Source organism: Tateyamaria pelophila, from assembly GCF_019966495.1.
GTDB lineage: Bacteria > Pseudomonadota > Alphaproteobacteria > Rhodobacterales > Rhodobacteraceae > Tateyamaria > Tateyamaria pelophila.
In genome coordinates, this window is record NZ_JAIMIA010000006.1 from 56,994 (window position 1) to 98,791 (window position 41,798).

42 protein-coding genes (1 of these 42 only partly in view) are annotated in these 41,798 nt (G+C 56.3%); 22 read left to right on the forward strand and 20 right to left on the reverse strand.

Annotated features, from left to right (window positions below):
• The 5 genes from LC354_RS03740 to LC354_RS03760 all read right to left on the reverse strand — a co-directional run.
• Positions 1 to 92, reverse strand: the 5' end (the start) of a protein-coding gene (locus LC354_RS03740) for an L-fuconate dehydratase (RefSeq protein WP_223421503.1). It extends 1,189 nt beyond the left edge of the window; 92 of the gene's 1,281 nt are visible here — the first part of the coding sequence; the start codon lies at positions 90 to 92; its stop codon lies beyond the left edge, outside the window.
• Positions 89 to 931: a fumarylacetoacetate hydrolase family protein gene (locus tag LC354_RS03745; RefSeq protein WP_223421504.1), complete on the reverse strand. Its 843-nt coding sequence runs from the start codon at positions 929 to 931 to the stop codon at positions 89 to 91. Before LC354_RS03745 ends, LC354_RS03740 begins: the two co-directional genes overlap by 4 nt.
• A gap of 64 nt (positions 932 to 995) precedes the next feature.
• The gene (locus tag LC354_RS03750; RefSeq protein WP_223421505.1) at positions 996 to 1,418 is read right to left on the reverse strand and encodes a substrate-binding domain-containing protein; all 423 of its coding nucleotides are present in this window, start codon (positions 1,416 to 1,418) and stop codon (positions 996 to 998) included.
• 12 nt (positions 1,419 to 1,430) lie between these two features.
• The gene (locus tag LC354_RS03755; RefSeq protein ID WP_223421506.1) at positions 1,431 to 1,910 is read right to left on the reverse strand and encodes a hypothetical protein; all 480 of its coding nucleotides are present in this window, start codon (positions 1,908 to 1,910) and stop codon (positions 1,431 to 1,433) included.
• Positions 1,907 to 2,500: a recombinase family protein gene (locus tag LC354_RS03760; protein WP_223421507.1), complete on the reverse strand. Its 594-nt coding sequence runs from the start codon at positions 2,498 to 2,500 to the stop codon at positions 1,907 to 1,909. Before LC354_RS03760 ends, LC354_RS03755 begins: the two co-directional genes overlap by 4 nt.
• Positions 2,501 to 2,674: 174 nt before the next feature.
• Between LC354_RS03760 and LC354_RS03765 the strand changes: the two genes are divergently transcribed.
• Positions 2,675 to 2,959: a hypothetical protein gene (locus LC354_RS03765; protein ID WP_223421508.1), complete on the forward strand. Its 285-nt coding sequence runs from the start codon at positions 2,675 to 2,677 to the stop codon at positions 2,957 to 2,959.
• Between the two features lie 179 nt (positions 2,960 to 3,138).
• Positions 3,139 to 3,333, forward strand: coding sequence for a hypothetical protein (locus tag LC354_RS03770; protein WP_223421509.1), 195 nt, complete (start codon positions 3,139 to 3,141; stop codon positions 3,331 to 3,333).
• Positions 3,334 to 4,186: 853 nt separating this feature from the next.
• On the opposite strand, the gene LC354_RS03775 is transcribed toward LC354_RS03770, so the two are convergent.
• From LC354_RS03775 to LC354_RS03820, 10 genes are all read right to left on the reverse strand, one after another.
• Positions 4,187 to 5,266 (reverse strand): ABC transporter ATP-binding protein, encoded by a 1,080-nt coding sequence (locus LC354_RS03775; protein WP_223421510.1) that lies wholly within the window; start codon positions 5,264 to 5,266, stop codon positions 4,187 to 4,189.
• Positions 5,263 to 6,054, reverse strand: coding sequence for an ABC transporter permease (locus LC354_RS03780; RefSeq protein WP_223421542.1), 792 nt, complete (start codon positions 6,052 to 6,054; stop codon positions 5,263 to 5,265). The genes LC354_RS03775 and LC354_RS03780 overlap by 4 nt, the downstream gene beginning before the upstream one ends.
• A 14-nt stretch (positions 6,055 to 6,068) precedes the next feature.
• Positions 6,069 to 7,055 carry an ABC transporter permease gene (locus LC354_RS03785; RefSeq protein ID WP_223421511.1) on the reverse strand — a complete coding sequence of 329 codons (987 nt, stop codon included), beginning with the start codon at positions 7,053 to 7,055 and terminating at the stop codon, positions 6,069 to 6,071.
• A 75-nt stretch (positions 7,056 to 7,130) separates the two neighbouring features.
• Positions 7,131 to 8,240 (reverse strand): ABC transporter substrate-binding protein, encoded by a 1,110-nt coding sequence (locus LC354_RS03790; protein ID WP_223421512.1) that lies wholly within the window; start codon positions 8,238 to 8,240, stop codon positions 7,131 to 7,133.
• A gap of 72 nt (positions 8,241 to 8,312) precedes the next feature.
• Positions 8,313 to 9,392 carry an NAD/NADP octopine/nopaline dehydrogenase family protein gene (locus LC354_RS03795; protein ID WP_223421513.1) on the reverse strand — a complete coding sequence of 360 codons (1,080 nt, stop codon included), beginning with the start codon at positions 9,390 to 9,392 and terminating at the stop codon, positions 8,313 to 8,315.
• Positions 9,389 to 9,976: a peroxidase-related enzyme gene (locus LC354_RS03800; protein ID WP_223421514.1), complete on the reverse strand. Its 588-nt coding sequence runs from the start codon at positions 9,974 to 9,976 to the stop codon at positions 9,389 to 9,391. Before LC354_RS03800 ends, LC354_RS03795 begins: the two co-directional genes overlap by 4 nt.
• Entirely contained in the window at positions 9,973 to 10,452 is a 480-nt protein-coding gene (locus tag LC354_RS03805; RefSeq protein ID WP_223421515.1) for a hypothetical protein, read from the reverse strand. Before LC354_RS03805 ends, LC354_RS03800 begins: the two co-directional genes overlap by 4 nt.
• Entirely contained in the window at positions 10,449 to 11,915 is a 1,467-nt protein-coding gene (locus LC354_RS03810; RefSeq protein ID WP_223421516.1) for an NAD(P)-binding domain-containing protein, read from the reverse strand. Before LC354_RS03810 ends, LC354_RS03805 begins: the two co-directional genes overlap by 4 nt.
• A gap of 36 nt (positions 11,916 to 11,951) precedes the next feature.
• Positions 11,952 to 13,289 (reverse strand): MFS transporter, encoded by a 1,338-nt coding sequence (locus LC354_RS03815; protein WP_223421517.1) that lies wholly within the window; start codon positions 13,287 to 13,289, stop codon positions 11,952 to 11,954.
• Positions 13,286 to 14,746: an aminotransferase class V-fold PLP-dependent enzyme gene (locus LC354_RS03820; protein WP_223421518.1), complete on the reverse strand. Its 1,461-nt coding sequence runs from the start codon at positions 14,744 to 14,746 to the stop codon at positions 13,286 to 13,288. Before LC354_RS03820 ends, LC354_RS03815 begins: the two co-directional genes overlap by 4 nt.
• Before the next feature lie 107 nt (positions 14,747 to 14,853).
• On the opposite strand from LC354_RS03820, the gene LC354_RS03825 reads away from it, so the two are divergent.
• Complete coding sequence (locus tag LC354_RS03825; RefSeq protein WP_223421519.1) at positions 14,854 to 15,318, forward strand: Lrp/AsnC family transcriptional regulator; 465 nt, start codon at positions 14,854 to 14,856, stop codon at positions 15,316 to 15,318.
• Positions 15,319 to 15,854: 536 nt separating this feature from the next.
• Here LC354_RS03825 and LC354_RS03830 read toward each other — a convergent pair.
• On the reverse strand, positions 15,855 to 16,733 hold the full coding sequence (locus LC354_RS03830) for a class II glutamine amidotransferase (RefSeq protein WP_223421520.1): 879 nt from the start codon (positions 16,731 to 16,733) through the stop codon (positions 15,855 to 15,857).
• Between the two features lie 45 nt (positions 16,734 to 16,778).
• Here LC354_RS03830 and LC354_RS03835 point away from each other — a divergent pair, with 45 nt between their 5' ends.
• The gene (locus tag LC354_RS03835; protein WP_223421521.1) at positions 16,779 to 18,194 is read left to right on the forward strand and encodes a preATP grasp domain-containing protein; all 1,416 of its coding nucleotides are present in this window, start codon (positions 16,779 to 16,781) and stop codon (positions 18,192 to 18,194) included.
• Positions 18,195 to 18,709: 515 nt separating this feature from the next.
• Here the strand turns inward: LC354_RS03835 and LC354_RS03840 are convergent.
• Positions 18,710 to 19,525, reverse strand: a complete 816-nt coding sequence (locus LC354_RS03840) for a hypothetical protein (protein WP_223421522.1) — start codon at positions 19,523 to 19,525, stop codon at positions 18,710 to 18,712.
• A gap of 376 nt (positions 19,526 to 19,901) precedes the next feature.
• On the opposite strand from LC354_RS03840, the gene LC354_RS03845 reads away from it, so the two are divergent.
• Positions 19,902 to 20,534: a tyrosine-type recombinase/integrase gene (locus LC354_RS03845; protein ID WP_223421523.1), complete on the forward strand. Its 633-nt coding sequence runs from the start codon at positions 19,902 to 19,904 to the stop codon at positions 20,532 to 20,534.
• Between the two features lie 214 nt (positions 20,535 to 20,748).
• Here the strand turns inward: LC354_RS03845 and LC354_RS03850 are convergent, their stop codons facing one another.
• Complete coding sequence (locus tag LC354_RS03850; RefSeq protein ID WP_223421524.1) at positions 20,749 to 21,369, reverse strand: sulfotransferase family protein; 621 nt, start codon at positions 21,367 to 21,369, stop codon at positions 20,749 to 20,751.
• 720 nt (positions 21,370 to 22,089) lie between these two features.
• On the opposite strand from LC354_RS03850, the gene LC354_RS03855 reads away from it, so the two are divergent.
• The 7 genes from LC354_RS03855 to LC354_RS03885 all read left to right on the forward strand — a co-directional run bounded on the left by LC354_RS03855 (position 22,090) and on the right by LC354_RS03885 (position 28,637).
• Entirely contained in the window at positions 22,090 to 22,968 is an 879-nt protein-coding gene (locus tag LC354_RS03855; RefSeq protein WP_223421525.1) for a LysR family transcriptional regulator, read from the forward strand.
• Between the two features lie 91 nt (positions 22,969 to 23,059).
• Positions 23,060 to 23,884 (forward strand): putative hydro-lyase, encoded by an 825-nt coding sequence (locus tag LC354_RS03860; RefSeq protein WP_223421526.1) that lies wholly within the window; start codon positions 23,060 to 23,062, stop codon positions 23,882 to 23,884.
• Positions 23,885 to 23,910: 26 nt separating this feature from the next.
• Positions 23,911 to 24,936, forward strand: a complete 1,026-nt coding sequence (locus LC354_RS03865) for a TRAP transporter substrate-binding protein (RefSeq protein WP_223421527.1) — start codon at positions 23,911 to 23,913, stop codon at positions 24,934 to 24,936.
• Positions 24,937 to 24,963: 27 nt separating this feature from the next.
• Positions 24,964 to 25,512 carry a TRAP transporter small permease subunit gene (locus LC354_RS03870; protein WP_223421528.1) on the forward strand — a complete coding sequence of 183 codons (549 nt, stop codon included), beginning with the start codon at positions 24,964 to 24,966 and terminating at the stop codon, positions 25,510 to 25,512.
• Positions 25,509 to 26,792, forward strand: coding sequence for a TRAP transporter large permease (locus LC354_RS03875; protein WP_223421529.1), 1,284 nt, complete (start codon positions 25,509 to 25,511; stop codon positions 26,790 to 26,792). Before LC354_RS03870 ends, LC354_RS03875 begins: the two co-directional genes overlap by 4 nt.
• A gap of 161 nt (positions 26,793 to 26,953) precedes the next feature.
• Positions 26,954 to 27,643: a 5-oxoprolinase subunit B family protein gene (locus LC354_RS03880; RefSeq protein ID WP_223421530.1), complete on the forward strand. Its 690-nt coding sequence runs from the start codon at positions 26,954 to 26,956 to the stop codon at positions 27,641 to 27,643.
• Positions 27,636 to 28,637 carry a 5-oxoprolinase subunit C family protein gene (locus LC354_RS03885; protein ID WP_223421531.1) on the forward strand — a complete coding sequence of 334 codons (1,002 nt, stop codon included), beginning with the start codon at positions 27,636 to 27,638 and terminating at the stop codon, positions 28,635 to 28,637. Before LC354_RS03880 ends, LC354_RS03885 begins: the two co-directional genes overlap by 8 nt.
• Positions 28,638 to 28,697: 60 nt before the next feature.
• Here the strand turns inward: LC354_RS03885 and LC354_RS03890 are convergent, their stop codons facing one another.
• The gene (locus tag LC354_RS03890; RefSeq protein ID WP_223421532.1) at positions 28,698 to 29,357 is read right to left on the reverse strand and encodes a DUF2848 domain-containing protein; all 660 of its coding nucleotides are present in this window, start codon (positions 29,355 to 29,357) and stop codon (positions 28,698 to 28,700) included.
• Between the two features lie 240 nt (positions 29,358 to 29,597).
• Between LC354_RS03890 and LC354_RS03895 the strand changes: the two genes are divergently transcribed.
• Complete coding sequence (locus LC354_RS03895) at positions 29,598 to 29,999, forward strand: tyrosine-type recombinase/integrase (protein WP_223421543.1); 402 nt, start codon at positions 29,598 to 29,600, stop codon at positions 29,997 to 29,999.
• A gap of 543 nt (positions 30,000 to 30,542) precedes the next feature.
• On the forward strand, positions 30,543 to 31,112 hold the full coding sequence (locus LC354_RS03900) for a carboxymuconolactone decarboxylase family protein (RefSeq protein ID WP_223421533.1): 570 nt from the start codon (positions 30,543 to 30,545) through the stop codon (positions 31,110 to 31,112).
• A gap of 245 nt (positions 31,113 to 31,357) precedes the next feature.
• Here LC354_RS03900 and LC354_RS03905 read toward each other — a convergent pair whose 3' ends face one another.
• Positions 31,358 to 32,128, reverse strand: coding sequence for a DeoR/GlpR family DNA-binding transcription regulator (locus LC354_RS03905; protein WP_223421544.1), 771 nt, complete (start codon positions 32,126 to 32,128; stop codon positions 31,358 to 31,360).
• A 265-nt stretch (positions 32,129 to 32,393) separates the two neighbouring features.
• Here LC354_RS03905 and glpD point away from each other — a divergent pair, with 265 nt between their 5' ends.
• The 8 genes from glpD (at position 32,394) to LC354_RS03945 (ending at position 41,543) form a co-directional block, all read left to right on the forward strand.
• Positions 32,394 to 33,980, forward strand: a complete 1,587-nt coding sequence (gene glpD / locus LC354_RS03910; protein ID WP_223421534.1) for a glycerol-3-phosphate dehydrogenase — start codon at positions 32,394 to 32,396, stop codon at positions 33,978 to 33,980.
• Positions 33,981 to 33,990: 10 nt separating this feature from the next.
• Positions 33,991 to 35,079, forward strand: a complete 1,089-nt coding sequence (locus LC354_RS03915; RefSeq protein WP_223421535.1) for an ABC transporter ATP-binding protein — start codon at positions 33,991 to 33,993, stop codon at positions 35,077 to 35,079.
• A gap of 12 nt (positions 35,080 to 35,091) precedes the next feature.
• Positions 35,092 to 36,168, forward strand: coding sequence for an ABC transporter ATP-binding protein (locus LC354_RS03920; RefSeq protein WP_223421536.1), 1,077 nt, complete (start codon positions 35,092 to 35,094; stop codon positions 36,166 to 36,168).
• Positions 36,168 to 37,037, forward strand: coding sequence for a carbohydrate ABC transporter permease (locus LC354_RS03925; RefSeq protein ID WP_223421537.1), 870 nt, complete (start codon positions 36,168 to 36,170; stop codon positions 37,035 to 37,037). The genes LC354_RS03920 and LC354_RS03925 overlap by 1 nt, the downstream gene beginning before the upstream one ends.
• Positions 37,038 to 37,040: 3 nt before the next feature.
• Positions 37,041 to 37,901, forward strand: coding sequence for a carbohydrate ABC transporter permease (locus LC354_RS03930; protein ID WP_223421538.1), 861 nt, complete (start codon positions 37,041 to 37,043; stop codon positions 37,899 to 37,901).
• A 29-nt stretch (positions 37,902 to 37,930) separates the two neighbouring features.
• A complete protein-coding gene (locus LC354_RS03935; protein WP_223421539.1) occupies positions 37,931 to 38,203 on the forward strand; it encodes a DUF2160 domain-containing protein in 273 nt (90 codons plus the stop codon).
• A gap of 80 nt (positions 38,204 to 38,283) precedes the next feature.
• Positions 38,284 to 40,005, forward strand: coding sequence for an ABC transporter substrate-binding protein (locus LC354_RS03940; protein ID WP_223421540.1), 1,722 nt, complete (start codon positions 38,284 to 38,286; stop codon positions 40,003 to 40,005).
• 389 nt (positions 40,006 to 40,394) lie between these two features.
• On the forward strand, positions 40,395 to 41,543 hold the full coding sequence (locus LC354_RS03945) for an iron-containing alcohol dehydrogenase (RefSeq protein ID WP_223421541.1): 1,149 nt from the start codon (positions 40,395 to 40,397) through the stop codon (positions 41,541 to 41,543).
• Positions 41,544 to 41,798 lie beyond the last annotated feature (255 nt).

Genomic DNA, 41,798 nt, shown 5'->3' on the forward strand with positions numbered 1-41,798 from the left:
TAATCCGGGTCCGGGTTCATTGCGTCCGAACCGTCGCGCGAGTCGGACGTGGGAAAGCGGACATCGACCGTTCTCAGACCGGTGATCTTCATGCCTGCACAACCTTTTGCGTCTGCTCGCCCAGCCCCTCAATGCCCAGGCGCATGGTTTCGCCGCCCTTGAGGTAGACCTGCGGGTCCTGCCCCATTCCGACACCCGGCGGCGTCCCGGTCGAAATCACGTCGCCGGATTGCAGCGACAGGAATTGGCTGACGTAGTGAATGATATGGGCAATGCCGAAGATCATCGTCGCGGTGGATCCGTCCTGATACCGTTTGCCGTCAACCTCGAGCCACATCCTCAGGTTGCCGACGTCGCCAGCCTCGTCCGGCGTGACCAGCCAGGGTCCGGTCGGTCCGAAGGTGTCGCAGCCCTTGCCCTTGTCCCAGGATCCGCCACGCTCAATCTGCCATTCGCGTTCGGAGACGTCATTGATCACGCAATAGCCTGCAACATGGTCCAGCGCGTCGGCCTCGTCGATGTAGCGGCCGGGCTTGCCGATGACGATGCCGAGTTCAACTTCCCAGTCGGTCTTCTTCGAGCCGCGTGGGATTTCGACATCATCATTGGGGCCGCAGATTGCCGAGGTCCATTTGTTGAACACCACCGGTTCGTCGGGAACCGGCAGGCCGCTTTCGGCGGCGTGGTCTGCGTAATTGAGACCGATGCAGATGAATTTTCCAACGCGCCCGACGCAAGGGCCGATACGCGATGCGCCGTCGACGGCAGGCAGATCGTCGGCAATGATCTTGCCCAGTCGCGCCAGTCCGTCGGGGGTCAGCACATCGCCAGCGATATCGTCTACATGGGCGGACAGGTCGCGGATCGTGCCTGTGTTATCCATTAATCCGGGTTTCTCGTGACCTTTGGGTCCATATCGCAAGAGCTTCATCGCTGCCTCGTGTCTTCAGGTAAGTGGAACCGGACGCCACATGGGCGCCCGGTCGTGGGATAGGTTACTTGTAGAGAACCGCGGCGATCTCGGGATCGTCGATGTTCGTGGCGTCGTACCAATAGAAACCGGTGTCGATATCGGCTGCAACCGCTTCACCCTTGGCGGCAGCGACGGCGGCCTTTACCGTTTCGTAGCCGATGCCGACCGGGTTCTGAGTGATCGCACCGGCCATCAGGCCCTCGCGGATCGCGTCCATCTGCGCCTGACCGCTGTCATAACCGACGATCGTGATGCCTTCCGCGCCGCTCTCGCGGACACCATTGACGACGCCGATGGCCGAGCCTTCATTGGTGCCAAAAATACCCTTCAGGTCGGGATGCGCGGCCAGCAAGGCACGGGTGATCTCGGTCGATTCCAGCTGGTCGCCGCCGCCATATTGGCCCAACAGGCCCGAGCGTGCATATTTGATCGTTTGACGGAACAAAAGGCGTACGAGCTATGCGCCTGAATGCTGCAGGTACATGACGACGTTTTCGGCGGGGAACTTGAAGCCCCGCCCATCCGACACGCGTTCAGCACTGACCGGATATTTCGGCCTGTTGGGATTGATGGCGACGATGCGGAACAGCTCATCCTTCGAGCGGAATGTGCGGCCGTAGTCTGACGGCTCCAGCCCAAAATGAGGTGCAAGAACCTCGAACATGGCCTTGTCCGGGGAATAGATCGCGCCGTCCTCCTGCGGGATGCCGACGCGGAAGCTGATCTCAAAACTGTGGCGCAGGTCGATATCCGCGAGATCGCCCCCTTCGACTGTCAGCCCGTGGGTTTCTGCCACGGCGAGGCATGCCTTCATCATGTCCCGGCGTAGCTGATCGCAAAGCGCTGGGGTCAGGTTACGTGGTGGTGGCACCTTGACCTGTGTTTGCGCAGGCGCCTTGGACGCGGACGGCTTTCGCTTGCGCGGGGGCTTCTTCATGCAGTTGGCACCTCTGTGGTCTCGTTGACAGCCAGCATTTCAGCCTTTGCTTTATAGACAGTCCCGCGCGAGATCCCCATCTCGCGGGCAATTTCCGTTGGGGAGAGGCCAGCACCGAGTTTGGTCTGAATGGCCGCCATATCGATTTTGGGCGGGCGACCCCGATAGACGCCTTTGCGTTTGGCGGCCTTGATCCCTTCGGTCTGCCGCTCGCGGCGGAGGTTGGTCTCAAACTCCGCAAAGACGCCAAGCATGTCGAAGAATGCTTTGCCCGTCGCCGTGGAGGTATCCACGGGCTGCTCGGTGGCCGCCAGATGGGCACCCTTTTCCTTCAGCCTGGCGACAATGGCCTGAAGATCCTGCATAGAGCGGGCCAGGCGGTCGATCCGTGTGACCATCAGGGTTTCACCTGGATGGATGAAGTCGAGGATCGTCTTCAGCTCGGGACGACCCTCAAGCGTGGCCCCACTGCGCTGTTCCTGGCGCACCATCCCACATCCTGCGGCTGTCAGCGCCTCGATTTGGGCATCGAGGTTCTGATCGACGGTAGATGTTCGGGCATAGCCGATTTTGGGGCTCGATCTGTTCATTTTGGGTGTGCCTATGACGATATGTGTTCAATATATCAAAATAGGCCCAAAATGAACAGGTATTCCACGGCGGTTGGTGTTCATGCGCCGCGCCGCTTTGGGTATACCCAAAATGAACTCGTTGTGACTGCATACAGGGCTATGGTTTGATGACATGGAAAGGGAGAGAATACCATGTCGTCCAATCTGCACCCCGTCGATGAGATTCAGAAAATTCGGGAGCAAGTTAAGGTGCTCAAGACCAGAGAGGCGGAATTGAAGGCGATGATCGTATCCGGAGAAGCGAGTAAGGAAGGCCAGTTTGTTCGGGCGCAGCTTATCACCCGGAAGTCTAAGCGGTTTAACCGTCAAGCCGCTGAGGCGGAGTTGGGTAGCATTGATCGGTTTTTAGTGGAGACAGAAGCAACCATTCTGAAGTTGGAAATCATTGGGGATGATGACTTTGGTTTGCTGGAATAGGGCGGGTTTTGTTCTCGGCGTGTTCTCTCAGAAGCCCAAATATGCAGCTTCGGGCCCCTTGGGCCAACTCGTACCAATTCCGTACTCCATCAGCCCTTGCGTGGCGTTACCTCTGCATGTGCTTGTAGCGTTGCTGCGCTCCGTTACAAGGAATACAAAACCCAGAAGGTAAGAAACCAATGGCACCAAAACACACATCGGCCCGAGAGCAGCTGGCCAGAGAACTGATCCGACACGCCCAGGAACTGGCCCTGACCACGCCGGGGAGCGGGATATCAACGGAGATCGCTTTGGCCGCCTTGATTGGCGCTGAGAACAACATCACACTGCGGCGGGTGGCAGACGCGATGGAAAAGCTTAGCGGAACAGAATAGCGCCTATGGTCACACAACTCAAACGCGGCGGAACGCGGCTCACAACAATACCCCAGCATGTGATCTGGATGGAATGCGGCTGCGGGCGGAATGCGCCTGTCAGGGTGTCTCACCTGCTGGCCTGTGATAACCCGCCTGAGACTGTTACCGATGTTGTTGAGCGGGTGCGGTGCAGCGGGTGCGGTGTTCGTGGGGCCAAGGACTTCAGGATAGTTTACAACCCCGAGGGCGGCGCTGCGTTTAATGCGATGCGAGGTTCTGAGCAAAGGCAGGACTAGAGGCCCATTATTCGTCCGTCAGTGGTTGGGGTGATTGACCGGCTACAGCTGCGTTTACTGCTCGTACGGAACGATAGCTTGCCCACCAATCCAAGCAGGCAAAAGCTGCGGCGGATAGCGGCGGCGGCGGGATCGAAGGCAACTTACGGCAACGAGGAAAACTTAAGCCAATTGGTCCCATCGCCGCCGTCATTTTCGGCCCTTACCTGCCGCTGGTCGGACAAGTTTTTTGCTGCGATGCGGCCCGTCGAACCTGCCGTTCGCTGCATGAGCAAAGCCTAGCATCGCTCGAAGTCACAGACTCCGGACAAAGCGTGCTTTCGCTGCGGCTGCGTCAATGGCGGCTATAGATGGCGTTTCAGACCTTCACGTTTGACTGCAAAGGTCTGTGCGCCTTCACTGGTTAAAACTCTGAGCGAGAAGCACCGGCCGTCATTGGGCACTCTGCTGCCTGAAAACCAGCGCGTTTGGAGGTAAAGTTTTCTACTATTTATCCTCGGCTTTCATTGCAATCGATGTATCGCAAAGCCCACTAACACCCTGGCTTTAGGTCCAGTTGCAGATGCCCTGAGCTTTTAGTCTCGCAAGACCGCCATGCTGTCGCTGTCCCACGCCGCCCAGATCGGGTCATCGCCGATGGAGTGTCCGGTGTCGGCATCCACAAAAGCCCGCAGTTTTGCCCCATCGGTCTGATCCACGACCATATCCACGGCCATGCGACTGCCAAGGAACGTCTTGCTGACCACATGGCCCTGCACCGCATTGGGCAAATCAGGGCGCGCCTTGTGAAAGCCAAGCTTTTCCAGCCTGACAGAGGCCGTGATTGATGCGCCTTCTGTGGGAACACCAGATGGGGCATGGCCGCGAAGCGTCTGTCCGAACCAGTCCATGACAACCGCCTCACCGTCGACGCCGCGCATCTTGCCGGAAAGCAGGTTTGTCTCACCAATAAATTCAGCCACAAACCGGCTTTGCGGGTGGAAATACAGGTCTTCAGGTGTGCCATCCTGTTCGACGCGGCCTTTGTTCATCACGACGATCCTGTCCGACATCGTCAGGGCCTCTTCCTGATCGTGGGTGACAAAAAAGAACGTCTTATGGGTCTGACGCTGAATGGATTTCAGTTCGCGCTGCACCTGTCCGCGCAGCTTGGCGTCCAGCGCGCCGAGTGGTTCGTCCAGTAGCAAAAGCGCCGGGTCCGGGGCCAATGCCCGCGCCAGTGCCACACGCTGTCGTTGCCCGCCCGACAGCTGACCGGGGTAGCGATCCCCGAAACCGTCAAGTTCAAGGAACGACGTGATCTCGTCCAGCCGCCGCTTGATCGCGGATTTGTCCATGCCCTTAAGTTCCAACGCAAACGAGATGTTCTGCTGCACGGTCATGTGCGGAAAAAGTGCATAATCCTGAAACACCATATTCACATGGCGTCTTTCGGGCGGTTGGTTTGTGACGTCCTCTCCGTCGAGGATCACGCGCCCGGTGTCGGGGCGCTCAAACCCGCCAAGGATGCGCAGAGTCGTGGATTTGCCGCAGCCCGACGGGCCAAGGAACGTCACGAATTCGCCTTCTGCGATATCTAGCGACAGGTTCTCCAGTGCGACCGCATCCCCGAAGCGTTTGGATATTCCGTCGATGTGGACAAGCGGTGACGTCATGTCTGACTCTCCTTGTTAGCGCGGCGGGTAAACCGTTCGGCCCAAATGCCGATGGCGGCGGTCAGCACAAGCGCCACCGTGGCAATCGCATTGATTTCAGGCGACATGCCGGACCGCAACATTGCGAAGATAAGCACTGGCAGTGTCGGCTCGTATCCTCCAAGGAAGAAGGACCGCACAAAATCGTCAAAGCTCAGCAGCAGGCAAAACACGCTGGCACCCAAGATCGCAGGGACGAGATACGGCAATGTAATCCGCATGAACGCCATCAGCGGGTCAGCGCCCAGATCACGCGCCGCTTCGATCTGGCTTTTGGGCAAGGTCGACAGTCGCGCCATCACGACCAGTGTTACAAACGGCACGTTATGTACGGCGTGGGCCCAGATAATCGCGCCCATACCCGGCTCGATCCCCAGCATGCGGGCGTAGATGCGGAACGCGATGGCGGAAATGATCCCCGGCACCAATGCGGGCAGGACCATCAGTCCAAACGTCACCGCGCGGCCCCAGAATTTACGGCCTTCCAACAGCACCGCGATCCATGTTCCGACGATAACGGAAATGAGTGTCGACAGGATAGCGATGACAACGGAATAGCCGAAGGTGTACAGCACCTCTGCATCGGAAAATACGCCTGTGTACCAATCCAGTGTCCAGGACCGGATCGGAAAGCCGATGAACTTGCTGTCCTTGAACCCCATTACAATCATCAAAATGAGGGGCACAAAGACGTACAAGACAAACGCCCAGTACACGCAGGCCAGAAAGATGCGATTGCCACGGTTCAGTTCAACCCGGCGGTTCATTTCGTGTCTCCTTTGCGGAGCATGTTCATCACTTTCTGAAAGACGCCGGTGATAACCAAAGCAGCGGCGAACATGATGACGGCAAAGGCCGCGCCCGTTGGCCATTCGTCGCCCGCGACATGGAAGAAGCCTGCAATGGTCTCTGCAAAGACCGTTGTTGATGGTCCACCCAGCAGCACCGGCGTTGCGTAGAACCCTGTTGAGATCAGAAACACCAAAATGCACCCCGATGAGATGCCTTCGATGGTCAAGGGCAGCGATATGCGCCGGAACCGGGTCCAGGCGCCTGCTCCAAGATCTGCGGCGGCTTCGTTCATGCTCTGCGGCAGTTTTTCAAGCGCTGAATAAAGCGGCAGCAGCATGTAAAGCGCGGTCAGGTAGACGATACCAATCCCCATCGAAAAGCTGGTATACATGAAGGGAATAGGCCGGTCGATCAGCCCCAGCCATTTAAGAGCAAGGTTCACAGCGCCCGTGTTGCCCAGCAGGATCATGATCGCATAGGTGCGCACAATTTCCCCAACCCAGAACGGGATCAGCAGCAGCAACAGCATCAGCATCTGGTTCTTGCGGCTGACGTGGCGGGCAAGGAAATAAGCGACCGGATAGGTTAGGATCAGCGTGCAGAAGGTGAACACCGCAGCAAAGGTCAGGGTGCGAAAGAACGGCTGCCAGAAAATGCGATCTCCGAAAAACCGCATGTAATTGTCGAAGGTGAACGCTTGCGGTGTGCCCGGTGCCACAGGATAGGCGTCAATCAAAGACACGCGCAGCATCTGAAGCATCGGTCCAAGATGCTGCGTCAGAAGCCAGAGGATCGGGAACGCAGCAAGGATGATAAACTGCCTGCGCGGCGACGCCGTCAAAATAGCCGAGAATGCGCGATACGGACCCCAATTGGCGACCCGCCCCCAAAACGGACGATCACCCGACGGCGCAGTATGGCCATCACGGTCTTTTCGCACGGATGCGTCATAAGTCATCTGACATATACCTTTCTCGGCGGGGTATCAGTGTCGGCCCGCCACGACGCGCGGCGGGCCTTTGAGTGGCGCGGATCAGGCGGCTTTGACTGCCTCGACCGCTGGATCAACAAGACCGTACTTCATCTCGTTCGCCTCTGCGCGGAAGAACTGGAGGTTTGCCAGTTGCTCTTCCGGGAACGACGTCGATTTCTTTTCGAGATCGGTCAGATAGTTCGACGCGTCTTTGTAGGTCGAGATAAAGCCGGACGCCTTTGTCATTGCCGCACCGATTTCGGGCGAGGCAAGGATCGCGTCAAGGAAGGTGTAGGCGTTGTCCACATTCGGCGCGTTGTTGGCGACGTTGTACGTGTAAACAAAGCCGTAAGAGCCTTCGTTCGGGATCGTCATGGCAAGCGGGAAACCGTCATTGATCAGCGCCGCTGCTGGCCCGTTCCAGCTATGGCCAAGGGCGATGTCCTGGTTGACCATCATCTGCTGGAATTCTGCACCGCTGTCATAGTACTTGCGAACCAAAGGCTTGTGATCAATCAGGAATTGCTTGGCCTCTTCCACGATCGCAGCAGCCTTTTCCGGGTCGTCCATGTATTCGACCATGTTGCCATCGTAGCCCAACTTCAGCATCACGATCGACATCATATCCTGAATGATATACGCGGTCTGACCGGAATACTTTTCTGAGAAAAGCGTGTTCCAAGTCATCGCTTCTTCCTGCGAGACGAGTTCAGTGTTGTAAGACAGAACCTCCATCCCTGACAGGATCGGCGCGCCCCATTTTTCGCCATTGATCGTGGACCAATCGCTTTCCGAGAAAGTAGGGTTGATGTTGCCCCAGTTGGTCAGGCGGCTGGTGTCGAGCGGTGCCAGCAATTCGCTGTCGATGAATTGCAAGAAGCGGTGTCCTGCGACTGTCATGATGTCGACGGTCGGGTTCGGCTGTTCAGCGGCAAGCAGGTTGAACTGTTTGCCCTGATCGTCCACCAGACGCACGTTCACCTTGATGCCGGTTTCGGATTCGAACTGTTCCTTGAAGCTTTCGGGTACAAAATCGTTGTAGGTCCAGATGTTCACCTCACCACTGCCCTGCGCAGACGCGCGGCGCAGATAGGCCGGGCTTGCCACCGCGGCGCCTGCAAGTGCGGTTGTGCCGATGAAACGGCGGCGGTTCATCAAAAGCTTGGTCATGTCGTCATCTCCTTGTCGTTGTTTATTGTTTTGTTTCCGTACGCTTAGTGTTCACGACGCTAGGTCAACTGTCTAGCCCAACAGCCCGGTACGGGCAGCCTGCTGCAAGTCGTTAAGGCTGTAACGCTCTAGATCAAGCGCAGTCAGCAATTCGTTTTCCCGTGCGAAATCGCGGTCGTACATGGCCGAGAACATCTCGATCCCGGCTTCATGCAAAACCGCAGGCCGGTCGACCAGACGGCCAAGAACAGCGGTCAGTTGCAGGCCATATGGCACGTCTTCGGTCACGTAACGGCTGTCAGCGGTCGCAGGACCAGTGCCGCCATTTCCCTGTGCATGCATCTGCTGGTTCATCTCTGAAATCGACGCCACGGGGACGTGAAAGCTTAGGTGGAAATGCTCAAAGATGGTTTTCACGGACAGGCCCAAAACCTCTGCGATGGCCAAACGCTCAAGGTCCAGTTTTTCCAGCAGCCGTCCCACCTTGGGTGTCACGTTTTGCCCTTGGCTCCAGACCTCTCCGCGTTCCATGCGGGTGATGTTGCCAAGCGCAATGCCCAGATGGTTCTGCGGGTTTAGGTTTGATAACGAAATCGCCAGCAGACCGTCACGCGGTTGGAACCGATCCCCGAACAGGTTTTGGCACAGGGCCAGTGCTGCGTCGGATGCGGTACCCGGCACGGTGCATAAATCCACCCGGCTGCGCACGGTGTTGACCCGCACCACCGGCCCGTCTTGCCGCCGTCCAGTGACGACTGTTGTCCCCCACGCGGTAATCGGGGCTGACACGTTGCGCGCTTTCAGCAGATGCATCAGATACACCGCCCCCATCGACGCGTGTGACGACACAATCACGTGCTGGCCGTCGCGGATATGCGGGGCCAGTGCATCCATGACAGTCTTGTGGCCGTACCCCGGCAAGGCGATGATCAGAACATCGTTTTCCGACACGAGATCTTCCGCCGAGGCTGCGATGCGGGGTGAGAATTTCAGGTCAAGCGCACCTTCCGCCGTGACCCCACCTTCAAGACCTGCAGTTCCCGCACCCGAGGGCGACCATAGCATCGGATCATGGCCCTGATCCGCCAAAAGCGCCGCCGTCCCCAACGCGATGGACCCTGCCCCCGCAATACCAACCTTCATACCGATCATACAGTGTCCTCCGTTCGGACTGGATCCCCTAGGACGTGCATCAACCGATTGGCCCAGCCAAAAAGTGAAGATGACAGGATCAGGTCCAAGATCTCTTCGTCTGTCAGCCCAGCCTCACGCAGCGCAGCCATGTCGTCAGCGCTGGCGCTAGGGACGCCTTCGGACAGTTTCCGCGCAAAGGTAAAAATCGCAGCGTCGCGCGGCGACAGGTCAGCGTCCGTGCCTTGCGTAAAAAGCTTGTCCGTGACGTCTGTGCTTTTTTCCAACTTGGCGTGCCTGTCGGCATGTACCGCTGCGCAGTAGATGCAGCGGTTGACCATGGAGGCCGCAATCGCCCCCAGCTCGCGCTCGGCACGCGACATGCCGCCTTCGTCATACATGATGGCGTTGAACAGTGGCGAACGGACAGAAAGGCTTTCCACGTCATGCGCGAGCGTCAGAACATAGGCCGACACTTTGGTGTTGGACGGCGTGACTTTCAGCGCATCAAGCTGTTCTGGCGTGGCCTCATCAAGGTTTACCGGCGTCACACGCGGTCGCCATTCCGGCACCCGGCGTGTGAATTTGTGGACGATGCGGCTCATGTTTTGGTCCCTTGCATTAGCCGCAAACCCGCAACAACGCGGACCTGATAGGCCACAAACGCCACCAATTCGCACAGGCGCACGATGTCAGCGTCGCTAACGCCCGCATTTTGCAGTTGGGCAATGTCGTCCGCCGCAATGTCTTTCGTTGCGCCTGCCACCTTGTCGACAAAGGCGACCAGCACCGCATCATCCGTACCACCGTTCTGCGCCGGATAGCTGATATCAGTACGCGCACCGGCAGCCTGCGCATATCGTTGAGCCAGCTCCATATCCTTCGCCCGCGCCGCGATACGGGCTGCGAGCGCCGCGCGCAGATCATGCGGAAAAGCGCCACAGTCTTTGGGCCGCAGAACCGCGTCCTCTGCCGCTTGCGTCATCTCAAAGATGTTGGCGCGGGTCTGGGCCGCATCTGCGATCTGTCCGCCCCCTTTTGCCCCTGCCGCCAAGAGCGTTGTCGTCTCGAAAAGGCTCATGCAACCTTGCCCTTCTGGTCGTCCTGAGGAAGCTCGGTCGGTTCCCATTCGTGGCCCAGCAGTTCGGGTTTGTCGTAGTCTTGCATGGCCTGCCAATGGGTTTCGACATCTTCTGCATACAGTTTCGCTGCGACTTCGCGGGCAAGCCATGCCGCCCCGTCGCTGATGCCCGGAATGTCACCGCTGACTTTGCCAAGGCTCGCCGAGGCACCGTAATTGAAGCAATACACATTGTTCAGCCACGGCGCGGTGCCTGGCTCTTTCTCACGGAACGTGAAATCCGGGTTGAGGTAGGGAAAGCGTCCCAGATCCGCGTTCTTTTCGTCTGTCGGCGGCGTGTAGACGTCCTCCCACAGCAGGATGTTGCCCGCAGTATCGCCAAATTCGGTGCGCGCCATCGGGTCAATCACAAACCCGGTGCCAAGGATGACGAAGTCGGCGTAATAGGATGTGCCATCGGCAAAAAATATCTCGGCACCCGCACCACGCTGTTCGATGCGAATCGTTTCCTTGCCAAAGTGGAAATACGCATTTTCATGGCGGCTGACGCGCAGGGTTGATCCGTGCGGCGGTGGCGTTTGCGTGGCAAAGGAATACTGCATGAACCGCCAGCGCCATTCATCCGGCAGGGACGCATAACCTGCGGTAAAACCGAAACTGCCGATCCCCATCATCTTGTTGATCGTCGGCATGTCCGCACGCCGCACCAGATGCCGGACCTCACGCGCGCCGTGTTCCAACGCCTCGGCGGCATTGTCGACCGCGGATGCGCCTACACCAATCACCGCCACGCGCTTGTCCTTGAGCGCGGTAAAGTCAATGTCATCCGCGCTGTGCGCCCAAAGAGCGCGCGGCAAGCCTTTTACGAAGCCGGGAATGTTCGGGCCGCCCGTCCCGTCGCGCCCTGTGGCAAAGATCAGCTTGCGGCACTGGATGGTGTCCGTGTCTGCCCCCGTCACAGTAAGCCGCAACAAATCGCCTTCGGGTTCCACGTGATCCACTGACACGTTATTTTCCACCGGCACGCCCAGAGTATCGCGATACCATTGCAGGTATTCCATCCACATCGGCCGCGGAATTTTATCAAGCGCGTCCCACTTTGCGGCACCATATTGGGCGCGATACCATGCCTGAAAGGTCAGTGCGCCATGACCAAAGGCCGGCCCGGTCAGCGTCTTAGGAGAGCGCAACGTCTCCATCCGTGCATAGGTCAGCCACGGCCCCTCGCGGCCTTCGGGGGCACGGTCCAGGACACGCACATTGTGCATGCCTCCGGTCTTCAGGGAAAACCACGCAAGCGTGCCGCACATACCGCCGCCGATGATGACGATGTCAGCCACCCCGTCTTGTTCCGGCACCCAGTCTTTGCCCGGATAGAGCAGACAATCGAGGTTCGCCTTTACTTGCGCTTCAAGGCCCGGAAGACCCAGGTCGTCAAATTGCGGAATTTCATGCAAAGTCATCAGGTCAATCCCGTTTTTTGGAGTTTCGATTCGGCATCACGCGGCCCCATTGGACCAGTGCGGATGCAAATCATCAATGCGGTAAGGATGAACATGCTGATGGTTCGGTCCCGAAGTTTTGGTTTCGCGGAGATGCGGATGATCGGCAGGCAACTCGGGATGTGAATGCGCGCGTTCAAGCGGATCATTCGCGGGCCAGACCCGAAGCGTGACCATCGTCATTGTCGCACATGCCAGCGACAGTATAAGCATAGCCATCTCGAGCGACACCCATGTCGCCATCCAACCGGCAAGCGGATAGGCCACAAGCCAACCTGCGTGGCTAAGCGAGAACTGCGCGGCAAACACCGCCGCACGGTCAGCTTTCTGCGCAGAGCGCGTGATGACCACACCGCCGGGCGTCAGGACAAGTGATGAGGCCAGACCAAAGCCAACCCAGACGACTGCCAACGCTGAAAGTGGCGGGTTGGGCAGCAAGGCAAACACAACGCCGACCACGGCAAACAGGAACGCGCCACCGCTCATCACGCGGCGTTCTTGCAGCCGTTTGACCAACCTTGGCACGAACACCGCACCAATAGCCGCACCCAAACCGTAAAAGCCCATGAGCACGGGAAAGTACGTCTCGGATGACCCAAGCCGTGCACCGGCATAAACAACGCTGTTCACAAGCACCCAACCCATCGCCAAAGACAGCGCAAAGTTAAACAGAAACAGCCCTCTAAGCCGGGGTGTCCTGACATAGATCGACACGCCCTTCGATACACGCTGCCAGAAAGGCGTCTTGGTCGTCTCAAGGCCATGCGGCGGTATCCGGGCAAAGAGGATCGCCCCTATCGATCCCGCAAACGCGACCGACGCGACAAGAAACAGCGACTCTCCGGCAAGGGCTGTCAGCAGCAGGCCCGCGATCACCGGACTGAGCACCGCTTCCAACGTGTAGGCAATCCGCGACCATGACAAAGCACGGACGTAAACGTCTTCCTCTGCCACCACGTCGGGAATAGTCGACTGATACAATGGGGTAAACCCAGCGGACAGGGCAAAGAACACGAAGGACAGACCGGCGATAACCCAGATGTTCGTGGTCAACGCCATTGGCAGCAAAAGCAGCATGCGTCCGATATCCAATGACACCAACGCCACTTTGCGCGACACCCCGGCCAACAGGCTTTCAGCCAGCGGCGCAAGGCCAACATACGCGATCATCTTCAGGGCAAACAGAAGACCCAGCACCTGACCAGCGGCCTCGGCCCCGCCAATCCGGAAGGCAGCCAGCGACAAGGCGACGGTCAACAGGCCGACCCCTACAAGCGAACAGATTTGCGCGCCGAACAACCACCGGAAGTTTGGGTTGGCCAACGGGCTGGTCATGAAGCGAGCGTCTCCTGGGTTGCGTCCACCGGAAAGAACCGCGCTGTGGCGGGATCGGCACGGTAACAAGAATGATAGTCGGATGCAGAGAACGCAAGCGCATCAACCGCCTGAATCACATGATCCGCCTTCTCGTCGGTCATCAACGCCGATAAATTAAGCCGCACCCAACCGGGTTTTTCAAGTTCGCACCCTTCGGAAATGGCGCGTTCAAGGCGTTGCGACTGCGCTTGGTCCAGATGCAGCAACCGATGCGCGTAGGACCCCGCGCAAGCACATCCGCCGCGTGCTTGAATGCCTGCCACGTCGCTAAGGAGACGGGTAAACAATTGCTGATGGATATGACCTCCATGCCCGTCACGCACGCGGAACGAAAAGATCGGCAGCGCGCCGGATTGCACCGTTCCCAGCATGTCCAGCCTTGGATTGCATGACCAAATGTCTTCGGCGCGCCGTCGCAATTGCTTTTGCCGCGCATCCAGCCATTCCTGACCCAAAGCTTCCTTGACCAGCATCGCCAGTGCCACGCGAATATCCCCGATGACGTTCGGTGTGCCAGCCTCTTCGCGCGCCGCAATCCGGTCTGAATAGGTGTGTCCCCAAGGTGAGACAAAACTGACCGTGCCACCACCGGGCAGCGACGGTGTGCACCGCGAGACAACCGCGTTTCGAACAATCATCACGCCACTTGCCCCCGGGCCACCGGGAAACTTGTGCGGAGAAAACACGATAGCATCCTTGGCCGCATCCGTCCCTGACTTCATATCCATAGACATATACGGCGCGCCGCATCCGTAGTCCCATACGGCCAATGCACCGCGCGACTTTAGCAAGCGCGTTACGGCGTCAACATCCGTCACGATACCAGTCACGTTCGACGCCGCGGAGAAAGCGCCGACAGTCAAATCTGCGCCCGCAGCTTCATCCAAAGCGCACCCCAACGCGTCAAGGCAAGGCCCACCGCTGTCGCCCTCTGGGATTTCCGTCACAGTCGCGCCGCTCTCGCGCCACGGCAATAGATTCGAGTGGTGCTCGTACGGTCCGACCAAAACGCTGACGCGACGGTCTTGCGCGACAAGACGGACGATATCCAGCAAAGCGACGATCCGGTTGATGGCCGCCGTCGATCCCGACCCGGTGAACACCACGCTATCACCAGCCCCCGCGCCAGTCATACGTGCGACTTCACTCCGCGCAGCCTCGCGCAGTCGCGTCACATACGATCCGCAATATGACGCTTGCGTGTGGCTGTTGGCATAGTACGGCAGGACATTATGTCGGATGAAATCTTCGACCTGGTCCAGCGCACGACCGGACGCAACGTAGTCTGCATACACAAGAGGTTTCGGCCCAAAAGGTCCGTCAATCTCGATCCCGTCGCCAATCAATCCGGAGCTGACCCAATCCACCACATCATCACGTCGCAGGGATCGACTGAAGCCGTCAAGGGGTTGCATGCTACCTCCGAAACTCGATTAATCTTCTTACTGTGACACGCTGTCGACCAAAATTTTCACCAAATTGATGCGCTTTACTTTCAATTATCCTATCATATGATAGAATAATGGCTACAAAACTGGATCAAATCGATTTCAAAATCCTTGCAGAGCTCCAACGCGACTCGGCGCAGTCCCAGCGCGCCCTCAGCGAAAAAGTTGGACTGTCGCAAAATGCGTGTTGGCGGCGTCTGAAGGCGCTCGAAGCCAGCGGTGTGATCCGCAATCGAACGGTTGTGCTAGACCGCGCGCAGCTTGGCGTTGGCTTGATTGTTTTTGTGATGGTCAAAACGCGACACCACTCTGCAGATTGGCTCAAGCACTTCCGCAGCCACATCTCTGCTATCCCTGAAGTCATTGATTTTTTCCGCATCGGGGGCGAATACGATTATCTGCTGAAGATCGCGACCAAGGACATGGCCAGCTATGACCGCGTTTATAAGCGCCTTATCGAAGGGGTCGAGCTTGAAACGGTCACATCCTATTTTTCGATGGAAGCCATAGAGGAACAGCGCCCTATCCGGCTTTTTTGACTTCAGCTACTATGCCGCCCTCGCGAGCAGCCCAAAGCGAAGCTTGAAATCGGGCGGACAAAATATCAACACAGCTTGAACAATAATTGCGCCAAATCGATGAAGACACATTGCGATCGCAACTATTCATCATGCGCAGACGCAAAACCCTTCCTCGAATGACCGCATTGCAACTGATTTCATACCTTGGAGCATATTGCAGCGTTGCGTGCTTTGGGCTCTCTACCGCCGTTAGATCGGTCGCAGCAAATCCGGTAGAGGGATCACAGGCCGCTGTCGTGGACGGCCCATTGCAGCCATTCACCGCACCATGCCACCGCTGCGATGCGGCCCGTCATTTCGGACTTTCGCTGCGGACGCGAAATCGAGCTGACGGCGAACTCACAGATCGCGGACAAAACCGCCGATCGCTATTGCAGCGGCAAGTGACCATGAGGCGCACTCAATTTGCTGGAACGAGTGCGGAACTGCGGCATGATTTCCATAAAGCGGCCGTTCGCAATGGTCGGAAGAGTCGGGTCCAATTCCCTCTCAAGCTATTTCGGAATTCGTAAAGGTTCGATATCAAGGCGATAATCTTCACCAACCCGAAACATGGTCCCGTTGGGAACCTGATACCAATGTTCCCCATGCGTGATAGGTTCGGATGCGATTTCAGCGGCAAGATAAGAACATTTTGGATCATGGTGCACATGTGCCTGACCGCAGATCGGACAGTTGTAAGTATGATCGCGCACGAGATAGAAAAGCGATCGGTTCAAGCAGGAACCGATCATATGCTCCCCGTCTGTTAGGATGATGTTCAGCCCAACACGTGCGTCGGGGTCAACTTCAGCACACCACGTAAGAATCTGCTCAAGCCCTAGCTTCGCAGTCTTAAATAGACCGCGTTCAGGGTGCTGCAAAAACAGGCCCAGAAGATAGCGAAAAATGTGCTCGCTATCCGTTGTACCTTTGATTTCGGATCTGTGCAGAGGGTCAATATGATCCAGCATCTTTGCCCGGACCTGATCAAAATTCGGGACCGTCCCATTATGGGCGAATATCCACCGGCCATGATGGAAAGGATGTGTGTTTTCTATACTGGTCCCTCCCACCGTAGCCCGCCGCACATGTGCCACGACTGTCCGTGCATAAACACGTGCTGCCTTTCGACTGAAATGCTCACCATGGAAGGCGGCCCAGACTTGTTTTTCAACCATCGGACTACCATTCGGGTAGTCGGCGACCCCCCAACCGTGACCGTGCGCATATCCCTGCATATCACCTTTGCTTTGTGCCATCAGCGCGTTTTGTGATTTTACGAGGCTGCATTCAACCTTCGTGGGTTCGTTAGCGTGCATAGCATAGAGTCGGCACATCGATTGTTTCTCCTGTCTCGGCTCTAAATAAGGGATTTTTTCATGTTCAGGCATGATCGAGATCAAATGCTTTGGAGTAATTTTGTTCCAAATTGACTTATGGCTGTCACTTTCTCATCCATGGATTGTTCGGATCAAAGGCTTGTTGCGGAACTGCTTGAAAGTGAACCCGCTTTGCTGTCTTCGCTGGATTTTGGACCGCGTGTTGCACAAGGCATGGGTGACGGACCGTCTTTGCTTATCGGGGATCAGTCCGAAATCGCGCTTCTTGCGTCAGCGCAGGGATCACGGCTCGACTATCGCATGGCTTTGCTAGCGAAACCCGGTGACTGCGTTTTGGTCCGCCAACAGGTGCCCGACTTTGAAGCTTATCTTGCAAATATTTTGGGGCAGGAAGATGTTATATATCTGCATGGACGCTCTGATGATGTCCGCCCGGTAATCCAGCAGGCAAGCACCACCCCCAAGTTGCTCGAAACACTCGCAGACACTGCACAAAGATCGGGCGGAATGACATTGAAACCTTATTTGACGACTGGTCACAGTTGGCGCTTAGCCCAAACCCTAAGCGAGGCAACCAAATGCTGCATCCATGTCTGCGGCCCCTCACCGAGACTGGCGAAACGGGTCAATGACAAGCTTTGGTTCGGACAGGTTGCCCGCCGTATTCTGGGCAATCATGCAACGCCCCCCACGCGCGCAGCATATGGCCCGGCAGCAGCAGCAGGGTTGGTAAAGCGTATCAGTAAAGCGGGTAATGAGGTTGTTGTTAAGGTGCCTGATAGCGCGGGCTCAGCAGGAAATCTGCGCCTCGAAAGTGCAACGGTTCGGGAGAAAAGCCTCAATGAACTGAGGCAGTTCCTGCTGCATCGTCTTCATGCGTTCGGATGGCAGGACAAATACCCGATACTTGTAGGGATTTGGGATGAAAATGTTACGTGCAGCCCTTCTGCCCAGATCTGGGTGCCGCATGTTAAGGATGGGCCGCCTGTCGTCGAGGGTATCTTCGAACAACGTGTCCGAGACAGCATGGCTGCTTTTGTAGGAGCGGCGCGATCGACCTTGCCTCAAGCCTTACAAAGCAGGATGAGCGCTGAGGCCTCACGTATTGCTAGCATCTTTCAACGACTGGGGTATTTCGGAAGGTGTAGCCTTGACGCAGTGATCGTCCGCGCCGCTGACTGGGCCGACGAAATCCACTGGATCGAATGTAACGGGCGTTGGGGCGGAGTCTCTATCCCGATGACAGTCGCAGGTGCTCTTTACGCACGTCAGCCCGCTCCGGCCATCTCCATTGTTCAGGAACTACGCTCCGGTAGTCAGATGCAAACAAAGGAACTTTTGCGTCGTCTTGGTGATATATTGTTTCGCGTCGGCCATGACAAAGAAGGTATAGTCGTGATGTCTCCGCCTGAAGACTACAATGGTGCGCGCATAAATCTGCTTTCTTTGTCTCAGACCCAAGTTGGCTCTGATGAAATCCTGAATGAAGCAATGCGGAGAGTTCAGGAATAGAAGTTGCGTTCCTAGGCTCGTTTGAGATTTTTTCGAACGCCAAAAAAGTCTGCAACTTGGTCATACTTTATCCAGAATGCAGCGCATCACCATCGAATGGCCGCTTGCACGGCAGCGTTGCGGCCTAGCGATCGGATTGCTAAATGCATTTAGCCTGCTGCATGAGCAAAGGTTGAGATTTCTATCCAGCCGCTTTGGGCTCGTCGCCGCCATTAGATCGGTCGCAGCATGTTTTCTAGATCAGTCGCACTACCCCGGCAGGCACGGCCCACAGCCGACCTCCAAGAGCTACTCAAGATGCTGCGGTGCAGCCCGTCATTGCTGCCATTCGTGCAGAGCGCAGCATTTTGACGGCTTTATCGTCGGTGTGCGGACTTTTCTGCCATTCGAAATCGATGGCCGCAGGTACTCTATCTGCGCATTACTGCCGTCGGACCGTCTAATCCGTTTCGCTGGTGTAGCACTGGCAAGGAAGATTGTCCGACCCTAGACCGGGCGTGCGATCAGACGTCAATTCAGGAATCGTCGCTAAAGCCGACGCTGTGCAGTCGCGGAACGCGCACATCATGCCGACCTTGCGCGGACGGGCAATTGAAGCGCACGATGCGGGGATTCGGACGCCAGACAGTGCCCAAAGTCACTTCGTAGGTCGTGCCGCTGCGCAGGCCGTTGAGTGTGAATTTGCGTGTATTGCCACGTCCGGAGAGGTTCGCACGCCGGAAATCGCCCTGACCCGCCGCACGAAACCAGACCGTGTCCAGCCTGTGAACCGTGACGCCAGCGGCGGGATTGAAAGGGTTATTCGGAACCCTTGCCACAAAGTTCAAGCTCGAGCTAACCGTGCCGACAGCCTTGCAACTCGTAGGTTCTGGCCCGGGGACCGTAGAGAGGTTCGTTGCTATCACACCGCCAACCCTGCAGCGCGACCAATGGGTTCCCGGGGGTGTCAGCCAAGCGAAGCAGGTGCCGTCCCTGTAACTTGCAGTCGCCTCGACACGCCCGAGCTGATTTTCGACGCGAAGGGTGAAATTTCCGCTGTTCGTGCGGATACTGAAAGCAGGTGGCATTTTCGCGGGCCAGCCAAAACTGCCATCGCTCAGTTGTGTGCGCGATTCCATTTCCCGCCCGCCTTCAAGCAAGATCACGCGGATGACGTTGCGCGTGTCCCAAGAAAAGGTCAGCCAAGTGTGGCCATCGCGGAACGTCTTTTCCACCTTGAAGGACACGATTGTGGGCGGCCCCGATTGAGAAAGTGCAGGCCCCACGTGAGACATGGTACAAGCAACCGATATGAAAATGACGCTGAAAATACGGCTGATAACGTGGAGCATAGCTTGTCCTTCCGAACGTTATGATATGTCCGCGAACCGCAGGCTGCACGGGACATCTAATGTAAGAACAACCTGACCCAACATGACATCCATACCAAAAAATCCGATAAAAATCAAATGCCGCTGCCTGAGTATCAGGCCACCCGTTGGCTGAGTGGCCTGGACTGCTGGCCAAGTCGAAAACCGGTGCATGACTGATCTGCGAACCTTTGCCGCGATGGTTGCACGGATTGGTCGCCGACATTCGTGAGATGCGCAGCATTCGTAAGTCTGGGCTCACTGCCGACCTCGGATTCAGCGCAGCATCTTATGATATGATGCCTTGTCAACGTCGGGTTGTCGATGTGGGAGGGCATGGTGGATCGGAGGAACTGTCATGCAAACACCAAACTTACCTGCCATTCGCGCACTGCGTCCCGCCTGGAACAAAGGCCGAATCGTCGGCCAGAAGAGGCCGCTCAAGCCCAAACACGTCTGGGCGATCAGGGTGCGGCTGGAGCTGGCCGAGAACCATCGTGATCTAGCCCTTTTCAATCTTGCGATCGACAGCAAGCTGCGCGGCTGCGATCTGGTGAAGATGAAGGTGGTCGATGTCATGGCGTCAGGTCAAATCAAGGAACGCGCGTCAGTTCTGCAGAGCAAGACCCAGAAACCTGTGCGCTTCGAAATCTCTAAAGGCACACGTGCATCGCTCGCAAGGTGGATCCGGGAGCCTCTGATGATTGGATCCGAATACCTCTGGCCTGGGTGGTTTCACGAACGGCTTCACATCTCGACCCGCCAGTATGCGCGTATTGTCCGTGACTGGGTGACATCCATCGGTCTGGAGGCCAGCGCCTATGGCACGCACTCGATGCGGCGAACGAAGGTGACCCAAATCTACAAGAAGACGGGCAACCTTCGGGCAGTCCAGCTGTTGTTGGGCCACACCAAGATGGACAGCACTGTAAGATACCTTGGCGTAGAACTTGAAGATGCGCTGGCTATCGCCGAAGCAATCGAAATCTAAAGGCGTGGGCCGTTTTCACGGACGGCCCAAAGCCGAACTCCAGCAACCCTTTGAGATGCTGCGGTTCGGCTCATCAGACCTGACATTCGCTGCTACTGCAAAATCTGAGATGGGCGAACTCACAATCTGCGGACATGGAGTCATTTGCTTTACGAACTACCAAGACCGCTTCGAATGGAATGCTGACACCATAGACTAGGTGCCGTTCCTCAAATCACTGGATATCGTCCATGTTTGCAAAGAACTCTTCCCGGTGATTGCTGCGCGGAAATGGTTCTGATGGTGCTGGTACATCGAGAAAATCGCATATTGGCTCCCAGCCGTCTCTGGGGTCAAAGACCAAAAGGCGCTCTGGAGCCAAGCTGGTTCTCACCCGCTCCTCGTGCTCCCGAAATCGCCCCATTAGCGCTTCCGCCGACCAATCACTGCCGATGCTGCGAGTGACTGCACGTTTGGCCATACGAGACACAGGGCGGGCAGGCTCAGGCGCTTGTTCAGGATCGTCGATAACTTTGAGAATTGTTTCCGAGATGCTTGCGTACCAACTCTCAGGTGTACGGGTCGTCAGAATGACTTTGGCTTCCGGAAAAAACTCCGCCAATTCCTGCCAGTATCCTGCCACCGGCCAGTCAACGGCAGAACTGTTGCCGTCGAATATCGAATGCCAGTCCGGATTTCCATCGAGTGCAGCATTCCAAAGTGGAACCAATCGTTCCTGATCGTTGGCAACCTCCCACATATGATGGCAGACGCCAAAGCCAAGCTTTTCAAGACCCAGTTTGAGAGAGTTCGTTGCCGTCCGTCCCCAACCCGCGCCGATCACTTCAATCGTCATCTTCACATACCCTTTAGCACTAGCTCATAAAGCGAAGTCTAACGTGAGCAGTTTGTTTTGCAAAATGTAATCCTAACCAACCGCGCTCGCGCATGACCTCCCCTGTCAGCGACGCCCCATGGAGCTGAAAGACATTCTTTGCCAAATCCACACCGATCATTGTATCAATCATCTTGCCGTGCTCTCTCTATATCGTGGCAGTGTACGACCACATCTATGGCACATTGCGATGCCGTCTGGGGAGGGCGGCAACCATCCCATCTCTCAGCCGCCATCGGATGCGGCGCAGCATCTGCTCATCTTGGCCTCGGCGCGACGACACGAGCGGCCCACTGCGGACCTTCGTGCATCCTGCGGCGGACGGCGGTTCAGAGCCCTCTTTACCAAATGCCGTCCCGCAGCATTTCGCATGAACAGAAAATCCAACCTGTTGCGACCGGCCCTTACCTGCCTCTCGCCGGACATGTTTTATGCTGCAATGCGGCCCGTCGAACCTGCCGTTCGCTGCATCTGCGAAACACGCACATAACTGAACTCACAGTGTGCGGGACGAAGCGGAATTTGACGACGCCCGGGTGAATGACCGCTCAGCCAGAAAGGGGGTTATGCTCTTTTGTCGGGTTGCTTTCAAAGGCGCGATATCCGCACTTGATCTCCAGCCCTATGCAAAATTGAATTTTATAGTTTTGGCGTCGAAGTGATCCATTCTATAAATGGAGCATGACATTTGATCAGATCAAAACTTTCTTGTGGGTGGCGCGACTGGGCGGCTTTCGTAAGGCGGCAGACCGGCTAAATCTGTCCCAACCGGCAGTCTCCACCCGCATCTCGAATTTGGAACATGAACTGCGCGCCCCGTTGTTTGAGCGAGGTTCGGGCGAACTTGTGCTAACAAAACAAGGGACGTTGCTGTTGTCTTATGCCGAGCAGATGTTGTTCGTCGAAGAAGAAATCAAACAGCGCGTCGCCAATCCGTCAGAGGCAGAAGGCCTGTTTCGTGTCGGTGCCGCCGAGACGATTGCACAAGCATGGTTGCCAGATTTCCTAAAGGCGTTCAGCGAGCAATACCCACGCGTAAATGTTGATTTAACGGTCGACATTTCATTGAATTTGCGCGAGGAGCTTTTGGAGAGAAAGCTAGACCTTGCCTTGCTTATGGGGCCCGTTTCCGAGTTTTCCGTTGAGAACGTGACCTTGCCGTCTTTCGACCTGCATTGGTACCGCTCAACCACAAACCCTCAGACCGATCTGGGGGAAATTCCGATCATTTCTTATTCAAGCAAGACCAGACCTCACCGCGAATTGATGTCTGAACTGTCACGTCGGATTGGGCCGAAAGTGCGGGTCTATGCGTCTGCGTCCCTATCGGCAAGCTTGAAGATGATTGCGGCGGGAATCGCTGTCGGACCATACCCAAGGGCGCTAGCCAATAATTTTCTTGAGGCGGGGCAAATTGTTGAGTTTGATCCGGGGTTTCGTCCGCAGCCGCTGTCGTTCACGGCGTCCTATCTATCAGAGCCGCGCAGCTTTCTTACTGAAAACAGTGCGCAAATTGCGCGCGTAGTGGCGGAAAAATGGGACGGCACACACTTTCAGTGAATTCAAAAAATCTATCATAAGCGATATAAATTGATAATTTGATTGGCAGGCACCTCCGTGTGATGGTCTCCCCAACTTTGGGGGAGTTTGCATGACATCTAGATCCGTCTCACATTCCGACTTGGTTGGTCGTTCGGCGGCTGACGTCAGAGCCGCCATTCGCTGCGGGTCCTATGCCGGTCACACAGCGGGGCTGGCAGCCGGAAAGCTGCAATGCAACCTTGCGATCTTGCCGGAAGAATTTGCCTTGGACTTCTTGCGGTTTTGCCAACGCAATCCCAAGCCATGCCCCATCGTGGGGGTGGGGGATAGCGGCGATCCGAGTTTGCCGACACTGGGGCATAACATTGATATCCGCTGCGATGTTTCGAAGTACCGTGTGTTTCGCGATGGGGCGCTGAGCGATGAGGTCACGAATATTTCCGATGTCTGGCGCGATGACTTTGTCACTGTTGCCTTGGGGTGTTCGTTTACTTTTGAAAACGCACTGCTGCGCAGCGGCATTTCAGTGCGTCACATCGAAAAGGGTCTGAATGTTCCGATGTTCAGGACCAACATTGAGCTTGTCCCAGCGGGACGGTTTAGCGGCAAGATGGTTGTCACCATGCGCCCGATCCCAGAAGCGCAGGTCGATCAAGCCCGCGAAATCAGCCGTCGCTATCCCCAAGCACATGGCGCACCGATTGCCTTTGGCGATCCTGCCCAAATCGGCATCCCCGATCTTGCACAGCCTGATTGGGGAGACGCCGTCGACATCAATGCGGGCGAGGTGCCTGTCTATTGGGCTTGTGGTGTGACACCGCAAAACGTGCTCTTGAATGCAGGTCTGCCGATCTGCATCACCCATTCGCCCGGTCACATGCTGATCGCGGATGTGGCCGAAGACGCTGAGACAACAATCCTAACAAGACCCTGAAGCAATCCAACAAGGAGATAAATCCTATGAAACAGACGCTTGCCATTCTGGCCGCAACGACCGCCCTTGCCGCCCCAGCCTTTGCCGAAGACCTATCCGTTGTCGGCAGCTGGTCCAGCCTGCCGCTGCACAACCAATACGAAGCGCCGTTCTGGGGCACAACTCTGCCCGCCGCGGGTGATTTCAACATCGAACTGACCACGCACAACCAGATGAGCCTTGGACTGGGCGATATCTATCCGTTGCTGGGGCAAGGCGTCTATGACGTGGCGATGACAGTTGCCGACTATGCCGTGTCCGACGCGCCAGAGCTGGAAGGCCTCGATGTGCCGCTGATCGCGCTGACGGCAGATGAAGCCCGCGCCATGGTCGATGCCGCGCGCCCCATGGTCTCCGACATCTACCGCGACCGTTTCAACAGCCACGTTCTGGCCATCGCACCTTATCCGCCGCAGGTTGTTTTTTGTAACGCGGAGATTTCCAGCCTTGCCGATCTGGAAGGGCTCAAGGTCCGCGCCTCTGGCCGGATGACCGCCAAGCTGCTGGAAGCATTGGGAGCCGAGGGGGTGAATGTGTCCTTCTCTGAAGTGCCCGGTGCATTGCAAAAAGGCGTCGTTGATTGTGCCGTTACCGGTGCTGGCTCGGGCTATTCCGCGGGATGGTGGGAAGTGTCCACGCACCTTCTGCCGATCCCGCTCGGTGGCTGGGATTCGGTTGTGACGGCGATCAACCTCGACAAATGGAACGATATGTCCGCTGAAAACCAGGCGCTGCTCACCGATCAGATCAAGACCGGCTTTGAGGACCTCGCATGGGCCAGCGCGCAGGACGCCTTAGTCAATGACATTGCATGCCTCACAGGCAACGGTGACTGCCCATCGGGTGACGCGCGGTCGATGACACTGGTCTCCGTAAGCGATGCGGATTTCGCCCGTGCGCGGGACATCCTGACATCCGAAGTTCTGCCCGAATGGGCCGAGCGTGCCGGTGGTGAATGGGCCGCGCGCTGGAACGACAGCGTTGGCAAGGTTGTCGGCGTCGAGATCAAGTAAATCCAAGGGCCAAGGGACGTACGACACATGGAACTCAAGGTGATAGACATCCTGCGCAGGCTGAACAAAGGGGTTGCCCTCTGTGTTGGCGCAGGACTGCTGATTTGCGCCGCCTTCGTGCTGACGGATATCATCATGCGTCGGTTCGGCACGTCCCTTGGCGGCACTGAAGAGATCGCGGGTTACGCTATGGCGCTCGCGACCTCATGGGGCATGGCCTATACCCTTCTGGAGATGGGCCATGTCCGTATCGACATCCTGCGCAGCCGCGCCAACACTTTCAAACGCGCACTCTTCGACGTCTTCGCGATGATCGTCATGAGCGGCGTTATCGTCACAATCGCGATCAAGGCGTGGCCGGTTCTGGAACGCTCGATCAAGAACGGCTCGACCGCCAACACTCCGCTTGAGACCCCCTTGGTCTGGGTCCACACGCCTTGGTTTGCCGGCTGGGTCTGGTTCGCGCTGATGTCCTGCATTGTCACGCTTTGTGCCCTCAGCCTGCTCTTCAAGCGGCGGTATGGAGAGACCGAAAGCTTCATCGGTGCCTTTGCCGAACAGGAGACGCTGCAATGATCGGCTATGTTTCACTGGGCCTCTTGGGTCTGCTCGCCCTGTCGATCCCCGTGGGTATCGTCTTGTTTCTGCTGGGCTTTGGCATTGACGCTTTCTTCTCCAGCTTCCCGCTCACCAAGGGTCTCGGGAACATGGTGTGGTCCGCGTCCAATTCCGCGACGCTGATTGCGATCCCGTTTTTTGTGCTGCTGGGTGAGATTCTTGTGCGCAGCGGTGTCGCCGCACGCACCTATGCAGCGCTTGACCGCTGGGTTAGCTGGTTACCCGGAGGCTTGGTGCACGCAAATATTGCGACGGCAACTATGTTTTCCGCCACCTCCGGCTCCTCTGTCGCCACCGCGGCCACTGTCGCAACTGTCGCCATGCCGCAAGCCGAGAAGCTGGGCTACGATCCCAAGCTGTTCTCAGGCGCAATTGCGGCGGGCGGAACGCTGGGCATCATGATCCCGCCCTCGATTAACCTGATCGTTTACGGCTTTCTCACCCAATCCTCGATCCCACAGCTTTTCTTGGCGGGTCTCATTCCGGGTCTGGCCCTTGCGCTGATGTTCATGCTGGTCACGATGATCATTTGCATGGTCCGGCCCGATCTGGGTGGCGTGCGTCGGACGTTTCCGTTTGCGAAAATGCTACGCGCGTTGGTGGATTTGGTGCCCATCCTGCTGCTGTTTGGCATGATCGTCGGCTCCATCTATGCGGGTTGGGCCACGCCGACCGAAGCCGCTGCCGTAGGGGTCGCGGGGGCCTTTCTCATCGCGCTCGCCTTTGGCGGGGTGTCTTGGTCCATGCTGACGCAAAGCCTGACAGGGACAGTCAAGATCACCTCGATGATCATGCTGATCGTCATTGGCGCCTCGTTCCTGAACTTCACTCTCGCCTCGGCCGGATTGGGCCGCGAATTGACCGCATTCATGGACGGGCTCGGCCTGTCGCCACTGGGCTTCATTCTTGTGGTCGTGGTGCTCTACATCGTTCTGGGCTTTTTCATCGAAACCCTGTCGCTGATGGTGGTCACGATCCCGATCATCGTTCCGATGGTTTTGGTGCAAGGCTATGACGTGGTTTGGTTTGGCATTCTGATGATCGTGCTGATTGAAATGGCGTTGATCACACCGCCTGTAGGGTTGAACCTGTATGTGGTGCAGGGCGCGCGCAAATCCGGCACCCTGAACGAGGTCATGTTGGGAGCGCTGCCCTATTGCCTGACCATGCTGGCAATGGCCTTTCTATTGATCGCTTTTCCGAATATCGCGCTCTTCTTGCCAAACGCTCTGCAATAAGGATTGAGACCGATGTGGATCATTCCTAATTCCGGCCTTGGTGAAGGCTTAGGCCCTTTGATCATGGGCGCTGATGCCGAAATGCGTTCACGTAAAATCCGGGCGCGGTTGCACGGCATTGGCGTTCAGGCCACCAGTTTCGCACACCTTTTGGGCCCCTCATGAACGCCCGTTTCAAATCTATCGCAGATCACGCTTTGCTGGTGACCCTTGCAGATGACATCAGCGATGACGCCCACGATCTCGTCATTGCGTTAGACAAGGCGATTGCTGCGAACATGCCCGTTGGCGTGACTGAAACCGTGCCCGCATTGGTCAACCTCTTGGTGTCTTTCGATCCCGTCGTGACAGACCATGCTGCCGTGGAAGCACATGTCCGCGAATGTCTTGAGGCCGTAGAAATACAAGCAACCGAAGGCACCGTACGGCGGGTAAAAGTATGCTACGAAGCGCCCTTTGCGCCGGATTTGGAACCGGTGGCATCGGCGACTGGCCTGTCAACGGAAGCTGTCATCAATGCCCATCTTGCGGCAAAGTTCGACGTTTTGATGTACGGTTTTGCACCAGGCTATGCGTATCTGTCCGGCGCACCGGAACAGATCCAAGTACCTCGAAAACAGACGCCGATCCGCGATGTTCCAGCAGGCAGCGTCATCATCGCAGGCGCGCAATGCCTGATAACCACCCTCACGATGCCAACGGGCTGGTCGATTATCGGGCGCTCGCCGACGCGGATCTTGACTGGTGATCCGAAGCATCCGTTTTTGTTCGATGTCGGGGATCGCGTAACGTTTCAGCGCATCGATCTGGCGACGTTCGAGCGCCTCAACAGCGAGACGTCTCATGAGTGAGGCCGTGTTGTCAGTTTCGTTCGCCGGACCGTTGGTCACTGTTCAGGATGCGGGGCGCCCCGGCCATATGCGCTATGGTGTGCCTGCGTCTGGCCCGATGGATCGTCTGGCATTCGACGCCGCGAACGCCGCTCTTGGGAATCCGCAAGGCATATCCGCCATCGAAATATCCCTTGGCGGCTTGATGTTGCATTGCAAAGAGGGGGCCGTCACACTTGCCATAACGGGCGGTGAATTCGTGGTTGAGCATGGCGGGCAAAAAACCAGCTCTTGGACGATCCTGACCCTGCAAAAGGGCGAACGGCTTGCGATCCGGGCAGGAACAGCGGGAAGCTGGGCCTATCTCGCCTTTGCGGGTCGGTTGGGTTCCGAAGACTGGCTTGGCAGCCAGGCGACCCATTCGACCTCCGGTTTCGGTGGTGGGGCGGTACGAACGGGGCAATCCCTAGAGATTTCCGAAGCCGCAATTCGCGGCGATCGGTTGGGCGCGATCCCTCAACCGGAGTTTCCCTCAAATGGCCCCATTCGCGTAGTCACCGGCCCCCAAGATCACCATTTTGAGGAGAACGCCGTCGCGTGTCTTTTGGCTGACGTCTTCACGGTCACAGACGCCTATGACCGCATGGGCATGCGGTTAAAGGGTCCCTTGCTCGGATTGGACGGCGCCTTGTCGATCCCCTCTGAGCCCGTTGTTCGCGGATCGGTGCAAGTGTCTGGCGATGGTGTTGCAACAGTGCTGTTGGCCGATCATCAAACGACCGGTGGATACCCCAAGATTGCAACAGTTATCTCATGCGATACGGACAGGTTGGCGCAGTGGCGCGCCGGTCAGCCCGTGCGCTTTACATCCATTTCAAGTGCGCAAGCTATTGAGGATGTGAGGCATTTCACGGTGCAGAAAACGCGCTATCTTGAGCAAATATCGGTGCCGCGGGGATCATTGGAACAGCGGCTTATTCGGGAAAACCTGATACATGGCTGCGCATTCGACTAAGCGCGATGCGGCTATGCCTACAGCAAGCCCGGATTTCATCCGGTGCGTGAGGTATCAGCGTTAGGAAATGACCGGAAGCGTCAAGACACCGTAAGACAGCGCAAGTGTCTTGCCCGTGACCGGGTCAGACGCCTCCATACGGTACGCACCGGCCGGGCGTACACCGCCGATGGCCGCAAACGTTCCGCAGAGCATCGCGGTCCCGTCCGCAAAACTGGCCCCTTCGCAAAGCTCTGCCAATGGGCGTATACTGCTCAAAGTGCCTTCTTGATAGAGAATTTCGCGCTGGTTCTCCTCGATCCAACATCTCAAAGTGATATCCTCCAAGTGTCCTTTGATCTCGTCGAAATCCCAAACTTCCTGAGCGATGGGTTTGGCACAAGCTTGTTTGGAGGCCGCAACGGAATGCGCTTCGAGATCTCGGTCCGTGTGATCTGACGCCAAGCCAAAGAATATCTTGCCGCTTGATTGGATCAGCAAAGGTTCGACCTCTCCAGACGAGCTGTCCCCCAACACTTCGATGGTTGGGCCTTGGGTCAGCAGTGTATTTGCGACACGATAGTAAAGTGGCACTTGGCTCGGCGGTGCGATACCCAAGGCTGTCAACTCGTCGATATGGTGTTGAACTGCTATCATATTTCGACCTGTCCACCCGGCAACAACAACTGAATTAATGGTCAGAATGATGCGCTTTTTTTCGAAGTTGAAAGCAACGTCCATGGTGTGTGGTCCTCTTGGGTAAATCAAAGCGATCAACAGAACCGCTGCAGCATCTATACGAGCGCAGATGCCAGCTTCACAAGCACCGCCATTGGGTACCCCTGCCGGGCAGTGGCTGACGCTGGCTTACGGGTGCGGGATGCGTGCTGGCGAGGTCGTGCGGCTGAAGGTTGGTGATATCGATGGGGAGCAAAAATCATCCGTATCGTGCAATCCAAAGGCCGCAAGGATCGCAATGTGATGCTCCCTGACGATATTCTGGGCCTGTTGCGCGACTGGTGGAAAGACCGTCCCACCAGCCAAGACGCGGGCGTGGCGGGCCCGGGCCGAGTGATCTTTCCAGGATACAACGGCAAGCACCTGTCACCGCGCCAGATCTCGCGACTGTTCAAGCAGGCGGCCAAAGCGGCAGGCATCACGAAGCCGGTCACGCTGCACACGTTACGGCACAGTTTTGCGACCCACCTGCTTGAGAGCGGTGTCGATATCCGGGTGATCCAGGCCCTGCTCGGACACACCAAACTGACCACGACAGCGCGGTATGCCAGTGTCGCAACTGGCATGATCTCCGCCGTGGAGAGCCCGCTGGTCAACCTGAACCAGGCAGCCAAACACAAGAGACGCAAGACCGGGTCTTCGTAGCCCGCCTTGTCGCGCCGACAACTGGAGGTCGCGGATATCCATTGCCCGGCAGGCGATTGCGGAGCAATCTGCCGAGAGGGGTCCGCACCTATGGTGCTGCGTATCGCATGGCCAATGCAGGCCATATCAGCCTTGATCGGCTAAAGGTGATGAGCGCCATCGAGCGTTCTCTAGAGAAGTTCCAGCGAACACGTGACGTTCTGCGTTTAATGGCACAGGTGATTCATGAGCTTTGGATGGGCAACGATCCATCGGTCATGATCATGCCGGGGAGCTTAACAATCAGTACGGCCCGTGTGGAACCATTGTGGTCTTTCAGGACGTGAACGGCCCTTACCTGCCGCTCGCTGGGCAAGTTGTATGGTACGATGCGGCCCGTCGAACCTGCCGTTCGCTGCATCTGCAAAATCAGGAGCGAGGCGAATTCACACGGTGCGGACATAGTTGCCATTCAAGTGCGATCAATATTCTCCAACCTGTGTTAATCTTCAGTTCAATCTGGTGTTCGTCCAAGATGGCTATGGTTAAAGTTAGGAGATATCTATGAAGCGTTTGTTCCCTTCACTTCCAGTGGACGCAACTCTGGGCAGTGTTTACCGTGCATTTCCAGCCAAACTCAGCCCACTGTCAGAATATCAAAACCAACTGATGAGAGGCAAAAGTGAACTTGCCATAGCAGAGCGAGAACTTATCGCAGCATATGTTTCGGGACTAAATGCCTGTGCCTTTTGCCATGGGGCTCATAAAATACATGCCAGAGCTTTTGGCATCGATATCAGCACCATGGAGGCGATGATGGATGACCTAAGTTCGGCACCCATCGACCCAAAGCTAAAACCAATCATGGCATATGTCACAAAGCTGACGCACACCCCAACAAGAATAATTGAAGCTGATGCCGAAGCCGTCTATCAAGCTGGTTGGTCGGAAGCAGCACTCTTTGACGCAGTTCAGGTTTGCGGTCTTTTCAATATGATGAACCGAATTCTGGAGGGCACTGGTATCAACGAATATCATCTTGATCCGGACACCGCCGACCCGAAGATGCTCGAAGAGCTTAGAAGCGAAACTTGCTATTCCGACTTCGGGAAGGCGAATGGCTTGACGGACTAATATTTGGTTCCGCTCTGGGCTCACTCTGCACTTTCGCCGCGCAATCCACGAACGACCGGTCTAGGATGAACCGCCTTTCGCCGCACTGTGCACGAACTGGTAAGACGCGGGACTTTCCAGACCTTCCTTCAATCAAAGTCAACCACCGCTTTCGGCCACTTACGGAGGTTGGCCATCGCTCACCATCGCTGCTGTGCTGCACAACAAACTGGATGTCTTGCCCGCCCTTCCTGGCTGTGGAAATACTAAATAACGCCGTCAGCGTACATTACCTGAGTGCCCACTTCGTTACAGAAACGCACACAACTTGGGGGCAATCCCTTGTCCGTCACAAAAACATCGACTTCGCTGATCGACGCTATTCGTGCCGGGGCCTTGCGTTCAAATTTGGAGCTGTCCGAGACCAAAAAAACTGATGAACTTTGCTCGATGATTGCCTTGCTCACTCCGACTTCGCGGATATCATAGTCAAGAATGTCGCCATCCTGATGCAGGGCAGAACATCCAATGACCCCGTAATCAAAACGAAACTGCTTGATGGTGGCCTTGGTCAGATCACCGATCAATCCACCGTCCGAACGACGTAACTGCCCTCCTGTGACCACGACCTCGATCTCGGAACTGACCGAAAGGATGTTCGCGATGTTCATGTTGTTCGTGACCACGAGCAGCCCCTGATGATGTAGCAATTCAGCAGCAACGGCTTCGGTTGTGGTGCCAATATTCAGGAACAGCGAGCAATTGTTAGGGATTTGCCGTGCGCAAATGCGAGCGATGTCGACCTTTGTTGACTGGTTCAGTTCCCGTCTTTCGCTATAGCCGATGTTCATGGTGCCAGAAGGTAAGATGGCACCGCCGTGTACCCGCTCTAGCTGGCCGGAGTCTGCCAGATCCGTTAGGTCTCGGCGGATTGTCTGGGGTGTGACGCCAAAGTAAGCGACAAGCCCATCCACAGTGACTTTGCCTTCACGTCTGGCGATATTTATGATCTCGGGCTTCCGCAGGGTCTTCACCATACCGTCAACCATCTCCTGCTTTCGTTTGGCCGCCTTTTACAGCGCGAAGCTGATCAAAGTCACGCTGTTCGAGTTTCGGTTACATCGCATTGGACCTTCAGTTCCGTCCGGCCAAAGCAACTTGGCGAATGGCGGAAGTATTTAACACAATAGTTTCATATAGGTAGCAGAAAACGATCAGAAGTGAACATTTTTTCTTCCTTTGGCGCGCGCTTTGCGTCACTCTTTCCCTACACGGGTGGAGGACCTGTGTTGGGGGGATTTCGTGAAGCCGGATTTCGATCTGCTGGTTATTGGTGGCGGCATCAACGGATGTGGCATCGCGCGTGACGCAAGCGGTCGAGGTTTGTCCGTTTGTCTTGCCGAGATGAACGACATTGCGTCTGCCACCTCCGCGTCATCGACCAAATTATTTCACGGTGGCCTGCGCTATCTTGAGTACTTCGAGTTTCGCCTTGTGCGCGAAGCGTTGATCGAGCGCGAAGTCTTGCTGAAAGCGTTGCCGCATATCGCTTGGCCGATGCGCTTTGTGCTGCCCTACCACAAAAGCATGCGCTTTGACCTGACCACCCCAACTTCCAAACTGCTCAGTATGGTCATGCCTTGGATGAAGGGACGCAGGCCCGCGTGGTTGATCCGTCTTGGCCTGTTCCTGTATGATAATCTTGGTGGCCGCGAGGTTTTGCCCGCAACATCCCGTCTGGATTTGCGCAATGCCCCGGAGGGTGTACCGCTCGCCCCTCGTTTTGAGACCGCCTATGAGTATTCCGATTGTTGGGTCGAGGACTCGCGCCTTGTCGTGCTGAACGCGCGGGATGCTGAAAAACGAGGGGCATCGATCCGAACACGTCAGAAGGTGATCAGCGCTGATGTCGTTGAAAGTGTCTGGGACGTGACGCTGCAAAGCACGGCCTCTGGCGAAACATCAAAGGTCACAGCCGCCATGGTTGTGAACGCAGCAGGACCGTGGGTGGGTAGTGTGCTGCGCGGATCATTGAAAAGCAATCAGCAAGGCAACGTCCGTTTGGTGCGCGGCAGCCACATCGTGACAAAACGCCTGTTTGAGCACGATAAATGCTATTTCTTCCAGGGCACTGACGGACGGATCATTTTTGCCATCCCCTATGAGACGGACTATACACTGATCGGGACCACGGACGCTGACCACGCTGACCCGTCACAAAAGCCCGTCTGCACGCCGCAGGAGCGGGATTACCTGATCAACTTTATCAATGCATACCTCGTCAAACCGATTGCCACGGATGACATTGTCTGGACGTATTCCGGCGTGCGACCGTTGTATGATGACGGCGCCAGCAGCGCATCGGCGGCCACGCGCGACTATGTGCTAAAACTGGATCAAAGCCGCGGCGCGCCAGCCTTGAATGTGTTTGGCGGCAAGATCACAACATACCGGCGTCTCGCTGAAAGCGCGATTGAGAAAATCTCCGAAGCACTGCCGAATGTCAAAGCGCCCTGGACGGCGGGTGTCCCATTGCCGGGCGGCGACTTTCCAGTGGATGGTGTGGCCGCGCTGATTGCTGCAACCAAAACCGCATATCCTTTCTTGACAGATGGATGGGCACAGCGTCTGGTGCGGGCGTATGGCAGCGAAGTAAACGACGTGCTTGGCGCCGCAGTTTCAAGTAGAGATTTGGGCGTGGAGTTTGGTGCAAGTTTGACGCAGCGCGAAGTCGAATGGCTGATGCAGAATGAATATGCACAAGCCGCAGATGACGTTGTTTGGCGCCGGTCCAAACTGGGGCTGCGCATGAGTCCGGAACAGATTGCGCACCTTGATGAATGGATGGCAGACAACCTGAGCGGGACACGTTCCGCGGCTGCTGAGTAAGGAAAAGACGATGACACTCGAATTGCGCAATGTCTCAAAGGTCGTTGACGGGCTGGCGCACATCCATGCCACCGATCTTACGCTTACCAAGGGTACTATGAACGTTCTGCTCGGGCCAACCTTGTCTGGGAAAACATCGTTGATGCGATTGATGGCGGGTTTGGATGCGCCAACAACTGGGCAGGTATTCTGGCAAGGCAATGATGTGACCGGCATGCGCGTTCAGGACCGCAAAGTCGCGATGGTGTATCAACAGTTCATCAACTATCCATCCATGTCCGTGTACGACAACATCGCATCCCCTCTGCGCCTGATGGGTAAATCTGCGCAGGAAATTGATGTGGCTGTCAAAAAATCCGCCGACCTGATGCAGCTGTCCGCGATGCTTGACCGGAAACCGCTGGAATTGTCTGGGGGTCAGCAGCAGCGCTGTGCGCTGGCGCGGGCCTTGGTCAAGGATGCCGGATTGGTGTTGCTGGATGAGCCGCTGGCCAACCTCGATTACAAGCTGCGCGAAGAACTGCGTGTCGAGATACCCAAAATCTTCGAAGAGGCCGGATCGATCTTTGTTTATGCCACCACAGAACCCGAAGAGGCACTGCTATTGGGCGGCAACACGGCAGCTCTTTGGGAAGGCCAGGTGCGCCAATTCGGATTGACACCTGATGTGTATCGCCAGCCGAAAGACGCAACAACAGCCCGGGTGTTTAGCGACCCGCCGATGAATTTTCTTAAGATCAGCAAAGCTGGCAGCAAGATCGCGTTTGGTGACGGCCAGTCCGCTGCCGCCACAGGGCCACTCGCCAACTTGGCGGATGGCCGATACCTCGCAGGTTTCCGCCCCAACCACGTTGAATTGCAACAACCGGCCGCGGGTGCACTGGAATTTGCCACAAAGCTTCTTGTCACGGAACTGACAGGATCCGAAACATTCATTCACCTCAACCATGCTGGGGACAAATGGGTTGGCGTTGTACACGGCATCCATGACCTTGAACTTGGCGCGACGCTCAGTGTCCATATCGATCCGCGCCATGTTTATGTGTTCAGCGAAGACGGCGATCTGGTGGCACCCGCCGCCTATGCGCTGGCGGCTTGAGGGAGCACCACAATGGCTAAAATCACTTTGGATAACCTGGCGCACGCCTACTACCCGAACCCCAAGAGCGAAGACGACTTTGCATTGAAGGAGCTGAACCATGTGTGGTCCGACGGCGAAGCCTATGCACTGCTGGGATCTTCTGGCTGTGGGAAATCCACACTGCTCAACATCATTTCGGGACTTCTGCATCCCAGCCAGGGACGTATCCTGTTTGACGACAAGGACGTGACGCAGTCCTCAACGGCTGACCGCAACATCGCACAGGTTTTCCAGTTTCCGGTGGTCTACGACACAATGACGGTGCGGGCCAATCTGGCATTTCCTTTGAAAAACCGGGGCGCTGATCCTCAATACATTGCCCAACGCGTGCAACAGATCGGCGCCATGATCGGCATGGAAGCCGAACTTGATAAACGCGCCCGGGGTCTGACGGCAGATGCAAAGCAAAAGATCAGCCTTGGCCGTGGCATGGTGCGCGAAGACGTCAATGCTTTGCTTTTTGATGAACCACTGACCGTGATTGATCCGCACATGAAGTGGGAACTGCGCACGCAGCTGAAATCACTGCACCACGAATTTGGCCACACGATGATCTACGTGACCCACGACCAAACCGAGGCGCTGACTTTTGCGGACAAAGTTGTGGTTATGTTCGACGGACGCGTTGTACAGATCGGCACCCCGGAAGAACTGTTCGACAAACCGCAACATACCTTTGTCGGGTACTTTATCGGCTCGCCGGGGATGAACGTCATTCCTGCAACTATTTCTGGCAACAACGCCGTCGTTCACGGGATCGATGTCCCGCTCGCCAATGGATACGGCGCACTTGAAGGCAAAACCGAAATCGGCGTGCGGCCTGAATTCGTGACACTGACCCAAGGCGATGGGTTGCCGGTAAAGGTGCGCCGGGTCGAGGATGTGGGACGACACAAAATTGTCCGCGCAGAGCTATTCGGCAACGATATCAACATTCTGGCAAATGAAGACCAGTCAATTTCGCCGGATATGACCCACATCACTTTCGACACAAGCCGCGTGAACGTTTACGTCAACGATTGGCTCAAATCCGGAGAGGTCGCCTGATGGAAAAAACAATCAATCAAAAGGCGTGGTTCCTGGTTCTTCCGGTTCTGGTACTTGTCGCATTCTCGGCAGTGATCCCGCTGATGACGGTGGTGAACTATTCTGTTCAAGACACGTTTGGACAAAACCAGTTTTTCTGGGCTGGACTCGAATGGTTCGACGAAATGCTTCACTCGGAGCGTATGTGGGACGCTTTGGGGCGTCAGCTCATGTTTTCGGCAATCATCCTGACGATTCAGATACCTTTGGGTGTTTTCGTGGCGCTCAACATGCCCAAAAGCGGGTTTTGGTCCAGCTTTTGTCTGGTTGTCATGTCGCTGCCTTTGCTGATCCCGTGGAATGTGGTGGGTACGATTTGGCAGATTTTCGGACGGGTCGACATTGGTCTGTTGGGCTATTCGCTGGATGCCTTGGGTATTTCCTACAACTACACCCAAAACACATTTGCCGCTTGGGTTACGATCATAATCATGGACGTTTGGCACTGGACGTCGCTTGTCGCCCTGTTGGCCTTTGCTGGTCTCAAGTCGATCCCTGATGCGTACTATCAAGCTGCCAAGATCGATCAGGCCAGCCGTTGGGCCATCTTCCGCTACATCGAATTGCCAAAGATGATGGGTGTGTTGATGATCGCCATCCTGCTGCGTTTCATGGACAGCTTCATGATCTATACCGAGCCGTTTGTGGTCACCGGTGGTGGGCCGGGCAACGCCACGACATTGTTGTCCATCGATCTGGTCAAGATGGCCTTGGGTCAGTTTGACCTCGGACCGGCTGCTGCGTTCTCGATCATGTATTATCTGGTGATCTTGCTGATTTCATGGGTGTTTTACACGGTCATGATCAACCTTGATAAGAGGGAGGGGTAAGCCATGAGCGATGCAACTGCACACCCTGTAAGCCAGACGACCTCGCAACCGAAAAAGCGGCTCAAGATCAAAGTCTCTGTCGTTGTCATGACGCTCTACTTGCTGTTCTTGATGCTGCCGATTTACTGGCTGCTGAACATGAGCCTCAAGACGAACACCGAGGTTTTGAATGAATTCACTCTGTGGCCGCGCAACCTGACATTTGCGAATTACGCGACCATTCTGACCGACCCGGCGTGGTATTCCGGCTACATCAACTCGATCATCTATGTTGTGATGAACACAGTGATCAGCCTGACCGTTGCCTTGCCCGCTGCCTATGCGTTCAGCCGCTACCGCTTTATGGGCGACAGCCACCTGTTCTTTTGGCTGCTGACCAACCGCATGGCCCCGCCTGCGGTGTTCGCGTTGCCGTTCTTTCAACTGTATTCCTCCGTTGGCCTGTTTGACACGCACATCGCGGTTGCCTTGGCGCATTGTCTGTTCAACGTGCCGCTCGCGGTCTGGATCTTGGAAGGCTTCATGCGTGGTGTGCCCAAAGAGATTGACGAGACGGCCTATATCGACGGCTATAGTTTCGGGCGGTTCTTTGTAAAAATATTCATGCCGCTGATTGCATCCGGCATAGGGGTCGCGGCGTTCTTTTGCTTTATGTTCTCATGGGTGGAACTGCTGCTCAGCCGGACCCTGACAACTGTCGATGCCAAGCCAATCTCGGCAATTATGACAAGGACCCAAGGGGCCGCCGGGATTGATTGGGGCGTGTTAGCCGCTGCCGGCGTGCTGACGATCGTACCGGGTGCTTTGGTCATCTACTTCGTACGCAACTACATCGCCAAGGGCTTTGCCCTGGGTCGCGTCTAAACACGCGATAGAAAAGAGAGGATATTGATATGGACTGGATGGCATGGACTTGGCCCACGGCAATATTTTTTATTATCATCGCCAGCACGTTGACCGTGTTCACAGTGCTTGCAATCAAGTTTCCTGAAACCCCCCGCAAGGGGATTTTACGGATTGAGACGACGCGTGGCGATCGTCTCTTCATCACACTTCTCGGCTCTGCCTTTATCAATCTGGCATGGCTGGGAGTTGTCGGCGCGAACCAACCGCTCGCGCTGATTGTCTGCCTTGTTTACGCTTTCGCGGTGTTCCGCTGGGTCTGAAACAAGGATCGAACGCGGTAAGGGGCAACACCTCGCCGCGCAAAATTGCTGAACCGTCATTTCCGAATAGGGAGGAACCAATGACATTCTCACTTAAATCAAGCACGGCACTTGCGCTGTCGCTTGGCATTCTGAGCACACCTGTGTTCGCTGACATGGATGCCGCAAGGGCATTCCTGGATAGCGAAATCGGTGATCTTTCAGTTTTGCCACGCGCAGAGCAAGAAGCAGAGATGCAGTTCTTTGTGGATGCGGCACAACCGTACCAAGGCATGGAAATTAAAGTTGTCTCCGAAACGATAGCAACGCACGAATACGAAAGCCAGGTGCTTGCGCCTGCCTTCACCGCGATCACCGGTATCCAGGTGACACATGACCTGATCGGCGAAGGCGATGTTGTTGAAAAGCTGCAAACACAAATGCAGTCGGGCGAGAACATTTACGACGCCTATATCAACGACTCCGATCTGATCGGGACACACTGGCGCTACCAGCAAGTGCGTAACCTGACAGACTGGATGGCAGGCGAAGGTGCAGCCGTAACGCTGCCCACGTTGGACGTTGATGATTTCATCGGTACATCCTTCACAACCGGCCCGGATGGCAAACTGTACCAACTGCCAACACAGCAGTTCGCGAACCTCTATTGGTTCCGCTATGACTGGTTCAACGACGAAAAGAACAAGACCGACTTCAACGACGCGTACGGTTACGATCTGGGCGTTCCGGTCAACTGGACCGCATACGAGGACATCGCCGAGTTCTTTACAGGCCGTGACCTGAGCCATCTCGACGTCGAAGGCGAAGTCTTTGGTAATATGGACTACGGCAAAAAAGACCCGTCCTTGGGTTGGCGCTATACGGACGCGTGGATGTCCATGGCTGGCATGGGCGATGTGGGCGAGCCAAACGGTCTGCCCGTCGATGAATGGGGCATTCGTGTCAACGAAAACTCCCAACCAACTGGTTCCTGTGTGGCCCGCGGTGGTGCGACGAACTCGCCTGCGGCTGTCTATGCTGTGACCAAGGCCATCGAATGGCTTGAAAAGTACTCGCCACCTGCGGCGGCTGGTATGACGTTCGGAGAAGCGGGTCCAATCCCCGCACAGGGTAACGTTGCCCAGCAGATGTTCTGGTACACGGCCTTTACAGCAGCGACGGTTCTGCCTGACCTGCCTGTGATGAACGCTGACGGCACGCCCAAGTGGCGCATGGCACCATCGCCACATGGCGTTTACTGGAAAGAGGGTCAGAAAATCGGCTATCAGGACGCAGGATCCTGGACGTTGATGAAATCCACACCTGTGGACCGTGCCCAGGCTGCTTGGCTCTATGCGCAATTCGTTGTGTCCAAGACAGTCGACCTCAAGAAGTCTGATGTGGGTCTGACCTTCATCCGCGAGTCCACCATTGACTCCGAGCACTTCACCGAGCGTGCACCTCGTTTGGGGGGTTTGGTAGAATTCTACCGCTCCCCTGCACGCGTGGCATGGTCACCAACTGGCACAAACGTGCCTGACTACCCCAAGCTGGCGCAACTGTGGTGGCAGAACATCGGCGACGCTATGTCCGGTGCAAAGACACCCCAAGAAGCGCTCGACCAACTGTGTGCTGATCAGGAACGTGTGCTTGAGCGTCTTGAGCGTGCAGGCGTTCAAGGTGATCTTGGCCCCGTCTTGAACGAAGAGATGAGTGCCGACCACTGGTTCGCTCAACCTGGCGCACCTTACGCCAAGTTGGAGAACGAGGACGAAGAGCCGATGACCGTCCCCTATGACGAGTTGATCAAATCCTGGCAGTAAGCCGGACGTCAAAGGCATGGGGCGCTTCGGCGCCCCATGTCACTCCACCTCATTTTGCATTGGTTGGGCCAAGGCCAACTCTTGGCGCCATCTCGGGTGTCTGTTTCTCCCAAACCCATCCGTCAGTCCAGAGGCAGGACCGTGAAAACTGTACCAACCTTCGCTGTGGGCGCGCTGCATGACGGCCCTGCGACGATCGAGACAACTATGCGTTGGCCGTGCTCATCAGAATGTAAGCCAACCTCATGCTCAAATAGAATCTGTTTGCCCGGAAAATGGCGCTTGAGAAGCGGTTTCTGTCGAAGTTGCATCAGGTAACACGTTCAAAGAATTGCGCGAACTGGCAGGACGCGATCATCTCCAAACGGAAGTATCAAAGGATATCAGACGTGCCTCACTTTTCTTTCTCGTGCCCGACACGAGTGCATTTTGGCGCTGGGACATGCGGGAAACTTGCAAGCCTGCTGCCTGCGGACGCAAAGCGCGTGATCCTTGTGCGCGGACGCAGCGGGCACGCCTCTGCGCCGGTTCTGATGCTCCTGGAAACAGCGGGGCTTGATGTCACGCAACTGAGCTGCGACGGCGAACCAACTGTGGCATCCATCGACGCGGCACTGGACATTTTGGCGACCATAAAGGCCGACGCAGTGATCGCGTGCGGTGGTGGCGCTGCGATAGACACAGGCAAAGTCGTATGCTTTGGGGTGTCAAACAATCTGCACGGCTATGACGACTTTGCCAAACTGACGCCGGGGCAAATGGATACCCCATGCCTCATTCCTTGCGTTGCGCTGCCCACAACCGCAGGCACCGGCGCCGAAGTGACGGCCAACGCGGTCATTGGCGTGCCCGAAAAAGGCGCCAAGATCAGCCTGCGCGGCCGCGGGCTTTGCCCGACCGTGGCCATCGTCGACCCTGATCTGATGCGCGGCGCGCCGGATGCCGTTGTGCTGCACGCAGGTCTGGATGCGGTCACGCAGGTCTTCGAAAGTTTCACTTCAAACGCGGCCACGCCGTTTTCTGACGCCTTAACGCAGTCAGTCAAAGACAAAGGGCTGCCAGCCCTCAAACGGGCATTGGACGATGCTGATATGTCTGCTTTGGATGATCTGGCGTGGATCAGCCATGTCAGTGGACTTGCGCTGGCCAATTCCGGCCTTGGGGCGGCCCATGGCTTGGCCTCGGTCATCGGTGGCCGATTTGATGCACCCCATGGTGCACTATGCGGGCGGTTGCTGCTTCCCGTGGTGCATCAAAATCTGAGTCGCGCGCCACAAGGGACAGAAGTGCACGCGCGGCTCACATCATGTGTTGCTCACATAGCTACAGTCTTTCCCGAAACTGAAAAAACCGACCTGCTTTCTGGCTTTAGAGCATGGCTCGATACCCAAGGCCTACCCCGGCTCGCAGATTGGTCAGTCTCTCAAGACGATCTGACCTCTCTCGCTACACAAGGCATGACCGCCTCATCAAGTCAGAAAAATGCAGTCCCTCTGAGCGAAGCCGACTATCTGCACATTCTTTCGGCTGCTTTATGAAGGTGGGCGAATGACATGTCCGGCAGCGTGGCTGGGGTCGGAAATCGAGCAGTTCTCATCTGTTTCAAATCGGCGACCTTAGTTCGTTTTTTGTGCCGCACCTATCACGAGGCAGCGTCTGCTATGCGCCGGTACCACCAATTCGTAGAGTCCGCAGCGTCCAACACATTGGGCTCTGGCACTAAATCGCTTCGCGATAGGGGCGCTTGTGGCGTGGGTTGCGCGTAGTCAGGATTTGTTTCGCGGATTGTGGGG

Bases quoted from the DNA above. Each gene is read 5' to 3' on its own strand.
- LC354_RS03745 (WP_223421504.1), bottom strand. From the start codon at position 931: ATGAAGCTCTTGCGATATGGACCCAAAGGTCACGAGAAACCCGGATTA.
- LC354_RS03755 (WP_223421506.1), bottom strand. From the start codon at position 1,910: ATGAAGAAGCCCCCGCGCAAGCGAAAGCCGTCCGCGTCCAAGGCGCCT.
- LC354_RS03760 (WP_223421507.1), bottom strand. From the start codon at position 2,500: ATGAACAGATCGAGCCCCAAAATCGGCTATGCCCGAACATCTACCGTC.
- LC354_RS03765 (WP_223421508.1), top strand. From the start codon at position 2,675: ATGTCGTCCAATCTGCACCCCGTCGATGAGATTCAGAAAATTCGGGAG.
- LC354_RS03770 (WP_223421509.1), top strand. From the start codon at position 3,139: ATGGCACCAAAACACACATCGGCCCGAGAGCAGCTGGCCAGAGAACTG.
- LC354_RS03775 (WP_223421510.1), bottom strand. From the start codon at position 5,266: ATGACGTCACCGCTTGTCCACATCGACGGAATATCCAAACGCTTCGGG.
- LC354_RS03785 (WP_223421511.1), bottom strand. From the start codon at position 7,055: ATGACTTATGACGCATCCGTGCGAAAAGACCGTGATGGCCATACTGCG.
- LC354_RS03790 (WP_223421512.1), bottom strand. From the start codon at position 8,240: ATGACCAAGCTTTTGATGAACCGCCGCCGTTTCATCGGCACAACCGCA.
- LC354_RS03795 (WP_223421513.1), bottom strand. From the start codon at position 9,392: ATGATCGGTATGAAGGTTGGTATTGCGGGGGCAGGGTCCATCGCGTTG.
- LC354_RS03800 (WP_223421514.1), bottom strand. From the start codon at position 9,976: ATGAGCCGCATCGTCCACAAATTCACACGCCGGGTGCCGGAATGGCGA.
- LC354_RS03805 (WP_223421515.1), bottom strand. From the start codon at position 10,452: ATGAGCCTTTTCGAGACGACAACGCTCTTGGCGGCAGGGGCAAAAGGG.
- LC354_RS03810 (WP_223421516.1), bottom strand. From the start codon at position 11,915: ATGACTTTGCATGAAATTCCGCAATTTGACGACCTGGGTCTTCCGGGC.
- LC354_RS03815 (WP_223421517.1), bottom strand. From the start codon at position 13,289: ATGACCAGCCCGTTGGCCAACCCAAACTTCCGGTGGTTGTTCGGCGCG.
- LC354_RS03820 (WP_223421518.1), bottom strand. From the start codon at position 14,746: ATGCAACCCCTTGACGGCTTCAGTCGATCCCTGCGACGTGATGATGTG.
- LC354_RS03825 (WP_223421519.1), top strand. From the start codon at position 14,854: ATGGCTACAAAACTGGATCAAATCGATTTCAAAATCCTTGCAGAGCTC.
- LC354_RS03830 (WP_223421520.1), bottom strand. From the start codon at position 16,733: ATGCCTGAACATGAAAAAATCCCTTATTTAGAGCCGAGACAGGAGAAA.
- LC354_RS03835 (WP_223421521.1), top strand. From the start codon at position 16,779: ATGGCTGTCACTTTCTCATCCATGGATTGTTCGGATCAAAGGCTTGTT.
- LC354_RS03840 (WP_223421522.1), bottom strand. From the start codon at position 19,525: ATGCTCCACGTTATCAGCCGTATTTTCAGCGTCATTTTCATATCGGTT.
- LC354_RS03845 (WP_223421523.1), top strand. From the start codon at position 19,902: ATGCAAACACCAAACTTACCTGCCATTCGCGCACTGCGTCCCGCCTGG.
- LC354_RS03850 (WP_223421524.1), bottom strand. From the start codon at position 21,369: ATGACGATTGAAGTGATCGGCGCGGGTTGGGGACGGACGGCAACGAAC.
- LC354_RS03855 (WP_223421525.1), top strand. From the start codon at position 22,090: ATGACATTTGATCAGATCAAAACTTTCTTGTGGGTGGCGCGACTGGGC.
- LC354_RS03860 (WP_223421526.1), top strand. From the start codon at position 23,060: ATGACATCTAGATCCGTCTCACATTCCGACTTGGTTGGTCGTTCGGCG.
- LC354_RS03865 (WP_223421527.1), top strand. From the start codon at position 23,911: ATGAAACAGACGCTTGCCATTCTGGCCGCAACGACCGCCCTTGCCGCC.
- LC354_RS03870 (WP_223421528.1), top strand. From the start codon at position 24,964: ATGGAACTCAAGGTGATAGACATCCTGCGCAGGCTGAACAAAGGGGTT.
- LC354_RS03875 (WP_223421529.1), top strand. From the start codon at position 25,509: ATGATCGGCTATGTTTCACTGGGCCTCTTGGGTCTGCTCGCCCTGTCG.
- LC354_RS03880 (WP_223421530.1), top strand. From the start codon at position 26,954: ATGAACGCCCGTTTCAAATCTATCGCAGATCACGCTTTGCTGGTGACC.
- LC354_RS03885 (WP_223421531.1), top strand. From the start codon at position 27,636: ATGAGTGAGGCCGTGTTGTCAGTTTCGTTCGCCGGACCGTTGGTCACT.
- LC354_RS03890 (WP_223421532.1), bottom strand. From the start codon at position 29,357: ATGGACGTTGCTTTCAACTTCGAAAAAAAGCGCATCATTCTGACCATT.
- LC354_RS03895 (WP_223421543.1), top strand. From the start codon at position 29,598: ATGCTCCCTGACGATATTCTGGGCCTGTTGCGCGACTGGTGGAAAGAC.
- LC354_RS03900 (WP_223421533.1), top strand. From the start codon at position 30,543: ATGAAGCGTTTGTTCCCTTCACTTCCAGTGGACGCAACTCTGGGCAGT.
- LC354_RS03905 (WP_223421544.1), bottom strand. From the start codon at position 32,128: ATGGTGAAGACCCTGCGGAAGCCCGAGATCATAAATATCGCCAGACGT.
- LC354_RS03915 (WP_223421535.1), top strand. From the start codon at position 33,991: ATGACACTCGAATTGCGCAATGTCTCAAAGGTCGTTGACGGGCTGGCG.
- LC354_RS03920 (WP_223421536.1), top strand. From the start codon at position 35,092: ATGGCTAAAATCACTTTGGATAACCTGGCGCACGCCTACTACCCGAAC.
- LC354_RS03925 (WP_223421537.1), top strand. From the start codon at position 36,168: ATGGAAAAAACAATCAATCAAAAGGCGTGGTTCCTGGTTCTTCCGGTT.
- LC354_RS03930 (WP_223421538.1), top strand. From the start codon at position 37,041: ATGAGCGATGCAACTGCACACCCTGTAAGCCAGACGACCTCGCAACCG.
- LC354_RS03935 (WP_223421539.1), top strand. From the start codon at position 37,931: ATGGACTGGATGGCATGGACTTGGCCCACGGCAATATTTTTTATTATC.
- LC354_RS03940 (WP_223421540.1), top strand. From the start codon at position 38,284: ATGACATTCTCACTTAAATCAAGCACGGCACTTGCGCTGTCGCTTGGC.